General features: G+C 70.9%; 55 protein-coding genes and 1 pseudogene (2 of these 56 running past the window's edge). 20 read left to right on the forward strand and 36 right to left on the reverse strand.

The annotated features are described in order from the left end of the window. From sufC to ACIBX3_RS27125, 7 genes are all read right to left on the reverse strand, one after another. Positions 1–559, reverse strand: the 5' portion of a protein-coding gene (gene sufC, locus ACIBX3_RS27095; protein WP_397121606.1) for a Fe-S cluster assembly ATPase SufC. The gene continues 188 nt to the left of window position 1, outside the view; only the first 559 of its 747 coding nucleotides appear in the window; its start codon is at positions 557–559; the stop codon falls past the left edge of the window. Between the two features lie 5 nt (positions 560–564). Next, a complete protein-coding gene (locus ACIBX3_RS27100) occupies positions 565–882 on the reverse strand; it encodes a Rieske (2Fe-2S) protein (protein ID WP_397121608.1) in 318 nt (105 codons plus the stop codon). After that, positions 879–2,003 (reverse strand): Fe-S cluster assembly protein SufD, encoded by a 1,125-nt coding sequence (gene sufD, locus ACIBX3_RS27105; protein ID WP_397121610.1) that lies wholly within the window; start codon positions 2,001–2,003, stop codon positions 879–881. Before sufD ends, ACIBX3_RS27100 begins: the two co-directional genes overlap by 4 nt. Beyond that, positions 2,003–3,415 (reverse strand): Fe-S cluster assembly protein SufB, encoded by a 1,413-nt coding sequence (gene sufB / locus ACIBX3_RS27110; RefSeq protein ID WP_397121612.1) that lies wholly within the window; start codon positions 3,413–3,415, stop codon positions 2,003–2,005. The genes sufD and sufB overlap by 1 nt, the downstream gene beginning before the upstream one ends. After that, positions 3,412–4,110, reverse strand: a complete 699-nt coding sequence (locus tag ACIBX3_RS27115; protein ID WP_397121764.1) for a helix-turn-helix transcriptional regulator — start codon at positions 4,108–4,110, stop codon at positions 3,412–3,414. The genes sufB and ACIBX3_RS27115 overlap by 4 nt, the downstream gene beginning before the upstream one ends. A gap of 91 nt (positions 4,111–4,201) precedes the next feature. After that, a complete protein-coding gene (locus tag ACIBX3_RS27120) occupies positions 4,202–5,428 on the reverse strand; it encodes a multidrug effflux MFS transporter (protein ID WP_397121614.1) in 1,227 nt (408 codons plus the stop codon). A gap of 95 nt (positions 5,429–5,523) precedes the next feature. Beyond that, positions 5,524–6,300: a VOC family protein gene (locus ACIBX3_RS27125; protein WP_397121616.1), complete on the reverse strand. Its 777-nt coding sequence runs from the start codon at positions 6,298–6,300 to the stop codon at positions 5,524–5,526. Positions 6,301–6,445: 145 nt separating this feature from the next. Between ACIBX3_RS27125 and ACIBX3_RS27130 the strand changes: the two genes are divergently transcribed. Together ACIBX3_RS27130 and ACIBX3_RS27135 are read left to right on the forward strand one after the other, a co-directional pair. Next, positions 6,446–7,366, forward strand: coding sequence for an ABC transporter ATP-binding protein (locus tag ACIBX3_RS27130; RefSeq protein ID WP_397121618.1), 921 nt, complete (start codon positions 6,446–6,448; stop codon positions 7,364–7,366). Further along, positions 7,363–8,130 (forward strand): ABC transporter permease, encoded by a 768-nt coding sequence (locus tag ACIBX3_RS27135; RefSeq protein ID WP_397121620.1) that lies wholly within the window; start codon positions 7,363–7,365, stop codon positions 8,128–8,130. The genes ACIBX3_RS27130 and ACIBX3_RS27135 overlap by 4 nt, the downstream gene beginning before the upstream one ends. A 30-nt stretch (positions 8,131–8,160) precedes the next feature. On the opposite strand, the gene ACIBX3_RS27140 is transcribed toward ACIBX3_RS27135, so the two are convergent. Then, positions 8,161–9,357 (reverse strand): MFS transporter, encoded by a 1,197-nt coding sequence (locus tag ACIBX3_RS27140; RefSeq protein WP_397121622.1) that lies wholly within the window; start codon positions 9,355–9,357, stop codon positions 8,161–8,163. A 100-nt stretch (positions 9,358–9,457) separates the two neighbouring features. On the opposite strand from ACIBX3_RS27140, the gene ACIBX3_RS27145 reads away from it, so the two are divergent. Next, positions 9,458–10,378, forward strand: coding sequence for an EamA family transporter (locus ACIBX3_RS27145; RefSeq protein ID WP_397121624.1), 921 nt, complete (start codon positions 9,458–9,460; stop codon positions 10,376–10,378). A gap of 365 nt (positions 10,379–10,743) precedes the next feature. Here the strand turns inward: ACIBX3_RS27145 and ACIBX3_RS27150 are convergent, their stop codons facing one another. From ACIBX3_RS27150 to ACIBX3_RS27185, 8 genes are read right to left on the reverse strand one after another with little or no spacing between them, the layout of a single operon-like run. Beyond that, complete coding sequence (locus tag ACIBX3_RS27150) at positions 10,744–11,412, reverse strand: GntR family transcriptional regulator (RefSeq protein ID WP_397121625.1); 669 nt, start codon at positions 11,410–11,412, stop codon at positions 10,744–10,746. Positions 11,413–11,425: 13 nt separating this feature from the next. Continuing rightward, a complete protein-coding gene (locus tag ACIBX3_RS27155) occupies positions 11,426–12,475 on the reverse strand; it encodes an ornithine cyclodeaminase family protein (protein WP_397121627.1) in 1,050 nt (349 codons plus the stop codon). Beyond that, positions 12,472–13,437 carry a proline racemase family protein gene (locus tag ACIBX3_RS27160; RefSeq protein WP_397121629.1) on the reverse strand — a complete coding sequence of 322 codons (966 nt, stop codon included), beginning with the start codon at positions 13,435–13,437 and terminating at the stop codon, positions 12,472–12,474. The genes ACIBX3_RS27155 and ACIBX3_RS27160 overlap by 4 nt, the downstream gene beginning before the upstream one ends. Next, entirely contained in the window at positions 13,434–14,435 is a 1,002-nt protein-coding gene (locus ACIBX3_RS27165; protein WP_397121631.1) for a proline racemase family protein, read from the reverse strand. Before ACIBX3_RS27165 ends, ACIBX3_RS27160 begins: the two co-directional genes overlap by 4 nt. Beyond that, positions 14,432–15,325: a dihydrodipicolinate synthase family protein gene (locus tag ACIBX3_RS27170; RefSeq protein ID WP_397121633.1), complete on the reverse strand. Its 894-nt coding sequence runs from the start codon at positions 15,323–15,325 to the stop codon at positions 14,432–14,434. The genes ACIBX3_RS27165 and ACIBX3_RS27170 overlap by 4 nt, the downstream gene beginning before the upstream one ends. A 26-nt stretch (positions 15,326–15,351) precedes the next feature. Next, positions 15,352–16,884, reverse strand: coding sequence for an NAD(P)/FAD-dependent oxidoreductase (locus ACIBX3_RS27175; RefSeq protein ID WP_397121635.1), 1,533 nt, complete (start codon positions 16,882–16,884; stop codon positions 15,352–15,354). Further along, complete coding sequence (locus ACIBX3_RS27180) at positions 16,884–17,126, reverse strand: (2Fe-2S)-binding protein (RefSeq protein WP_397121637.1); 243 nt, start codon at positions 17,124–17,126, stop codon at positions 16,884–16,886. Before ACIBX3_RS27180 ends, ACIBX3_RS27175 begins: the two co-directional genes overlap by 1 nt. After that, positions 17,123–18,265 (reverse strand): NAD(P)/FAD-dependent oxidoreductase, encoded by a 1,143-nt coding sequence (locus ACIBX3_RS27185; RefSeq protein ID WP_397121639.1) that lies wholly within the window; start codon positions 18,263–18,265, stop codon positions 17,123–17,125. The genes ACIBX3_RS27180 and ACIBX3_RS27185 overlap by 4 nt, the downstream gene beginning before the upstream one ends. 142 nt (positions 18,266–18,407) lie before the next feature. Between ACIBX3_RS27185 and ACIBX3_RS27190 the strand changes: the two genes are divergently transcribed. Together ACIBX3_RS27190 and ACIBX3_RS27195 are read left to right on the forward strand one after the other, a co-directional pair. Continuing rightward, entirely contained in the window at positions 18,408–19,391 is a 984-nt protein-coding gene (locus ACIBX3_RS27190) for a heme A synthase (RefSeq protein WP_397121641.1), read from the forward strand. A gap of 149 nt (positions 19,392–19,540) precedes the next feature. Beyond that, complete coding sequence (locus tag ACIBX3_RS27195; RefSeq protein WP_397121643.1) at positions 19,541–20,161, forward strand: vancomycin high temperature exclusion protein; 621 nt, start codon at positions 19,541–19,543, stop codon at positions 20,159–20,161. Here ACIBX3_RS27195 and ACIBX3_RS27200 read toward each other — a convergent pair. The 3 genes from ACIBX3_RS27200 to ACIBX3_RS27210 all read right to left on the reverse strand — a co-directional run bounded on the left by ACIBX3_RS27200 (position 20,137) and on the right by ACIBX3_RS27210 (position 23,389). Then, positions 20,137–21,327, reverse strand: coding sequence for a PrsW family intramembrane metalloprotease (locus ACIBX3_RS27200; RefSeq protein ID WP_397121645.1), 1,191 nt, complete (start codon positions 21,325–21,327; stop codon positions 20,137–20,139). The two genes, ACIBX3_RS27195 and ACIBX3_RS27200, sit on opposite strands and share 25 nt — an antisense overlap. Then, positions 21,314–22,309, reverse strand: coding sequence for a cation diffusion facilitator family transporter (locus ACIBX3_RS27205; protein ID WP_397121647.1), 996 nt, complete (start codon positions 22,307–22,309; stop codon positions 21,314–21,316). Before ACIBX3_RS27205 ends, ACIBX3_RS27200 begins: the two co-directional genes overlap by 14 nt. 135 nt (positions 22,310–22,444) lie before the next feature. Continuing rightward, positions 22,445–23,389, reverse strand: coding sequence for a heme o synthase (locus ACIBX3_RS27210; RefSeq protein ID WP_397121649.1), 945 nt, complete (start codon positions 23,387–23,389; stop codon positions 22,445–22,447). Between the two features lie 336 nt (positions 23,390–23,725). Here ACIBX3_RS27210 and tkt point away from each other — a divergent pair, with 336 nt between their 5' ends. The 6 genes from tkt to pgl all read left to right on the forward strand — a co-directional run bounded on the left by tkt (position 23,726) and on the right by pgl (position 31,874). Beyond that, positions 23,726–25,756, forward strand: coding sequence for a transketolase (gene tkt / locus ACIBX3_RS27215; RefSeq protein WP_397121766.1), 2,031 nt, complete (start codon positions 23,726–23,728; stop codon positions 25,754–25,756). Between the two features lie 7 nt (positions 25,757–25,763). Further along, positions 25,764–26,855, forward strand: coding sequence for a transaldolase (tal, locus tag ACIBX3_RS27220; RefSeq protein WP_397121651.1), 1,092 nt, complete (start codon positions 25,764–25,766; stop codon positions 26,853–26,855). Next, positions 26,855–28,468, forward strand: a complete 1,614-nt coding sequence (locus tag ACIBX3_RS27225) for a glucose-6-phosphate isomerase (RefSeq protein ID WP_397121768.1) — start codon at positions 26,855–26,857, stop codon at positions 28,466–28,468. Before tal ends, ACIBX3_RS27225 begins: the two co-directional genes overlap by 1 nt. Before the next feature lie 91 nt (positions 28,469–28,559). Then, the gene (zwf, locus tag ACIBX3_RS27230; protein ID WP_397121770.1) at positions 28,560–30,089 is read left to right on the forward strand and encodes a glucose-6-phosphate dehydrogenase; all 1,530 of its coding nucleotides are present in this window, start codon (positions 28,560–28,562) and stop codon (positions 30,087–30,089) included. Between the two features lie 64 nt (positions 30,090–30,153). Then, positions 30,154–31,068: a glucose-6-phosphate dehydrogenase assembly protein OpcA gene (locus tag ACIBX3_RS27235; protein ID WP_397121653.1), complete on the forward strand. Its 915-nt coding sequence runs from the start codon at positions 30,154–30,156 to the stop codon at positions 31,066–31,068. Between the two features lie 32 nt (positions 31,069–31,100). After that, a complete protein-coding gene (gene pgl, locus ACIBX3_RS27240) occupies positions 31,101–31,874 on the forward strand; it encodes a 6-phosphogluconolactonase (protein ID WP_397121655.1) in 774 nt (257 codons plus the stop codon). 361 nt (positions 31,875–32,235) lie between these two features. Here pgl and ACIBX3_RS27245 read toward each other — a convergent pair whose 3' ends face one another. After that, positions 32,236–32,565, reverse strand: a complete 330-nt coding sequence (locus ACIBX3_RS27245; protein ID WP_397121657.1) for a hypothetical protein — start codon at positions 32,563–32,565, stop codon at positions 32,236–32,238. Between the two features lie 282 nt (positions 32,566–32,847). On the opposite strand from ACIBX3_RS27245, the gene ACIBX3_RS27250 reads away from it, so the two are divergent. Then, positions 32,848–33,009: a hypothetical protein gene (locus ACIBX3_RS27250; protein ID WP_397121658.1), complete on the forward strand. Its 162-nt coding sequence runs from the start codon at positions 32,848–32,850 to the stop codon at positions 33,007–33,009. A 198-nt stretch (positions 33,010–33,207) separates the two neighbouring features. On the opposite strand, the pseudogene ACIBX3_RS27255 reads toward ACIBX3_RS27250, so the two are convergent. Then, positions 33,208–33,663 (reverse strand): annotated as a pseudogene (locus tag ACIBX3_RS27255) (Clp protease N-terminal domain-containing protein); the annotation flags it as partial. Between the two features lie 73 nt (positions 33,664–33,736). On the opposite strand from ACIBX3_RS27255, the gene ACIBX3_RS27260 reads away from it, so the two are divergent. The 3 genes from ACIBX3_RS27260 to ACIBX3_RS27270 are packed head-to-tail and all read left to right on the forward strand — an operon-like array spanning position 33,737 to position 35,996. Further along, a complete protein-coding gene (locus tag ACIBX3_RS27260) occupies positions 33,737–34,501 on the forward strand; it encodes a hypothetical protein (protein ID WP_397121660.1) in 765 nt (254 codons plus the stop codon). A 40-nt stretch (positions 34,502–34,541) separates the two neighbouring features. Then, complete coding sequence (locus tag ACIBX3_RS27265; RefSeq protein ID WP_397121662.1) at positions 34,542–35,408, forward strand: oxidoreductase; 867 nt, start codon at positions 34,542–34,544, stop codon at positions 35,406–35,408. A 12-nt stretch (positions 35,409–35,420) separates the two neighbouring features. Next, on the forward strand, positions 35,421–35,996 hold the full coding sequence (locus ACIBX3_RS27270; protein ID WP_397121664.1) for a TetR/AcrR family transcriptional regulator: 576 nt from the start codon (positions 35,421–35,423) through the stop codon (positions 35,994–35,996). A 19-nt stretch (positions 35,997–36,015) separates the two neighbouring features. Here ACIBX3_RS27270 and ACIBX3_RS27275 read toward each other — a convergent pair whose 3' ends face one another. Beyond that, positions 36,016–36,783, reverse strand: coding sequence for a class I SAM-dependent methyltransferase (locus ACIBX3_RS27275; protein WP_397121666.1), 768 nt, complete (start codon positions 36,781–36,783; stop codon positions 36,016–36,018). 99 nt (positions 36,784–36,882) lie between these two features. Here ACIBX3_RS27275 and add point away from each other — a divergent pair, with 99 nt between their 5' ends. Next, entirely contained in the window at positions 36,883–37,905 is a 1,023-nt protein-coding gene (gene add, locus ACIBX3_RS27280) for an adenosine deaminase (RefSeq protein ID WP_397121668.1), read from the forward strand. On the opposite strand, the gene ACIBX3_RS27285 is transcribed toward add, so the two are convergent. Next, entirely contained in the window at positions 37,902–38,924 is a 1,023-nt protein-coding gene (locus tag ACIBX3_RS27285) for a GNAT family N-acetyltransferase (RefSeq protein WP_397121670.1), read from the reverse strand. The two genes, add and ACIBX3_RS27285, sit on opposite strands and share 4 nt — an antisense overlap. A gap of 210 nt (positions 38,925–39,134) precedes the next feature. On the opposite strand from ACIBX3_RS27285, the gene ACIBX3_RS27290 reads away from it, so the two are divergent. After that, positions 39,135–40,511, forward strand: coding sequence for an NAD(P)/FAD-dependent oxidoreductase (locus tag ACIBX3_RS27290; RefSeq protein WP_397121672.1), 1,377 nt, complete (start codon positions 39,135–39,137; stop codon positions 40,509–40,511). Positions 40,512–40,668: 157 nt separating this feature from the next. Next, complete coding sequence (locus tag ACIBX3_RS27295; protein ID WP_397121674.1) at positions 40,669–42,276, forward strand: amidohydrolase; 1,608 nt, start codon at positions 40,669–40,671, stop codon at positions 42,274–42,276. Positions 42,277–42,338: 62 nt separating this feature from the next. On the opposite strand, the gene ACIBX3_RS27300 is transcribed toward ACIBX3_RS27295, so the two are convergent. The 5 genes from ACIBX3_RS27300 to gap all read right to left on the reverse strand — a co-directional run bounded on the left by ACIBX3_RS27300 (position 42,339) and on the right by gap (position 46,160). Next, entirely contained in the window at positions 42,339–42,683 is a 345-nt protein-coding gene (locus ACIBX3_RS27300) for an RNA polymerase-binding protein RbpA (RefSeq protein WP_397121676.1), read from the reverse strand. Positions 42,684–42,759: 76 nt separating this feature from the next. Beyond that, complete coding sequence (gene secG / locus ACIBX3_RS27305; protein WP_185103359.1) at positions 42,760–42,990, reverse strand: preprotein translocase subunit SecG; 231 nt, start codon at positions 42,988–42,990, stop codon at positions 42,760–42,762. A gap of 99 nt (positions 42,991–43,089) precedes the next feature. Beyond that, entirely contained in the window at positions 43,090–43,872 is a 783-nt protein-coding gene (tpiA, locus tag ACIBX3_RS27310) for a triose-phosphate isomerase (RefSeq protein ID WP_397121678.1), read from the reverse strand. A 1-nt stretch (position 43,873) separates the two neighbouring features. Beyond that, the gene (locus ACIBX3_RS27315; RefSeq protein WP_397121680.1) at positions 43,874–45,061 is read right to left on the reverse strand and encodes a phosphoglycerate kinase; all 1,188 of its coding nucleotides are present in this window, start codon (positions 45,059–45,061) and stop codon (positions 43,874–43,876) included. A 94-nt stretch (positions 45,062–45,155) separates the two neighbouring features. Then, the gene (gene gap, locus ACIBX3_RS27320; RefSeq protein WP_397121682.1) at positions 45,156–46,160 is read right to left on the reverse strand and encodes a type I glyceraldehyde-3-phosphate dehydrogenase; all 1,005 of its coding nucleotides are present in this window, start codon (positions 46,158–46,160) and stop codon (positions 45,156–45,158) included. Positions 46,161–46,346: 186 nt separating this feature from the next. Between gap and ACIBX3_RS27325 the strand changes: the two genes are divergently transcribed. Then, positions 46,347–46,994: a hypothetical protein gene (locus ACIBX3_RS27325; protein WP_397121684.1), complete on the forward strand. Its 648-nt coding sequence runs from the start codon at positions 46,347–46,349 to the stop codon at positions 46,992–46,994. A 242-nt stretch (positions 46,995–47,236) separates the two neighbouring features. Here ACIBX3_RS27325 and whiA read toward each other — a convergent pair whose 3' ends face one another. The 7 genes from whiA to ACIBX3_RS27360 all read right to left on the reverse strand — a co-directional run bounded on the left by whiA (position 47,237) and on the right by ACIBX3_RS27360 (position 54,028). Continuing rightward, a complete protein-coding gene (whiA, locus tag ACIBX3_RS27330; RefSeq protein WP_397121686.1) occupies positions 47,237–48,217 on the reverse strand; it encodes a DNA-binding protein WhiA in 981 nt (326 codons plus the stop codon). 73 nt (positions 48,218–48,290) lie between these two features. Continuing rightward, on the reverse strand, positions 48,291–49,250 hold the full coding sequence (yvcK, locus tag ACIBX3_RS27335; protein WP_397121688.1) for a uridine diphosphate-N-acetylglucosamine-binding protein YvcK: 960 nt from the start codon (positions 49,248–49,250) through the stop codon (positions 48,291–48,293). Between the two features lie 158 nt (positions 49,251–49,408). Beyond that, the gene (gene rapZ, locus ACIBX3_RS27340; RefSeq protein WP_397121690.1) at positions 49,409–50,275 is read right to left on the reverse strand and encodes an RNase adapter RapZ; all 867 of its coding nucleotides are present in this window, start codon (positions 50,273–50,275) and stop codon (positions 49,409–49,411) included. 215 nt (positions 50,276–50,490) lie between these two features. Beyond that, complete coding sequence (gene uvrC / locus ACIBX3_RS27345; protein ID WP_397121772.1) at positions 50,491–52,395, reverse strand: excinuclease ABC subunit UvrC; 1,905 nt, start codon at positions 52,393–52,395, stop codon at positions 50,491–50,493. Between the two features lie 125 nt (positions 52,396–52,520). Next, complete coding sequence (locus ACIBX3_RS27350; protein WP_397121692.1) at positions 52,521–52,937, reverse strand: Rieske (2Fe-2S) protein; 417 nt, start codon at positions 52,935–52,937, stop codon at positions 52,521–52,523. Positions 52,938–53,012: 75 nt separating this feature from the next. Then, positions 53,013–53,510, reverse strand: coding sequence for a Rieske 2Fe-2S domain-containing protein (locus ACIBX3_RS27355; RefSeq protein ID WP_397121694.1), 498 nt, complete (start codon positions 53,508–53,510; stop codon positions 53,013–53,015). A 113-nt stretch (positions 53,511–53,623) separates the two neighbouring features. After that, entirely contained in the window at positions 53,624–54,028 is a 405-nt protein-coding gene (locus tag ACIBX3_RS27360; RefSeq protein ID WP_397121696.1) for a Rieske (2Fe-2S) protein, read from the reverse strand. A gap of 201 nt (positions 54,029–54,229) precedes the next feature. Here ACIBX3_RS27360 and ACIBX3_RS27365 point away from each other — a divergent pair, with 201 nt between their 5' ends. Beyond that, positions 54,230–54,949, forward strand: coding sequence for a DUF2306 domain-containing protein (locus ACIBX3_RS27365; protein WP_397121698.1), 720 nt, complete (start codon positions 54,230–54,232; stop codon positions 54,947–54,949). A gap of 9 nt (positions 54,950–54,958) precedes the next feature. Here the strand turns inward: ACIBX3_RS27365 and uvrA are convergent, their stop codons facing one another. Continuing rightward, positions 54,959–56,259, reverse strand: the end of a protein-coding gene (uvrA, locus tag ACIBX3_RS27370) for an excinuclease ABC subunit UvrA (protein WP_397121700.1). The gene runs 1,540 nt beyond the window's last position; the window shows 1,301 of its 2,841 coding nt (coding positions 1,541–2,841); its start codon lies off the right edge, out of view — the gene reads right to left on this strand; its stop codon occupies positions 54,959–54,961.

The following is a 56,259-nucleotide window of genomic DNA, read 5'->3' on the forward strand; positions in this document are numbered from 1 at the left end:
TGATGCCCTCCGACACCACGCGCAGCGCGTCCACGTCGAGGCCGGAGTCGGTCTCGTCGAGGACGGCGATCTTCGGCTTGAGCAGCTCCATCTGGAGGATCTCGTGGCGCTTCTTCTCGCCGCCGGAGAAACCCTCGTTGAGGTTGCGCTGGGCGAAGGCGGGGTCGATGGACAGCGCGTCCATGCCGGCCTTGAGGTCCTTGGCGAACGCACGCAGCTTGGGCGCCTCGCCGCGGACCGAGGTGACGGCCGTGCGCAGGAAGTTCGACACCGACACGCCGGGGACCTCGACCGGATACTGCATGGCGAGGAACAGGCCCGCGCGGGCCCGCTCGTCGACCGACATCTCCAGCAGGTCCACGCCGTCGAGCAGCACCTGGCCGCCGGTGATCGTGTACTTGGGGTGACCGGCGATCGCGTAGGCGAGGGTCGACTTGCCCGAGCCGTTCGGGCCCATGATGGCGTGGGTCTGGCCCGCCTTCACGGTCAGGTTGACGCCGCGCAGGATTTCCTTGTCCTCGACGGCGACGTGGAGCTCGCGGATCTCAAGGGTGGACATGTTGGTTATGACTCCTTCGAGAGCGAGACGAGGACGTCATCGCCGTCGATCTTGACTGTGTAGACGTTCACGGGCTTGGTGGCGGGCGGTCCGGTCGGCTTGCCGGAGCGGACGTCGAAGCACGAGCCATGCAGCCAGCACTCCAGCGTGCCGTCGTAGACCTCGCCCTCGCTGAGCTTCACCTCGGCGTGCGAGCACACGTCGTGCAGGGCGAAGACGTCCTCGCCCTTGCGTACGAGCGCGACCGGGGTGTCCTCCACCTCGATGCCGATGACGCCCCCGTCGGGGATGTCATCGAGCCTGCAGACCTTCTCGAAACTCATCGGCTGAGCTCAGCCTCCACCGCGTTGAGCACGCGCTCGCGGATCTCCTCGATCTGGATCTTCTCGATGAGCTGGCCGAGGAAGCCCTTGACGACCAGGCGGCGGGCCTCGTCGTAGGGGATGCCGCGGGCCTGGAGGTAGAAGATGTGCTCGTCGTCGAGGCGGCCGGAGGCGGAGGCGTGCCCCGCGCCGGCGACCTCGCCGGTGAGGATCTCCAGGTTGGGCACCGAGTCGGCGCGGGCGCCGTCGGTGAGGATGAGATTGCGGTTGAGCTCGTAGGTGTCGGTGCCCTCGGCCTCGACCCTGATGATCACGTCGCCGATCCAGACGGCGTGCGCGTCCACGCCCTGCAGGGCGCCGCGGTAGTCGACGTTGCTCTTGCAGTTGGGCTGCGAGTGGTCGACCAGCAGGCGGTGCTCCAGGTGCTGGCCGGCGTCCGCGAAGTAGACGCCCGCCAGGTCGGCGTCGCCGCCGGGAGCGGTGTAGGACACGCTGGGCGACAGCCGGACGAGGTCGCCGCCGAGCGTCACCGCGAAGCCCTTGAACGTGGCGTCCTTGGCGAGCTGGGCGTGGTGGTGCGAGACGTGCACGGCGTCGTCGTCCCACTCCTGCAGGCTGACGACCTTGAGCGTCGCGCCCTCGCCGACGACGAACTCGACGTTGTCGGCGTAGACCGCCGTGCCCTCGTGCTGGATGACCACGGTGGCCTGCGCCAGGGGCTCGACCACGACCACGGTGTGGCCGAAGGCCGCGCCCTCGCCGCCGCGCCCCTTGACCTCGATGGAGATGGACTCCTCGACCTCGGCCTCCTTCGGCACGGTCACGACGAGCGCCTTCTCGAAGGAGGTGTACGCCTGCGCGCTGACGCGGTCGGCCGGCACGTAGGCCTGGCCGATGCGCTCGTCGTCGCGGCCGACCCACTCGGCCCGCACGCCCTCGGGGGTGTAGGCCTGGGTGATGACCTGCCCGTCGGGGGCCGCCTTGCCGTTGTGCAGGCCCTTCAGGCGCGAGAGCGGCGTGAAACGCCACGCTTCCTCGCGCCCGGTCGGCACCTCGAAGTCGGCCAGGTCGTAGGACGCCTTCTCATGCAGGGTCGACAAGGGCTTCTCGTTCAGGCCCATCAGCCGACGGCTCCTTCCATCTGCAGCTCGATCAGCCGGTTGAGCTCGAGCGCGTATTCCATGGGCAGCTCACGCGCGATCGGCTCCACGAAGCCGCGCACGATCATCGCCATCGCCTCGTCCTCGCCGAGCCCGCGGCTCATGAGGTAGAACAACTGGTCCTCGCTGACCTTCGAGACCGTGGCCTCGTGGCCCATCGAGACGTCGTCCTCGCGGACGTCGACGTACGGGTAGGTGTCGGAGCGGCTGATCTGGTCGACCAGCAGCGCGTCGCACTTGACCGTGCTGGCGCTGCCGTGGGCGCCCTCCTCGATCTGCACGAGACCGCGGTAGGAGGTGCGGCCACCGCCGCGCGCCACCGACTTGGAGATCACGCTGGAGCTCGTGTGCGGCGCCAGGTGCACCATCTTGGAGCCGGCGTCCTGGTGCTGGCCCTCGCCCGCGAACGCGACGCTCAGCGTCTCGCCCTTGGCGTGCTCGCCCATCAGGTAGACGGCCGGGTACTTCATCGTGACCTTGGAGCCGATGTTGCCGTCGATCCACTCCATGGTCGCGCCCTCGTAGGCCACGGCGCGCTTGGTGACCAGGTTGTAGACGTTGTTCGACCAGTTCTGGATGGTCGTGTAACGGCAGCGGGCGTTCTTCTTCACGATGATCTCGACGACCGCGCTGTGCAGCGAGTCGGAGGAGTAGATCGGCGCGGTGCAGCCCTCGACGTAGTGGACGTAGCTGTTCTCGTCCACGATGATCAGGGTCCGCTCGAACTGGCCCATGTTCTCGGTGTTGATCCGGAAGTAGGCCTGCAGCGGGATCTCGACCTCGACGTTCGGCGGCACGTAGATGAACGAGCCACCGGACCACACGGAGGTGTTGAGCGCGGCGAACTTGTTGTCGCCCACCGGGATGACGGAGCCGAAGTACTCCTTGAAGAGCTCCTCGTGCTCCTTCAGGCCCGTGTCGGTGTCGACGAAGATGACGCCCTTCTCCTCGAGGTCCTCACGGATCTTGTGATAGACGACCTCGGACTCGTACTGGGCGGCGACGCCGGCGATGAGGCGCTGCTTCTCCGCCTCGGGGATGCCGAGCTTGTCGTAGGTGTTCTTGATGTCGGCCGGCAGCTCGTCCCAGGACGTGGCCTGCTTCTCGGTCGAGCGCACGAAGTACTTGATGTTGTCGAAGTCGATGCCGGTGAGGTCGGAGCCCCAGGTAGGCAGCGGCTTCTTGCCGAACAGGCGGAGGCCCTTCAGGCGAAGGTCCAGCATCCACTCCGGCTCGTTCTTGAGCGCGGAGATGTTGCGGACGACCTCGTCGGACAGGCCACGCTTGGCCGCCGACCCGGCGGCATCCGAGTCGGACCAGCCGAACTTGTAATTCCCGAGGCCTTCCAGCTCCGGGCGGTCGGTGACAGTCACCTTCCGGTCTCCTTGCTCTTGTCTCTATGTGCGGATTCACCCAGCGTCTGCGGGCTCACGTGCGTTGTGCAGACCCCGTCGCCGTGGGCGATCGTGGCCAGGCGCTGCACCGGTGTGCCGAGCAGCTGCGCGAACGCCTCCGTCTCGGCCTCGCAGAGCTGCGGGAACTCCGCGGCCGCGTGTGCCACCGGGCAGTGATGCTGGCAGAGCTGGTCGCCGCCTGACTTGGCCTTGCTGGCCGAGGCGGCGTACCCCTCCGCCGACAGCGCCTGCGCCAGCACATGAACGCGCTGGTCCGCCGGCACCGTCCGCATGACCGGCTCCAGCCGCTTGAGCAGGCTCGAGACCTGCGAGCGGGCGAAGTCGGCCACCGCTTCCTTTCCCATGCGCTCGGCCAGGTAGCGCAGCGCGCTCCCGGCCAGGTCGTCATAGGCGTGCTCGAAAGCACTCCGCCCCGCGTCGGTGATGGCGAACAGCTTGGCCGGCCGTCCGCGCCCGCGCTGACCGCGCGGCCGCACCGTGCGAGGCTCTATCATCCCATCGGCCAGCAGCGCGTCGAGGTGACGCCGGACGGCGGCGGGCGTGAGCCCGAGCCGCTCGCCCAGGGCGGCGGCCGCGACGGGACCATGCTCAAGAATCAGCCGGGCGACGCGGGCACGCGTGCCGCGCTCGTGGCCTGGCTCCATCATGGGCATGTTTTTCACAACATCAGTGTGCCGTAATTCCTTCCCGCTTCACAAACGGTTCCGAGCAGCTCGGGAATGGAATTTGTCACGCAGGGTAGCCTTACCTAACCCACGGGCGGGCCAGGACGGCGAAGGCGAGGGCCGAGCAGAAGATGAGCCCGATCATGACCCCGGCCATGGGCACGGCAGTGCCGGAGCCGGCCAGCCCGACCAGCGGGGCCGCCAGCGCGCCCAGGGCGAACTGCAGCACACCGAGCAGAGCGGAGGCGCTGCCGGCCACCCGGGCGGGCTGCGAGGCGAGCGCGAGCGCGCCCGTGCCCGGCAGCACCAGGCCCTGGCCCATCATGATCACGAACAATCCGCCCACGATGCCCCACAGGCCGAATCCGGCCAGCGCGGCGGTCAGCAGCACACCCGCCCCCGTCAGGGCGGTGGCCAGCCCGGCGACGACCAGGGCGACGGGCGGCACCCGGCCCGACAGGCGGCCGCCGAGCTGGGCCATGGCGGTCAGGCCGAAGGCGTTGAGGCCGAAGATGATCGAGTACTGCTGCGGCGTGGCGCCGTACACCTCCTGCAGCACGAACGGCGAGCCGGAGATGTAGCCGAACATCGCCGAGAAGGCCAGGCCGCCGGTGAGCGCGTACCCCATGAACGCGCGGTCGCGCATGAGCTGCCAGAAGGTGCGGACGGTGTGCTTGAGACCGCCGCTCTCACGCTGCCCGGCAGGCAGCGTCTCACGCACGCCCGCCAGCACGGCCAGCAGCAGCGCCAGGCCCGCGACGCTCAGCGCCACGAACACGCCCCGCCACGAGGTGAACGACAGCAGCTGCGCCCCGGCGATCGGCGCCAGGATCGGCGCCAGGCCGCTGACCAGCATGAGCGTGGCGAAGATGCGGGCGATGGCCGCGCCGTCGTACAGGTCGCGCACCACGGCGCGCACGATGACCAGGGCCGCGCCGCCCAAGATTCCCTGGAGCAGGCGGAAGGCGATGAGCATGGGCACCGACGGCGCGAACGCGCACAGCAGCGAGGCCGCCATGAACCCCGCCACGCCCACGATCAGCGGCACCCGGCGGCCGCGCACGTCGCTCACGGGGCCGGCGATGACCTGGCCGACCGAGACACCGATGAGGCAGGCGGTGAGCGTGAGCTGGACCTGGGCGGGCGCGCTGAGCATCTCGGAGGTGATGGCGGGCAGCGCGGGGAGGTACATGTCGATGGACAGTGGCCCGATCGCCGACAGCGCGCCCAGGATCACCAGCAGTCCGCGGCGGCCCTCCCGCTTCCTCGCTCGGACGACGGTGGGCGTGGCTTCTGCCACGGACATGCGTGATCCCCTCTCCCTCGCAGGCCGGATGGCCCCACGAGGGCCGAGAGATCAAACCAGGATCCGGTCCTCCGAATTCCCGGTTATCAGATATCTCACTCGGTTTCGTGCAGCTGGATCATCGAGAACGCCGCGCCCTGCGGATCGGTGAGCATGGAGAACGGTCCGGGCGGCGCGTCCATCGCCCTGACCTGGATCCGGGCCCCGGCCCGCTCGGCCGCCGCGCAGGTGGCCTCGAGGTCGGCCACGGCGAAGTAGGTCATCCAGAACGAGGGCGTCTCCCGCGGGAAGTCGGCGGCCATCTCCATCATGCCCGCCACGGCCGGCTCGCCCGCGTGCCACTCGGTGTACTTGACGCCGCCCATGTCCAGGGACTCCGGCCGCCAGCCGAAGACGGCGGAGTAGAAGCGCTCGGCGGCCGCGGGGTCGCGCGTGATGAGCTCGCTCCAGCAGAAGGAGACGGGCTCGTTGACCAGCTCGGCGCCGGGGTGGTTGCCCGCCTGCCAGGCCGCGGCGAAGGAGCCGTCGGGGGCGCGGAAGACCGTCATCGTGCCTTCCTCGAAGACCGGCATCGGCTCGATGGTGACGGTGCCGCCCGCGTCCCGCACCCGGCCGGCGAGGGCGGCGGCGTCGTCGGTGGCGACGAACGTGTTCCAGGTCGAGGGCATCCCCTCGCCCATGACCGGGCCCAGCCCGGCGACCTTCTTCCCCTGGTGGACGAACATGCCGTAGCCGCCGGCCGCCGGGTCGTCGATCATGTCGGCCTCCCAGCCGAAGATCGCGCCGTAGAAGCGGGCGGACGCGGCGACGTCGGTGCTGGACAGGTCGACCCAGCACGGGATCCCGGGGTCATAACCAGTGCGTTGCGACATCGCAACCTCCTGTGACGTGGAGCTATCGTCAGACTCTCACCCCAGGACGGCACTTTCCGGGAAAGGCCGGGGTCAAGACCTGTCCATTTACGACCAAGCTGACCTGCGGCCCGGAGCGCGTGGCGTAGTCCCTAAACTCATGCCCATGGAATCCCCAGCCGTCGAGCCGGCCGTCGAGATCGTCGACCTGGTCAAACGTTACGGCGGTGCCACTGCCCTCGACGGCCTCTCGCTCCGTGCCGAGCGCGGCGCGGTGACCGCCGTCCTCGGCCCCAACGGCGCGGGCAAGACGTCCACGGTCGAGATCTGCGAGGGGTTCCGCGCGGCCGACTCCGGCACGGTCAGGGTGCTCGGGCTGGCGCCCGACCGGCCCGACCTGCGGCCGCGGGTGGGCGTCATGCTGCAGGCGGGCGGGGTGCCGCCGGCGATGCGCTGCGGCGAGTGGCTGCGGCTGGTCTCGCGCTTCCACGCCCATCCGCTCGACGCCGGGGCCCTGCTGGGGCGGCTGGGGCTGGCCGATCACGTACGCACTCCGTACCGGCGGCTGTCGGGCGGGCAGCAGCAGCGGCTGTCGCTGGCCGCGGCCGTGATCGGGCGGCCGGAGCTGGTGTTCCTCGACGAGCCGACCGCCGGGCTGGACCCGCAGGCCAGGCACGCGTGCTGGGAGCTGGTGGGCGAGCTGCGGCAGGCCGGCGTGTCGGTGGTGCTGACCACGCACCACATGGACGAGGCCGAGCGGCTGTCCGACCACGTGGTGATCATCGACCGGGGACGAGTGGTGGCCGAGGGCACGCCCGCCTCGCTGACCGGGGCGGAGCGGCAGCTCAGGTTCCGGGCCCGGCCGGGGCTGACGCTGGAGGAGCTGCTCAACGCGCTCCCGGCTGGCAGCGCGGCCAAGGAGTCACCCGCCGGGCACTACATCATCGAGGGCCAGGTGGGTCCCGAGCTGCTGGCCACGGTGACGGCCTGGTGCGCGACCGAGGGTGTCATGGCCGACGACCTGCGCATCGAGCGGCGCACCCTCGAGGACGTCTTCCTCGAGCTGACCGGCAGGGAGCTGCGATGACGTCGCTGGACTTCACCCCCGCACCCGGCGCGGCGCCGTTCCCGCGCATGGTGCTGGCGCAGGCGGGCGCGGAGATCCGCGCGATGCTGCGCAACGGCGAGCAGCTGCTGCTCACGCTGGTCATCCCGGTGCTGCTGCTGGTCGGCTTCTCGCTCGCGCCGCTGATCGACGTGGGCGGCGGGCGCCGGATCGACTTCCTGGCGCCCGGTGTGCTGGCGCTGGCCGTGATGTCCACGGCCTTCACCGGACAGGCCATCGCGACCGGCTTCGAGCGCCGCTACGGCGTGTTGAAGCGGCTGGGCGCGACCCCGCTGTCCAGGGCCGGGCTCATGACGGCCAAGACGGTCGCCGTGGTGGCCGTGGAGGGCATCCAGGCCGTGCTGATCGTGGCCGTGGGGCTGGCGCTGGGCTGGCGGCCGCAGGGGTCGTTCCTGGGCGCGGCGCTGCTGATCGTGCTGGGCACGGCGGCCTTCAGCGGGCTCGGGCTGCTCATGGCGGGCACGCTGCGCGCGGAGGCGACGCTGGCCGCGGCCAACCTCGTCTACCTGGTGCTGCTGGGCGCGGGCGGGGTGATCTTCCCGCTGTCGAAGTTCCCCGAGAGCGTGCGGCCGGTGCTGGAGGCGCTGCCGATCTCGGCGCTGACCGGCGGGCTGCGGTCGGTGCTCGCGCAGGGCGCGGCGTTGCCGCCGGCCCCGCTGGCCGTGCTCGCCGTCTGGGCGGTGCTGTCGCTGGCGTTGGTGTCGCGGACGTTCCGCTGGGAGTGATCCGGCGGCGCACTCACTCAGGCCGGGCCGTCATTCGGGCTGCGGCTGGGGGCGTTGGAGGGCGCCGTAGCGGCGGCGGGTGAGTGCCGCCACCGCGGTCAGCGGGAGGGCGGCGGCCGCGGCAAGCCCGAACAGCAGCGCGTACCGTCCGTCCTCCGCCAGCGGCCCGGCCGCCCACGACGCGACCGCGCTGCCCACGAACAACGAGGCGGCGAAGAACGCGATCGTGGTCCCCCTGGCCTCCGGTACCACCGACGTGGCCCAGGTCTGCAGCGAGGAGTGCAGGAACGACCAGCCGCCTCCGAGCAGCAGCGCCGTGACCGCCACGGTCGCCATGTTCACGTGCGCCGCCGCGAGCGTGAAGCCCGCGCACAGCTGCGTGCCGCCCACGGCCATCAGCACCGGCACCGGCCAGCGGCCGGACAGCCGCTTGACCAGCTTCGTCAGCGCCCACAGCCCCAGCCCGTACGCGGTGATGCCGAGCCCCGCCACGGCCGCGGCGACGCCCGTGTGCTCCAGCGCGGTGGCCAGGAACGGCATGGTGCCGAGCATGATCGCGCCCTCGGCGAACGCCAGCGCGAAGACCAGCAGGGCCCAGCGCTGCCGGAGCACCGTGCCCACGTACCGCCACATGCCTGGCGCCGCGCTCCCGTCCCGGGGCGGTTCCGGGAGCGAACGCAGCGCGAGTGCGCAGATCAGGGCGCAGGCGGCCGGCACGGCGAAGGCCACCCGCCAGTTCACCAGCCCCGCCACCGCGCCGCCGAGTCCCGTGGCCACGGCCGTGCCGAGCGCGGCGGCGCCCATCAGGTCCGTGAGGGCGCGCTGCCGTACCGCGGGCTCCACCGTGTCGCCCACGTACGTCAGGCCCGTGGGGATCACCGCGCCGAAGCAGGCGCCCGCCACGACCCTGGCCGCCACCAGCGCGCCGAGCCCCGGCATCAGCGCCGACACCAGCCCCGCCAGCGCCGCGCCGAGCAGCGCGCCGCGCATCACCCGCACCCGCCCGAACCGGTCCGACAGCACGCCCCACAGCGGCTGCGTCAGCCCGTACGCCAGGTAGTAGCCGCTGGCGGCCGCGACGGACGCCGACAACGGGACGCCGAGGTCGGTGGCGATCACCAGGAGCATGGGACTCACGGCGAATCGGTCGAAGCTGCTGACGAACGAGGCCACGGACAGGCCCAGCGGGGGCCGGGCGAGGGTGACGGGGAGGGCGGGGGCGTCCATGTAGCACCACCCTAAGTCCAGGAATGTCACACGCCACAAGTACGCTCTAGCGGTCGTCCATCCACCGACGTCTGATGTCCCGACCACTCTGAGGAGCCCCGTGACCGCCTTCGCCCTGGACGATCCGTTCGACCGCGGCTCCGGCATGGCCAGGCCGGGCCACCTGCTGCGGACGGCCGCGGACTCGATCCCGCCCTCGTCGCTGGTGCTGCTGGGGATCGTGTCGGTGCAGCTCGGCGCCGGGTTCGCCAAGGAGCTGTTCGCGACGTTGCCGCCGAGCGCGGTGGTGTTCCTGCGCATCGCGGCCGGGGCCCTGATCATGGGCGCGTTCGTCAGGCCGCGGGTGAAGGGGCTGGGCTGGCGGGACTGGGCGGTGGGACTCGGGTTCGGGCTCGTTCTGGCCCTCATGAATCTGTCGTTCTACGAAGCGCTGTCGCGGCTGCCGATGGGGATCGCGGTGGCGATCGAGTTCCTCGGGCCGCTGGGCGTGGCCGTGGCGGCCTCGCGGCGCCGGTTCGACCTGCTGTGGGTCGGGCTGGCGGGCACGGGCGTGCTGCTGCTGGCGCCGTGGGGCGAGTCGGCGTCGGTGAGCTGGATCGGGATCGGGTTCGCGATGGTGGCCGGGGCCTGCTGGGCCGGCTACATCCTGCTGTCCGTGGCGGCGGGGCAACGGTTTCCCGGCACGAGCGGGCTGGCGTTCGCGATGATCGTGTCGGCCGTGGTGATCGCGCCGATCGGCGTCACGACCGGCGGCACCGATCTGCTGCAGCCGGAGCTGCTGCTCATCGGGCTCGGCGTGGCCCTGCTGTCGTCGGTGATCCCGTACTCGCTGGAGCTGCAGGCGCTGCGGCGCATGCCCAAGCAGGTGTTCGGCATCCTGATGAGCCTGGAGCCCGCGGTGGCGGCGCTGATCGGGGTGCTGCTGCTGGGCGAGTTCCTGGACGTGCTGCAGTGGGCGGCGGTCGTGTGCATCGTGGCCGCCAGCCTGGGCTCGACGAGAAGGCCGGCGAAGAAGAAGTAACCCGATCTCGGATCCGGGGTCGTCCCCGCTGGAGCGCTGGAGGAGAGCCGCCGCGCGCCCAGGATGGGGGTCGCACGGGCGCGCGGCGGAGGGCTCGGCCTCGGTGGGCGGGGTGCCGAGCCCGCGGGAGGTCAGCGGAGTGCGGGGTTCCGCGTGACCAGGCTTGATGCCGCCCCACGCCGGTTATCCGGCGTTCGTGTGCGGCCGGTCGGCGGGACCACGGCCACGGGGCGATCTGCCGGCCGCCTGGCGTCTGAATGTCGCTCAGCCGGCCCGCATCGAGATTACCGCCCACACGGGACGTTCGATCCCCGAATGCCAGAAGTCAGTGCTCGTTCCGAAGCGTCAGTACTCGGCCCGAAACGTCAGTGCTCGGCCCAAATGCCGCGTACGTGGCCGATGTGCTCGTCCATGATCTGCGCGACGGCCGCGCCGTCGCCGCTCTTGAGCGCGTCGAGCAGCGCCAGGTGCTCCCTGGCCGAGTCGCCCAGCGTGCCGCGCTCGGACAGCTGCGACAGGCCGTAGAGCCTGGCCCTGTTGCGCAGGTCGCGCACCACCGAGACGAGGTGGGCGTTGCCGGACAGCGCCAGCAGCTCGACGTGGAAGCGCAGGTCGGCGTCGACGTAGGCGAGCAGGTCGCCGCGCTCGCCGGCCGCGACGATCTCCTCGGCGATGGGCCTCAGGCGCTCGAACTCCTCCGCCCTGCCGCTGTCGGCCAGCCGCGCCACCGTGGGCACCTCGATGAGCTGGCGGATCTCGGTGAGCTCGTCGAGGTCGCGGTCGGACAGCTCCGTCACCCGGAAGCCCTTGTTGCGCACCGCCTCGACCAGGCCTTCCTTGGCCAGGTCGAGCATGGCCTCGCGGACGGGCGTGGCGGACACGCCGAACTGGGCGGCCAGCACCGGCGCGGAGTAGACCACCCCCGGCCGCATCTCGCCGGTGATCAGCGCGGCGCGCAGCGCCTGCGCGACCTGCTCGCGCAGGCTCTGGCGCTCCCCCACCATCGGCAGGTCGAGCCGATCCTCGGCAGCCATCCGCCCATCCTTCCTACTTCCACGCCTCAAAAGCGGCAGCCGCGACCACGAGGTCCTCCCACGCCATGCCCGTGCTCTTGAACACGCGCGGCCCCGGGCCGGCGAGCACCTCCCCGGCGATCAGCTCGGCGAGGTTCCCGGCGAGATGACCAGTGGTGATCGTACCTTGGCGGAGAGGGATCATCACATCTCCGGCCTCCTCCAGGGCGGCCGCCCTGGCCTCGACGACCACGGTGGCGCGGGCGACGAGGTCGCCGTCGAGCTCACGGGCGCCGGGCTCGTGCGACCCGACGGCGACGACGGTGACGCCGTCGCGGGCGAGCTTACCCGCGAACAGGGGCTCTCTGGCGGTCGTGCAGCAGGCGATCAGATCCGCCTCGGCGACCGCCGCCGCCACGGCCTCGCCGCCGCCTGCGCCGGAGTCCTGACCGGCCCCGGTGAGGGGTCCCTGCCGCGGCCGGAGCTCAGGATCGGTGCCGGAGAGCCCGCCGGACGCGACGGGCTCGCCGTCAGGGCCGAGGGTGAGGGCGCGGGCGGGGAGGCCGAGAGTGCGGCAGCGGGCGGCGAGGGACTCCGCGCGGGACACGTCCCGGCCGACGATCGTCACCTCCGTGATCGGGCGGACCTCACGGAAGGCCAGCACGTGCCCCCACGCCTGCGGCCCGCTCCCGAACACCACCAGCTTCCCTCCAGCCGGTCCGGCCAGGTGGCGGACGGCGAGGGCGGAGACGGCCGGGGTCCGCAGAGAGGTGAGGGCGATGCCGTCCATGGCGGCCAGCGGCGCGAGCGTGTCGCCGTCCAGCAGCAGGTACGTCCCCTGGATCCGGGGCAGCCCGCGCTCCGGATTGCCGGGCGCGATGGTGACGGCCTTCACGCCCACGTACCTGCCGGCCGAGGCGGGCATCAGGAGGAGCTGCCCCGCGGGCACCTCCACCACGGGCCGCTGCGGCGTGGCCTCCGGATCGAGCCCCGCCCGCAGGGCGTCCTCGAGGATCTGGACGGCCCGCCCGACGGGCACCAGCCGCTCCAGGGTGGCGGCGTCGAGATACGGCAGAGTGTTCATCGCAGCGTGAACCCCGCTCCGATCGGGTCCTCGGGATCCAGCTCGAAGGTGTGCCTCCCGGTCCGGTACGCCATGCCCTCGATCTCCGGCACGATGCCCTCCGCCACGACGTCGGCCACCCTGGCGTGGAAGACGCTGCCCACGATGCCGCTGTGGATCAGCGCTCCCCGCAGCCCGGAGTCGTGCAGCAGCGCCAGCCGGGCCGCCGTGCCGGACCCGCAGGGCGAGCGGTCCACCTCCCCGTCGGCGAACACGGTGACATTACGCTGATGCGTCACGCCGCCGGCGTCCGGCAGCTCGTCGTAGAAGATCACCCCGTACACACCGGACAACCGCTCGTCCGAGGGGTGCCGGGAGGCCGGGTGGGCGGCGAGGCCGGCCTTGATGCGGCGGGCGTGCCCGACGAGCTCCGTCAGGTGCTGAGGCTCCACCGACAGCCCCAGCGCCGCGGCGGGCACGGACGCGTAGATCGCACCCCCGTACGACAGATCGACGCGCACGCCGCCGGCCTCCACACCGCGCGTGATCACGTACGACGGCACGCTCACGTACGTGACGGCCCGCACCCGCCCCCCGGACATGCGCACCCGAGCCGTGACGCGCCCGGACGGCACGTCGATCACCACGTCCGTCTCGCCGTCGGGCCCGGCCTCGACCAGGCCCTCCTGCACCGCGTACGCGCCCAGCGCGATCGTGCCGTGCCCGCACGCGGTGGAGAAGCCGTCCTTGTGCCAGAAGAGCGCGCCGAAGCGGGCGCCGGGGTCGTCCGGCGGGACGAGGAAGCAGCCGTACATGTCGGCGTGGCCGCGCGGCTCGTGGCACAGCAGCCGCCGCACGTCGTCGAACTTCTCCATGGCGGCCTCGCGGCGCGAGAGCACGTCGGCGCCGGGAATCTCGCCCACGCCCCCGGTCACGATGCGGAACGGCTCGCCGCCCGTGTGGTAGTCGACCGTCGTTATCACAGCTCGAACCCCGCCGGGAACGGGTCGCGCGGGTCCAGGAAGTACTGGGCGGTGCCGGTGATCCAGGCGCGGCCGGTGATCGACGGCACGACGGCGGGAGCGCCGCCCACGGAGGTCTCCTCCAGGAGCCTGCCGATGAACCGCGTCCCGATGAACGACTCGTTGACGAAGTCCCGGCCGAGCGGCAGCTCACCGCGGGCGTGCAGCTGCGCCATGCGGGCGCTGGTGCCCGTGCCGCACGGGGAGCGGTCGAACCAGCCCGGGTGGATGGCCATGGCGTGCCGCGAGTGGTGGGCGTCGGAGCCGGGCGCGGCGAAGTAGACGTGGTGGCAGCCGCGAATGCGGTCGTCCTCGCGGTGCACGGGCTGGTCGGCCGCGTTGATCGCCTCCATGGTGGCGAGCCCGGCGGCGATGATCTCGTTCTTGGCCTTGCGGTCGAAGGGCAGGCCGTAGGAGTCGAGGTTCACGACGGCGTAGAAGTTGCCGCCGTACGCCAGGTCGTACGGGATCTCCCCGAACCCGGGCACGGTGACGACGGCGTCGAGCCGGTCGCAGTACGAGGGCACGTTGCGCAACGTCACCGACACGGCCATCCCGTCCTCGACGGCCACGTCCACCACGACCAGGCCCGCCGGGACCTCCAGGCGCACGGTGGTGACCGGTTCGACGACCTCGACCATGCCGGTCTCGACGAGCACGGTGGCCACGCCGATGGTGCCGTGCCCGCACATCGGCAGCAGACCGGACACCTCGATGAACAGCACCCCGTAGTCCGCGTCCGGCCTGGTGGGCGGCTGCAGGATGGCGCCGCTCATGGCGGAGTGGCCGCGCGGCTCGGTCATCAGCAGGGTGCGGATGTGGTCGAGGTTGTCGCGGAAGTACACGCGCCGCTCGGCCATGGTGGCGCCGGGGATCACGCCGATCCCGCCCGTGATCACGCGGGTGGGCATGCCCTCGGTGTGGGAATCGACGGCGTGGAAAACCCGTTTGGTCCTCATCTCAGCCCTTCTGCCAGTGCCTTCTCGGTCGCGGCCCGCACGACGGCGGCCTGTTCGTCCGTGAGCGGCTGCCTGGGCTGCCTGCACGGCCCGCCGTACCGGCCCGCGAGGTCCATGGACAGCTTGATGGCCTGGACGAACTCCGTCTTGGAGTCCCAGCGCAGCAGGGGATGCAGCTTCCTGTAAAGAGGCAGCGCGGTGGCGAGGTCGCCGGCGACCGCCGCGCGGTAGAGCGCCACGTTGGAGGCGGGCAGCGCGTTGGGGTAGCCGGCGATCCACCCCACCGCCCCGGCGATGGCCAGCTCCAGCAGCACGTCGTCGGAGCCGATCAGCAGGTCGAGCTCGGGGGCCAGCTCGGCGATCTCGTACGCGCGGCGCGGGTCCCCGCTGAACTCCTTGACCGCCACGATCAGGCCCTCCTCGTGCAGCTTGGCCAGCAGCGCGGGGGTCAGGTCGACCTTGGTGTCGTACGGGTTGTTGTAGGCCACGATCGGCACCCCGGCCCTGGCGACCTCGCGATAGTGCGCGACGACCGCCCGCTCGTCGGCCCGGTAGGAGTTGGGCGGCAGCAGGAGCACCGAGCCGCAGCCCGCCTCGCCGGCCTGCTCGGCCCAGCGGCGGGACTCGGCGGCGCCGTACGCGCCCACCCCGGCCATCACGTTGGGCCCCCCGGCCGCCTCGACCGCCGTCTCGATCACCCGGCTCCGCTCCTCGGCGGTGAGCGTCTGGTACTCGCCGAGCGACCCGTTGGGCACGACGCCGTCGCAGCCGTTCGCGACCAGCCAGCGGCAGTGCGCGGCGTAGCCGTCGAAGTCGACGGACAGGTCGTCGCGCAGGGGCAGCGCGGTGGCCACCATGACGCCGTGCCATGGCTTGCTGCGATGTTCCATCAGGGAGTCCTCCATGTCGGGGTGTTTCAGTGGGCGGGTGAGTCGTCGGGGGCGCCGGAACCGGCGATGTCGCTCAGGGCGCCGAGGGTGACGGGCTGGGCGATGGGGCGGCGCGGCGGCTGCTGGGGCTCCGCGGCCAGGCACGACACGGCGTACCCGCAGATGCGGCCCTGGCACCAGCCCATGCCGGGCCTGGCCAGCAGCTTGATCGAGCGGGCGTCGGTGGCGCCGAGCTTCTGCGCCTCGCGTACGCGCGCCAGCGTGACCTCCTCGCACCGGCACACCAGCGTGTCGTCCCGCAGCCACCCCAGCCAACCCGGTTTGACCGGGTACGCCCGCTGCAACGCCTCCGCGAACACCCGCCACCGCTCCCGCCGCCGCACCAGCACTCCGGCGACCTCCCCGGCCCCCGCCGCCTCGCTGGGCGCCGCGGCACCGGCCGATGAGGCGGCGGGTGCGGGGCGGCGGGCGGCGGTGCGGACGTCGGTGACGACGGAGCGGCCGGCGACGCGGCCCTCCAGTTCGGCCAGGCGCCAGCCGCCCACGCCAGTGGGCTCCCCGGCCGCCCACACCCCGGGCACGGTGGTGCGCTGAGCACCGTCGACCTCCAGGACGGGACTGCCGTCCACGTCGTGCCCGGTCCCGCAGCCGAGCTGCACGCCGAGCTCGATCTGCGGCACGAACCCGTGACCCACCGCCACGGTGTCGCACTCCACGACCCGGGTGGCCAGAACGTTCCACCGCCGGTCGAGGCGGGCCACGGTGACGGACTCCACCTCGCGCTCGCCGTGCGCCGCGACCACCGCCTGCCGCGTCAGGTACGGCACCCGGTGCCGGCCCAGGCTCAGCGCGTACCCGGCGGCCTCACCGGCCTTGCCCAGGGCGAGCATGGGATGCCTGGCCAGCCCGAGACCGCCGTTGGCCTCGAGCACGCCGAGCACCCGCGCCCCGGCCGCGGCCAGCCCGGCCGCCACGGGCAGCAGGAACGGCCCGGTGCCGGAGACGACGATCCGCCGGCCCGCCACGACGCCGTTGCCCTTGAGCAGCGCCTGCGCCCCGCCCGCCGTGAGCACGCCGGGCAGGTCCCAGCCCGGGAACGGCAGCGGGCGGTCGTACGCCCCGGTGGCGATCAGCAGCCGCCGCCCGCGCAGGGCGACCGGCCGCTCGCCCCGCGCGTCCGCCGAGCCGGCGGTGCCGGGTGAGCCGCGTGTCACGCAGTGCACCGTCAGGTCGCCGTCCGGCTCGCGGGAGACGCTCCACACCTGGTGGCGCAGCAGCACGTCGGCCCGTTCCCCCAGGGCCCGCGCCTGCCTCAGGAACCGGTCCAGCCCGGGTGCCCTGCCGGGAACGGCCGGATGACGGAAGTACTGGCCGCCGAGCCGCGCCGAGGAGTCCACGAGCGCCACCCGGAGCCCCGCCAGCGCCGCCGTGAGCGCGCCCGCCACCCCGGCGGGCCCGCCGCCGACGACGACCAGGTCGTACGTCACAAGGCCATCGGCTCCGCGATCGCCGGTCACGCCGTCCGTCACGAGACCGTCGTCCCCACGCTTCCCGGCCATCACGACGTCGTCACCTCGTCCCCGGGCGCCGCCTCGGCCAGGCAGGCGCGCTCGGGCGCCCGCCCGTTCACCGAGACCAGGCAGTCGAAGCAGACCCCGATGCCGCAGAACAGCCCGCGGGGCCGCCCGCCGAAGCGGGTCGTGCGCCACGAGCGCACGCCGGCCGCGTGCAGTGCCGCCCCGATCGTCTGACCGGGCACGACCGGCACGGACCGGCCGTCGACCGTGATGTGGAAAGTCACTGGGACTCCAGGGGAAAGCGGTCCGGGCGGAAGGGGCTCAGGTCCAGGTCGGGCCGGTCGCCTGTGAGGACCTGCGCGAGCAGATGACCGGTGGCCGGGGCGAGCCCGATGCCGGCGCCCTCGTGCCCGCACGCATGGTAGAGCCCCGGCACGCGGGGGTCGGCGCCGATGACCGGCAGGTGGTCGGGGCAGTACGGCCGGAACCCGCAGTACGACCTGATGGCCCGCACTTCCCGCAGCGCGGGGAAGAGCGCGACCGCCTGCGCGGCCAGCCGGGCGAGCACCGGCACCGACGTCGTCCGGTCGAACCCGACCCGTTCCCTGCTGGCGCCGATCAGCACGGTGCCCGCCGGCGTGCCCTCGACGACGGCCGACGTCTCCAGCCCGGCCGAGTCGCTGGCCACGTTCGTGACGTAGGCGGCGGTGTAGACCTTGTGCCTGATCAACGGCTCCCGCAGCGGTTCCGTGACCAGGATGAACCCGCGCCTGGGCAGGACCGGCAGGCGCACGCCCGCCAGCGCGGCCACCTCCCCGCCCCAGGTGCCCGCCGCGTTGATCACCGCGCCGCCGAGCACGTCACCGCGCGTCGTGCGCACGCCGGTCACGCGCTCCCCCGACCGCGTGAATCCGGTCACCTCGACGCCGAGGCGCAGGCGCAGCGTGCCGCGGCCGTAGCTGTCGGCGCCGTGCCGGAGCAGACTGGCGGCGGCCAGCATGGGCTGGACCTGGGCGTCCCCGGGGTAGTACACGCCGCCGGCCAGGCCGTCCGCCAGGTGCGGCTCGTAGTCGCGCAGCGCGCCGGCGGGAACGACGGAGTGCTCGACGTCCTGCTTGGCGGCCAGGTCGGCGAGCTGCCGCCGGACCTCGGGGGTCTCGGCGACGACCAGCCCGCCCTTGGCCTCGAACTCGAACCCGCCGTGCTGGGCCAGCGCGCGCCAGAGCCGGTTGGACAGCACCGCCAGCTCCAGCTCTGGGCCGGGCTCCTTGTCGGACACCAGCACGTTGCCCTCGCCCGAGCCGGTCGTGCCGCCCGCCACGGGGCCGCGGTCGAGCACGGTCACGTCGAGTCCGGCGCGCGCGGCATAGTACGCGCAGGCCGCGCCCACCACGCCCGCTCCGACGACGATGACGTCGGACATCACCACCTCCAGAGCTGTAATATGTCACATACCTTCGCGTGGAGGGAAGGGTCCTCCCGCTTGTCGAGGATGCGGGGTTCCCGCAGGAGAAGCCCTGTTCCCGGTGACGGGACCGACTGGCCGGGCCCGTACCATCGATGACGTGAAACTACCCACGGACCATCCCAACGCTCTCGTGCGCCGCCTGTTCTCCTTCTGGGCGCCGACCACGCAGTCCCTGCGGGGCTGGGCGATGGCCTCCGTGGTGGTCAACGCGGGCATCGCGGTGACCGGCGCGGGCGTGCGCGTGACCGGCTCGGGGCTCGGCTGCCCGACGTGGCCGAAGTGCACCCCGGACAGCTTCATCCCGGTCGCGCACCCCGAGGTGTCGATGCTCAACATGCTCGTCGAGTTCGGCAACCGCCTGGTCACGTTCCTGGTGCTGGCCGTCGGAGCGGCGTGCGTGATCGCGGCCTGGCGGATGGCGCCGCGCCGGCGGTCCCTGGTGCGGCTGGCCCTGCTTCAGCCGGCCGGCGTGCTGGCCCAGGCCCTGTGGGGCGGGCTGGTGGTCAACACCATGCTCAACCCGTTCACGGTGGGCATGCACTTCCTCATCTCGACCGGCCTGATCGCCGCCTGCTGGATGTTGTACGCCCGCGCGGGCGAGGGCGACGGCCCCGCCCGGCGCGTGGTGCACCGCGACGTGCGCAGGCTCGGCCGGGCGCTGCTGGCGGCCGTGTTCGCGCTGCTGGTGGCCGGCGTGGTGGTGAGCGGCACGGGCCCGCACTCCGGCGACGAGATGGCCTCGCGCTTCGACCTCGACATCGAGGCCGTGGCCAGAGTGCACGCCGACGTCGCCTACATCGTCGTGGGGCTGTCGTTCGCGTTGCTGTTCGCGCTGCACGTGACCGGCTCGACGCGGGCCGCCCGCCGGGCGGCGCTGGCGCTGTTCGCGGTGGTGCTGCTGCAGGGCGTGATCGGCTACACGCAATACTTCCTGGCCGTGCCCGCCGCCCTGGTCCTGCTGCATGTCCTCGGCTCGACGCTGGTCTGGATCGCCACGCTCAGGGTCGTCACCTCCCTGCGCACCCGCGAGCCGCTGCCCGCCCCGGCCCACTCCCCCACCGAAGCGCCCGCCGCCGTCTGAGCGGATATGCCAGGGTTGATGGTGAAAGGTCCGCCACTCCCCCACCTATGGAAGGGTGCGCTTTGTTACCAAAAGTCCGCCCCTCTCGGAAGGCGCTGCGCCGTACGTACCAGGGTCTGGTACTGGTCAGCGTGCTTTCCCTCGCACCCATGACGTGGGCCTGGCTCAGCAGTTCGGGGCACCGGGTGGCTGCCGAGGGCGCGGACTGGCTGGCCCGGGTGCCCCAGACGCAGGCCGCGCTGGTGCTCGGCGCGGGAGTGTACGGCACCCAGCCCACACACATGCTGGCCCGCCGGCTCGACATCGCCGCCGAGCTCTACCGCGCCGGCAAGGTGCGGGCCCTGCTGCTGTCGGGCGACAACAGCCGCAAGGAGTACGACGAGCCCACCTCCATGCGCGACTACCTGCGGGCCAAGGGCGTGCCCGACGCGGTGATGGTGCTGGACTACGCCGGGTTCGACACGTGGGACTCATGCGTGCGGGCGCGCAAGGTGTTCGGCGCACAGCGGGTGACCGTGGTCACGCAGGAGTTCCACATGCCCAGGGCAGTGACGTTGTGCCGGACGGCGGGGCTGGAGACGTTCGGGGTGGGCGACGACTCCTCCCGGCGCCTGCCCGCGCCCACCTACGTGTACGCCGCCCGCGAGCTGTTCGCCACCGCCAAGGCGTTCGCCGACGCGAAGCTCCTGAACTCCGACCCGGTGTTCCCCGGCCCGCGCGAGATCTCGCTCACCCGCATCCTGGATCAGCCGGGCGCGCCGGGGGCGTAGCCCGGCGGGGGCGTGCCCCTGGCGACCGAGGGGGCGTGCATCGACGGCACGGGAAAGTCGGCGCGGGCGGTGCTCATGCACTCCAGCAGGGCCCGTTGCTCCTCGTGGAAGGTCTGCTCGTCCACCATGTGGCGGGCGGCCCGCTCGTGCAGCAGCCCCAGCTCGGTGGCGGCGAGCTGGTAGTCGCGCATCGCGCGCAACCCGCGCTTGCCGCCGTGCGCCTTGGCCCACTGCCTGGCCTGGCGGCGCCGGGCGAACGCCGACAGCATGAAGATGTCGGCCTCGTTGACGAGCTTGGTCGGCTCGTACGGCGGCAGGTAGCGCTGGATGAGCGCGACGATGCGCCGCCGGTCCCTGAACACCACGCCGATGAGCACGATCAGCACCACCAGCAGCGTCAGGTAGGCGATCACGAGCCCGGCGAAGCCGCCGTAGGAGGCCAGGCCGTTCCACAGGCCGTGCAGGATCATCGCCCCCGACCAGCCGGCCAGGATGTAGAAGACCCGCTCGGAGCCGTCGCGCCGGGCGGCGTGGGCGACGGCGACGCCGATCATCGAGCTGAACAGCGGATGCGCCAGCGGCGACAGGATCCCGCGCAGCACCACGGTGACGGCCAGCCCTTTGACGCCCGAGGTGGAGAGGGCGGCCAGGTAGTAGCTGACGTTCTCGCTCATGGCGAAGCCGAGGCCGACCATGCTGGCGTAGATGATGCCGTCGGTGGGCCCGTCCAGCTCGGCCCTGCGGAACCTGAGCATGCCCAGCAGCACCAGGCCCTTCATCGTCTCCTCGACCACGGGAGCGCCGAACGTGGCCGCGATGTTGCGTGCGCTGTCCTCCGACAGGTTGACGACGTCCTTGATGTAGTCGAGGTTGAGCGAGTTGACCACGCCCGCGACCAGCACCGCGATGCCCGCGCCCCAGGCGAAGGCGAAGACCAGGTTGCTGCGCGGCTCCGGCTCCATCCGGTCCAGGGCCAGCACCCCCGCCAGCAGCAGCGGCACCGGCGCCAGCGCCAGCGTGAGCGCGATGAAGAACTGCACCGGAGCGCCGTTGAGCACGTCGAACGAGAAGGACACGAGAGCGCAGATGCCGGTGAGGACCAGCCCGATGATCAACGCGAACGACGGGCGGTCCTTCAACACCCAGCGTGGATCACGGGTCGCCATAGGGTGACTTTAACGGATCAGAGTGCCGGGGGCCGTGCGGGTCGGCGCAGTGACGATCAAGGCCGCGGACGCCGTGGTCGACCTGGAGCGTGGTGTGTCCGATCGCGAAGCGGTCGTGCAGCAGGTCGGCGAGGCGGGTGCGCACGCCGTGGCAGTCCGAGCCCTTCGCCACGATCACGTGGGCCGACAGTGTGGGATAGCCACTCGTCACCGTCCAGACATGGAGGTCATGCACTTCCTCCACGTCCGATTCGGCCGCCAGGACCCGTCCGATCTCGTCGGGGTCGAGGTCGCTGGGCGCCGCCTGGAGCAGCACCCGGGCCGAGTCGCGCAGCAGCCCCCACCCGGCCTTGAGCATGAGGGCGGCCACGACGAGCGCGGCGATGGTGTCCGCCTGGCGGAAGCCGGTGAGCCAGACGACGACGCCGGACAGGGCGGTGGCGATGAAGGCGTACATGTCGTTGAGCACGTGCTGGAAGGCGCCCTCGACGTTGAGGCTGCGCCTGTCGGCCCGGGACAGCAACCAGGCGGCCAGCGCGTTGACGGCGATCCCGGCCACCGCCGTGACCACCACGACGGGCCCGGAGACCTCGGGCGGCTCGATGAGCCTGCGCACACCCTCATAAACGAAGTACGCCACCAGCAGGAGCAGCGTCACGCCGTTGATCTGCGCGGAGAGGATCTCCGCCCGCTTCCACCCGAACGTGTACGCCCCGCGCGCCGGCCGGGCGGCGATGCGCATGGCGATCAGGGCCAGCACGATGGCGCTCGCGTCGGTCAGCATGTGGGCGGCATCGGAGATCAGCGCGATCGAGTTGGCGATCACACCGGCGACGACCTCGGCCGCCATGAACCCGACGATCAGCGCCAGCGCCCCGGCCAGACAACGCTTGTCGGCGTCCGCCCCGACCGCGGAACCGTGACCGTGACCATGCCCGTGCCCGTGACCATGCCCGTGCCCGTGACCGTGACCTGCGCTCATCCGGTCTCCTTGAGATGCTCGCGGCTCAGATCGAGCAGCATGCGGACGCCACGTAGCCGTCGAGTCCCGCAACACCTGAAGAGCTATTCACATGTGCACTATAAAAGGACCCGCCGCGGCGGCCAAGCCCGGGGATCAGGTCAGCAGCGGGTCGATGGCGACGGCGAGGAAGAGCAGCGCCAGGTAGGCGTTGGACCAGTGGAAGAAGCGCATGGGCCGCAGGTCGACGCCGGTCTTGCCGGCGTTGAGCCGGGCCAGCAGGCGGTGCACCTCCCACAGGCACATCGCGCCCAGCGCGGCGGCCGCGATCGGGTAGAACAGCGTGGTGCCCGCCACCGGCCACAGCGCCAGCGAGCACAGCACGGTCGCCCACGTGTAGGCGATGGACTCCAGGATGACCCGGCGCTCGGTGGCGACGACCGGCAGCATCGGCACCTTGGCTGCCGCGTAGTCCTCCTTGTAGCGCATGGCCAGCGTCCAGGTGTGCGGCGGCGTCCAGAAGAACACCACGCCGAACAGCACCAGCGGCGCCCAGTCGAGCCGCTCGGTGATGCCCGCCCAGCCGATCATCACCGGCATGCAGCCCGCGATGCCGCCCCACACGATGTTCTGGGCCGTGCGGCGCTTGAGGATCATCGAGTAGACCAGCACGTAGAACAGGATCGCCCCGGTGGACAGCAGGGCCGCCAGCCAGTTGGTGGTGACCCACAGCCCGACCGTGGACAGGACCCCGAGGACGATCCCGAAGATCAGCGCGCCCCGCGGCGACACCTGGTGCCTGGCCAGCGGCCGGCGGCGGGTGCGGCGCATCTTCTGGTCGATGTCGCGATCCACGTAGCAGTTGAGCGCGTTGGCGCTGCCCGCCGACAGGGTGCCGAACACCATGACCGAGATGGACGTCCAGAGCGGTGGCAGGCCGCCTGCCGCGAGGAACATCACCGGCAGCGTCGTGATCAGCAGCAGCTCGATGATCCGCGGCTTGGTGAGCGCGATGTAGGCCTTCACGATCGTGCCGATCGTGCGCGGCGCCTCCACCTGCGGTGAGGGGGCCGTCGCCTGCCTGTTGGTCAGCACCGTCAAGGCGCTTCCAGCCTGTGCGGGGTCAACGCGTAACCTCTGATAAAGAGCGGATCCATGGGTGGGCGCCGGTGACGCCTCTGCGAACAAACAAACTGTAGTCGCAGGGTGGGCCGGTCCGGCCAATGGGGGGCTTGCGCCAGTCATGGACACGCGAAGGTGGATATGGAATTGATCGCCAGCTCCACTCGGTTAGGGTCCCTGTGGGCGGGATAGCCAACAGGTATGACCAATGACAACTAGATTCCGGAGATCGAGCACTTGAGCACCGAACTCGTGCCAGCCCTTGAATGGACCGACCTGGACAAGCAGGCGGTCGACACCGTTCGGGCACTGGCGATGGACGCAGTGGAGAAGGCGGGCTCGGGTCACCCCGGCACCGCCATGAGCCTGGCCCCCGCCGCATACCTGCTGTTCCAGCGTGTCATGCGCCACGACCCCACCGATCCCAACTGGATCGGCCGGGACCGCTTCGTGCTGTCGTGCGGCCACACCAGCCTGACGCTCTACATCCAGCTCTACCTGTCCGGCTACGGCCTGACGCTGGACGACCTCAGGCGCCTGCGCCAGTGGGACAGCCTGACCCCCGGCCACCCCGAGTACGGCCACACGGCGGGCGTCGAGACCACGACGGGCCCGCTCGGCCAAGGCCTGGGCAACGCGGTCGGCATGGCGATGGCCGCCCGCCGCGAGCGCGGCCTGTTCGACCCCGACGCCGAGCCCGGCGCCTCGCCGTTCGACCACCACATCTGGTGCTTCGTCAGCGACGGCGACATCGAGGAGGGCATCAGCCACGAGGCCAGCTCCATCGCCGGCCACCAGAAGCTGGGCAACCTCATCGTCCTGTGGGACGACAACCACATCTCCATCGAGGACGACACGCTGATCGCCAAGTCCGAGGACGTGGTGGCGCGCTACGAGGCCTACGGCTGGCACACCGAGAGCGTCGACTGGACCGCCGGCGACAACTATGAAGAGGACGTCCAGGCGCTCTACGACGCGCTGCAGGCGGCCAAGGCCGAGACCGGCCGGCCGTCGTTCATCCGGCTGCGCACGGTCATCGGCTGGCCCGCCCCCAACAAGCGCAACACCGGCAAGATCCACGGCGCGGCCCTGGGCGAGGCGGAGATCGCCGCGACCAAGGAAATCCTCGGCATGGACCCGGCCACGACCTTCCACGTGACGGACGCGGTGCTCAAGCACGCCCGCGAGGTGGCCCAGCGCGGCCGCGCCACGCACGCCGAGTGGGAGAAGGGCTACGCCGAATGGCGCCTGGCCAACGCCGAGCGCGCCGAGGAGCTGGACCGCATCTCCCACCGGGTGCTGCCGAACGGCTGGTACAAGTCGCTGCCGTCGTTCGAGGTGGACGCGTCGATCGCCACCCGCAAGGCGTCGGGCGAGGTGCTCAACGCGCTGGCGCCTGTGCTGCCGGAGCTGTGGGGCGGCTCGGCCGACCTGGCCGAGTCCAACAACACCACGATGAAGGGCGAGCCGTCCTTCATCCCCGAGGAGTTCCAGACCAAGGAGTTCCCCGGCAACCCCTACGGCCGCACGCTGCACTTCGGCATCCGCGAGCACGCCATGGGCGCCATTCTCAACGGCATCGCCCTGCACGGCGGCACCCGCCCGTACGGCGGCACGTTCCTGGTCTTCTCCGACTACATGCGCCCGTCGGTGCGCCTGGCCGCGCTGATGAAGCTGCCGACCATCTACGTGTGGACGCACGACTCCATCGGCCTGGGTGAGGACGGCCCCACCCACCAGCCGATCGAGCACCTGTGGGCACTGCGCGCGATCCCCGGCCTCGACGTGGTCCGCCCGGCCGACGCCAACGAGACCGCGTACGCCTGGAGGACCGTGCTGGAGCACAAGGACCGGCCCGCCGCGCTCTGCCTGACCCGGCAGAACCTGCCGGTCTACGAGGGCACCAGCGCCGACGGCGTCGCCCGCGGCGGCTACGTCCTGCGCGAGGCCTCCGACGGCCAGCCCAGGGTCATCATCATCGCCACCGGCAGCGAGGTGCAGATCGCGGTGGAAGGCCGTGAGCTGCTCGAGGCGCAGGGCATTCCCACGCGAGTGGTCTCCATGCCGTGTGTCGAGTGGTTCAACGGGCAGGATTCCGCATACAGGCAGACCGTTCTGCCCTCGGCGATCAGGGCTCGGGTCGCGGTCGAGGCGGGTGTCGCGCTCGGCTGGCACCAGTACGTCGGCGAGTGCGGCGAAGTGGTCAGCCTCGAACACTTCGGTGCGTCCGCTCCGTATAAAACCTTGTACGAGCAGTTCGGGCTGACGCCCGAACGTGTGGCGGCGGCGGCACATGCGAGCCTGGCCAAGCTTGGCCAGGAAAAGGGCGAGACGACGGGAAACTGAAGAGACCATGAGCGAGATCCTCAATAAGCTGTCCGGCCAGGGCGTGGCCATCTGGCTCGACGACATCAGCCGCGAGCGCCTGCGCAGCGGCAACCTGGAGCAGCTGATCCAGGAGAAGAACGTCGTCGGAGTCACCTCGAACCCGACGATCTTCGCCGGCGCGCTCAGCAAGGGCGACGCCTACGACGTGCAGCTGCACGACCTGGCCGTACGCGGCGTCACCGTCGACGAGGCGGTGCGCGCGATCACGACCTACGACATCCGCTGGGCCTGCGACGTGCTGCGCCCGGTCTTCGACGCCACCGGCGGCGTGGACGGCCGCGTGTCGCTGGAGGTCGACCCGCGCCTGGCCCGCGAGAGCGACAAGACGGTGGCCGAGGCCCGCGCCCTGTGGTGGATGGTGGACCGGCCCAACCTGTTCATCAAGATCCCGGCGACGCTGGAGGGCCTGCCCGCGATCACCCAGGCCATCGCCGAGGGCATCAGCGTCAACGTCACGCTGATCTTCTCTCTGGAGCGCTACCGCGCGGTCATGGACGCCTGGCTGGCCGGCCTGGAGGCCGCGCAGGCCAAGGGGCTCAACCTGGCAACGATCGAGTCGGTGGCCTCGTTCTTCGTCAGCCGGGTCGACAGCGAGATCGACAAGCGGCTGGACAAGGTGGGCAAGCCGGAGCTGAAGGGCAAGGCGGGCGTGGCCAACGCGCGCCTGGCGTACGCGGCGTACGAGGAGGTCATGAACTCCGAGCGCTGGCAGCGCCTGCGGGCCGCCGGCGCCCGGCCGCAGCGCCCGCTGTGGGCCTCGACCGGCGTGAAGAACCCGGAATACGCCGACACCCTCTACGTCGACCAGCTCGTCGCGCCCGGCACGGTCAACACCATGCCGGAGAAGACGCTGGACGCGACCGCCGACCACGCCAACATCACCGGCGACACCGTGCGGCCGTTCTACGAGGACGCCTGGAACGTCATGGCGGCGCTCAAGGAGGCCGGCGTCGACTACGACGACGTGGTGAAGCTGCTGGAGGAGGAGGGCGTGCAGAAGTTCGAGGCGTCCTGGAACGAGCTGCTCGAGAGCGTCACCAAGAACCTGGTTCCGTGATGGAGGTGCTCTACCGCGACGGAGGGGTGGCGTCGGCCGCCTCCTCCGTCGCGGGGCGCCTCGTCGCCGACGGCGTGCCCGCGCGGCTCGCCGCCGGCGACCCCACGCTGTGGGGTGAGGACGCCGAGGCGCGGGCGGTGCCGTTCCGCGTCTCTCGCGAGTTGCTGCCCGGCCTGGACGAGCTCGTGGAGCATGCCCGCGCCGCAGGGCTGACGAACGTGGTCCTGGCGGCGACGGGCGGCCCCGCGCTGGCCGCGGAGGTGATCTGCGACACCGCGGACGTGCCGCTCACCGTGCTCGACACGACCGATCCCGGCCAGGTGCGGCGCGCGCTGGGCGAGCCGCTGGAGTCGACGGTCCTGGTGGTGGCGGGCTCGGCCGTGGAGACCGACTGCGTGCTGCGGATCTACGAGGAGCTGTTCGCGCGGGCGGGCCTTGCGCCCGCGGACCGGATCGTCGTCGTGGCCGACGCGGGCTCGCCGATGGAGCGGCGGGCCGTGGACGCCGGCTACCGCGTCGTGCCGGAGGGCGGCCGCGATGCGGCGGCGCTCGGCGGCGGCGCGGCGGCGGGCGGATGGGGTCCGGCGCTGTCGGCGGCCGCGCTGGTGCCGAGCGCGCTCGCGGGCGCGGACGTCGAGCGGCTGCTCGACGAGGCCGAAGAGGTGCTGCCGTTGCTGTCGCGCGACAGCGGCAACCCCGGGCTCGACCTGGGGGCGGCGCTCGGCGGCGCGGCGCTGGCCGGGCGCGACAAGCTGCTGCTCGAAGACCAGCTGTCGTCCATCGCCGGACTGCCCGACTGGATCGAGCAGCTCGTCGCGGAGTCCACCGGCAAGCAGGGCAGGGGGATCCTGCCTGTCGTGGGCGCCGACCCCCGCCGGACCTCGGACGAGCTGGTCGTCGCCATCGAGTCGGACGTGGGGGACCTGCGCGTGGACGGGCCGCTGGGCGCGCAGTTCCTGGTCTGGGAGTACGCCACCGCCGTCGCGGCCCTGCTGCTGGCGATCGATCCCGGCGACCGGCCGGACGTGGCCGAGTCCGAGGGCAACACGACCGCCCTGCTGACGTTGCCCGACCTGCCCGCGGGCGCGCCCACGCTGGTGGACGGCCCGGTCGAGGTGTACGGGCCGGCGGGCGCCAAGGACCTGCAGGGCGTCTTCTCCGACCTGCTGCACGCGATCCCCGCCGACGGCTACCTGTCGGTGACCGCCTATCTGGACCGGCTGGCCGCGTTCGACGCGCCGGTGCCCGACGGGGCCGACTTCGAGCAGATGACCGACGCGTGGATGATGGCCGACCCGGCCACGCTGCGGGCGCTGCTGGCACTGCGTACCGACAGGCCGGTGACGTTCGGGTGGGGTCCGCGATTCCTGCACTCGACCGGCCAGTACCACAAGGGCGGACCCCAGAACGGGGTGTTCCTGCAGATCACCGGGGTGGTGGCCGAGGACGTCGCGGTCCCCGGCCGGCCGCACACCCTGGGCCGGCTCCAGCTGGCCCAGGCGCTCGGCGACCTGGAGGCGCTCGCGACGCGCGGCCGGCCCGCCGTACGCCTGCATTTGACCGACCGCGCGGCCGGAGTCGCGCACCTGCTCGCAGCCGCACAGGAGGTTTGAGATGACAGACCCGGCAGCACCCCCGGAGGAAGCCGTCACCGCGGAGGAAGCCGTCACCGCGGCGGCGGCCGTCGCGGGCACCGCTACCACGATGGACGTGGTCGCCGCCAACCCGCTGCGGGACCCGCGTGACAAGCGGCTGCCCCGCGTCGCGGGACCCTGCGTGATGGTGTTGTTCGGCGTGACCGGTGACCTGGCCAAGCGCAAGCTTTTGCCGGCGATCTACGACCTGGGGAATCGGGGGCTGCTGCCGCCCGGCTTCTCGCTGGTCGGTTTCGCCCGGCGGGACTGGAAAGACCAGGATTTCGCCCAGCTGACGCATGACGCGGTCAAGGCGCACGCGAGGACGCCGTTCCGTGAGGAGGTCTGGAAGCAGCTGCTCGAGGGCATCCATTTCGTCCCGGGCGAGTTCTCCGACGACGGGGCTTTCGACGCGCTGGCCATGGCGCTGGCCGAGATCGACCAGACGCGCGGCACGGGCGGAAACTACGCGTTCTACCTGTCGGTGCCGCCGAAGTTCTTCCCCTTGGTGGTGGAGCAGCTCAAGCGGACGGGGCTGGCCGACGCGCCCGACGGGTCGTGGCGGCGCGTGGTCATCGAGAAGCCGTTCGGGCACAACCTGCAGTCGGCCCACGAGCTCAACGAGATCACCACGTCGGCCTTCCCGGAGAGCTCGATCTTCCGGATCGACCACTACCTGGGCAAGGAGACCGTCCAGAACATCATGGCGCTGAGGTTCGCCAACAACCTCTACGAGCCGATCTGGAACCGCAGCTTCGTCGACCACGTACAGATCACGATGGCCGAGGACATCGGCATCGGCGGGCGCGCGGGCTACTACGACGGCATCGGCGCGGCCCGCGACGTGATCCAGAACCACCTGCTCCAGCTCCTCGCGCTGGTCGCGATGGAGGACCCGACCTCCTTCGAGGCCCAGGCCCTGCGGCGGGAGAAGGAGAAGGTGCTCAAGGCCGTGCAGTTGCCGGCCAACCTGGGGCTCAACACGGCACGCGGGCAATACTCGGCGGGCTGGCAGGGCGGCCAGAAGGTCGTGGGCTACCTGCAGGAGGACGGCATCTCCGCCGCCTCGACCACCGAGACGTACGCCGCCATCAAACTGGAGATCGCCAACAGGCGCTGGGCGGGCGTGCCGTTCTACCTGCGGACCGGCAAGCGCCTGGGCCGGCGGGTGACCGAGGTGGCGGTGGTGTTCCAGCGGGCGCCGCACCTGCCGTTCAGCAAGGACGACGTCGAGATCCTGGGCCAGAACGCGCTGGTCATCCGGGTGCAGCCGGACGAGGGCATCACCGTGCGGTTCGGGTCGAAGGTGCCCGGGACGGCGATGGAGGTGCGCGACGTGTCCATGGACTTCGCCTACGGCGAGTCGTTCCTGGAGTCGTCGCCGGAGGCGTACGAACGGCTGCTGCTCGACGTGATGATCGGCGACCCGCCGCTGTTCCCGCATCAGCGGGAGGTGGAGCTGTCGTGGAAGATCCTCGACCCGATCGAGGAGTTCTGGGCCACGCAGGGCCAGCCGGAGCCGTACGAGTCGGGTTCGTGGGGGCCGGAGTCGGCGAACGCGATGATGGCCCGCGACGGGCGCGTGTGGAGGAGACTCTAGTGACCGAGCGAAGCGAGGGAACAATCAGACGCGCGACTGTCGCGAGACCGACGAAGGAGGGCTCGTGACGACGTTCATGCTGTCGGACACGACGGCAGGCAAGATCTCGGCGCAGTTCACGCACCTGCGCCACCAGATGGGCGCGCCCGCCATCGGCATGGTGCTGACGCTCGTCGTGGTCTGCGAGGAGCGCCACCAGTACGACGCGCTGCGCGCCGCCACCGAGGCGGCCCGCGAGCACCCCTCGCGCATCATCGTGGTGATCAAGCGTGAGGTTGAGGAGCCCATCAGGCTCGACGCCGAGCTGCGCATCGGCGAGTCCACGCCGGGCGAGGTGGTGGTGCTGCGCCTGTACGGCGAGCTGACCCAGCACGCCGACTCGGTGGTCAGCCCGCTGCTGCTGCCCGACACGCCGGTGGTGGCGTGGTGGCCGGGCGCGGCCCCGGACGTGCCGTCCAAGGACGCGATCGGCGCGCTGGCGCAGCGCCGGATCACCGACGCCAGGGGTTTCGACGACGGCGGCGTCAAGTCGCTGGTGACCAGGGCCAAGGGGTACGCCCGCGGCGACACCGATCTGTCGTGGTCCCGCCTGACGCCGTGGCGGAGCCTGCTGGCCGCCGCGTTCGACCAGCCGGTGGGCAAGGTGCTCGAGGGTGTCGTGGAGGCCTCCCCCGGCAACCCGAGCGCGCCGCTGCTGGCCTCGTGGCTGTCGGAGCGGCTCGGGGTGCACATCCAGGTCGCCGAGTCGGCCGGTCCCGGGATCACCGCCGTGCGCCTGCGGCTGGGCGAGGGCGAGATGGCCGTCGTCAGGACCGACGCCCGGCTGGCCACGCTCTGCCGGCCGGGCCAGCCGGACCGGAACGTGGCCCTGGCCAGGCGGCACACCTCGGAGCTGATGGCCGAGGAGCTGCGCAGGCTGGACAGCGACGAGATCTACGAGGCGGCGGTCAAGCGGTTCGCCCGGACGTACAAGGGATGACCCGAGAGATCGTGGCGGAGAAAGTAGGGTCTGTGAGCGTCCCCAACGTTGTCGTACACCGCGGCGCCGACGTCCTGGCCAAGGCGGTGGCGGCGCGGATCATCACGCGCCTGGTCGACATCCAGTCGGCCAAGGGGTCGGCGTCGATCGTGCTGACCGGCGGCTCGGTGGGCGTCGCCACCCTGGCGGCCATCGCCGAGACCCCCGCCCGCAACGCCGTCGACTGGCGGCGCCTGGACGTCTGGTGGGGCGACGAGCGTTTCCTGCCCTCCGGCGACAAGGAACGCAACGAGACCGGGGCCCGCGAGGCCCTGCTCGACCACGTGGACGTGGACCCCGAGCGGGTGCACGTCATGCGCGGCCCGGACTCGGGCATGACGGCGGAGGAGTCGGCCGAGTCGTACGCCGCCGAACTGCGTGCCGCCGCCCGCCCCGAGGACCACGGCCCGGTGCCGAGCTTCGACGTGATGCTGCTCGGCATGGGGCCGGACGCGCACGTGGCGTCGCTGTTCCCGGGCATGCCGGCGCTGTACGACACACGTTCGGTGGTGGCGGTGCACGGCTCCCCGAAGCCGCCGCCCACCCGGATCTCCCTGACGCTGCCCTCCATCCAGGCGGCGCGTGAGGTGTGGGTGGTGGCGGCCGGCGCGGAGAAGTCGGGCGCCGTCCGCCTGGCGCTGTCGCACTCGGGCCCGGTGCAGGTGCCCGCCGCCGGGGCCCGCGGTCGCGGCCGGACCCTGTTCCTGCTGGACCGGGCCGCGGCCGCGAAAATCCCGCCGGAGCTGGGGCGACCGGCGTCACCGTGATCGCGCAAGCGTCACCATGATCGCCTAAGCGTTCCCCCTAAGCCGGGGACAGTCCAGGTCCCGGGTGCGTGCATTGGGGAAGCCCCTGAGCTGGGATCTCCAGTTCAGGGGCTTTTGCATGTCAGAACGATGTTGGGATCTTGCTGGCATCGCCTTCGAATCCGACGCGGATCGGGCTCGAGATCCAGACCTCTCAGGCGATGGGTACGCGCAGAATGGGAACGCCGTTGTAGTGCCTCCCAAGCGGCGTGGTGCCGTCCACCATGGATGACGCACATTTGAACGGCGCCTCGCCGCCTGACGCCGCGGCCGCGAGCGCGCTATTGTCCATGGCCGTGCCTTGAATGACTTTCGGATCACATCACGTCAGGGGAATATCGAAACCGGGCGCCTTGGCATATTGTTTGGCCCAACTTCGTGCCGATTTCTGGATATTCAGCCGAGAGCCGTCGTCAAGAACGATGGGATCGCTCGACAGTTTATCGAGCACCGACATCACGAGCTCGTCGGCATGCATGTCCCTGGCCGGCATGAGGGCCTGAACCAGCCGTGCGGGATAGCCGGCATCCGGCTGCCACGCGTACACCTGTCCACGGATGACATCGGCTTTCTCGGCGAGAGCCCGGGCGAGATCTTCTCTGTCTCGTACGAAGGCAACTCCCTGCCGCAGTTCATCGGCAAGCGCGTTCAACGCATCCGGATCTTTGCCCTACCGGCCAGATGAGATGGCCTTCGTCGAGTGCCCGTACTCTGACGGACATACCGCCGAATTCCCTCATCGCATCGAAAAATTTAGCGTCTCCGATATTGACGTACCATCCTAGGCGGCCGTCGCCCTCCTTATCGATCCATACGGAGAACGCGAGGCCATCTTGGGACCATGTCGCCTCACCTGTCCTTGAAACGCCGGCCATCTGAGAGAGGGCACCGGAGGGCGACGCATGATCATGTACTGGTGGTCGCGATGACGAGGATGACCGGAGACAGGCCGTGTTTCCGCGAGCGCAACCCGAGTGTCCGGTGGGTCCTTCCAGAGGGGCACTACAACCCCGTGCCCGGGGAGGGAATGCGATGGCTGGACCAGGAGCGGGCCGTCTACGGGCTCCACAACCTCAAACTCCACATCACCGTGTGACTACCTGGCGACCGAGACCAGGAAGACTCGGCCGTCCCCATTACGGGATGCCACCCCTCAGGCCCCCTCCTCATCCCGTCGCTTCTCGGGCTCCTCGGCGGGCGGCGCGATGCCCAGGTGCCGTTCGATGCGCTCCAGGCTCTCCTGGATCTGGGTGAGGCGGTCGTTCAGCACGCGCGGGCCCGGGAAGAACATCTCGGCGGCGTGCTCCTTGGAGCCGCCGCGGCCGACGCGTTCGAGCAGGCGCTGGCGTATGTCCGCGAGGTCGGCGCCCGCGTCCGCGAGCGCCTGGGCGGCCAGCCCCTCACCCTCCCTGATCAGCCCGAGCAGGATGTGCTCGGTGCCGATGTAGTTGTGGCGCAGTTGGAGCGCCTCGCGCAGCGACAGCTCCAGGACCTTCTTGGCGCGCTGGGTGAACGGGATGTGCCCGCTCGGCGGCTTCCCGTCGCTGCCCGACTCGCGGGCGACGAACGTGCGTACGTGCTCCAGCTCCACCCCACAGCTGTCGAGCACCAGGGCGGCCAGCCCCTCGCCCTCGTGGATGAGGCCGAGCAAGATGTGTTCCGTGCCGATGTAGCCGTGGTTCATCATCCGCGCCTCCTCCTGAGCGAGGACGACGACCCTGCGCGCGCGGTCGGTGAAGCGTTCGAACACCGGATGCCTCCATTCGGCTGGAGCTGCCTCCACTATGCGCTAGAAACCCGGCCATGTGGGGTATTTGTTCAGTGTGGATCTTGACGAGGTGGCGGACCGCCTCTATGCGCTCCCGCCACCGGAATTCACCGCCGCACGCGAGGCCGAGGCCCGCGCGGCCAAGGAGGCGGGCGACGTACCGCTTGCCCGCGACATCGCGAAACTCCGCAAGCCCACGGTGTCGGCCTGGGCCGTGAACAAGATCGCCCGCCGGCACCCGGAGGACCTGGCCGAGCTGCTCGACGTGGGGGAGCGGCTGCGCGCCGCCTGGCAGGAGCAGGACGCCGACGCGCTGGCCGAGCTGACCCAGCGCCGGGGCGCGGTCACCGGGAGGCTGAGCAGGCTCATCAGGCAGGCGGGCGACCTGTCGCCCGCGGCGGCCGCCGAGGTCGACCAGACCCTGGACGCGGCCGTCGTCGACGCCGGCGCGGCCGGCCAGGTGCGCCGCGGCCACCTGGTCAAGCCGCTCAGCTACAGCGGCTTCGCGCCCGCCCCGATCCTCCGCGAGCGGCCCACCAGGAGGGCGAAGCCCACACCCGAGTACGAGGCGGCCGAGGCCAGGGAACGCGAGGAGGCCGAGGCCAGGAAGGCCAGGGAGCGCGAGGCGGCCGAGGCGGCGCACCGGGAGTGGCGCGAGGCGCTGGAGGCGGCCCAGCAGGAGTACGACGAGCGCGCCGAGAGGGTCGCCGAGCTGGAGCGCAAGCTCACCAAGGCCCGCAAGAAGCTCGACGACGCGCGGAACCGGCTGGAGGTGGCCCGGCGCGAGGAGCGGCACGCACGCCGGCGGCTGGATCGATGAGCTATGGTGTACGAAACGGTTTCGTACACCTGGAGTGGCGATGAACTGGACCCCTGACTCCATGCCCGGCCTCACCGGCAAGGCCGCCGTCGTGACCGGCGCGAACAGCGGCATCGGCATGCCCACCGCGCTCGAGCTGGCCAAACACGGTGCGCACGTCGTCGTGGCCGCGCGCTCGCCGGAGAGGGGCAAGGCCACGGTGGCGCAGATCCAGCGGGACGTGCCCGGGGCGCAGGTCGAGTACGGCCACCTCGACCTGGCCGACCTGGCCTCGGTCAGGGAGTTCGCCGCCGGCGTCGGCACGGTGGACCTGCTGATCAACAACGCGGGCGTCCTCACGGGGGCCAGGCAGGAGACCAAGGACGGCTTCGAGATGCAGTTCGGCACCAACCACCTCGGGCACTTCGCGCTCACCGGGCTGCTGCTGCCGAAGCTGCTGGCCCGCCCGGGCGCGCGCGTGGTGACCGTCTCCAGCGACGCGCACGCCGCGGGAAAGCTGGACTTCGACAACCTGGACCTGAAGCACGGATATGGGCGCTTCAGCGCGTACGGGCGGTCCAAGCTGGCCAACCTGCTCTTCATGCTGGAGCTGAAGCGGCGCGCCGAGAAGGCCGGGGCGGACCTGATCTCCGTCGCCACCCACCCCGGTGTCACCGCCACGAACATCGTCAAGCTCGGCCCGTTCCAGTTCCTCATGGGGATCTTCATGAAGTCGGCCGCGGCCGGCGCGGTGCCCTCGCTGTACGCCGCCACCTCGCCCGACATCCGCGGTGGCGAGTTCATCGGCCCCAAGCTCAAGCGCCTCACGCCCTCGCAGGCGGCCAGGTCGGAGGAGCTGGCCGGGCGGCTGTGGAACGTGTCCACCGAGCTGACCGGCGTAACATTCAACGAGATCGCCTACAGCTAGAAGGACGTGTACGTGGCTCCACTCGACCCCGAGCGTGAAAGGGCCATTCTCGACGCCACGATGGAGCTGCTGTCGGAGGTCGGCTACGACCGCATGTCGGTCGACCGGATCGCCAAGCGGGCCAGGGCCAGCAAGGCCACCATCTACCGGCGCTGGGCGGGCAAGCCCGAGCTGGTGGTGGACGTCATCTGCCGGCGCTTCGACATGGACGCGCCGGCGGGGCGGGACACCGGCTCGCTCCGCGGCGATCTTGCCGCGATCTTCCGCGGGCTGTGCGAGGCCGTGGAACGCAAGCACACGCTGATCATCGGGCTGTCCTCGACGCTGGTGTCGCACCAGGAGCTGGCGCGCACGCTGCGCGCGCACATGCCGACGAAGGATCTGAGCGACGTCAAGGCGCTGATCGAGCGGGCGGTGGAGCGGGGCGAGCTGGCCGGGCCGGTCGACCCGGCGCGGCTGTTCGCGGTCGCCGAGGCGCTGGTCTGGCATCGCATGATCTTCAGCGGGCCGCCGTTCGACGAGGCGTTCGTCGAGGAGTCCGTCGACGGGGTCCTGGCGCCGGTGGTGCACGCCTGGCCGGCGAGCTGACCGGCGCGGGCCGATCCGCTCAGCCGGCGGCGTGGGCCGGTGAGTCGGCAGCACGCGTGGCGTACGCCAGATGGGCGCACACCGGGAAGCCCCGCCGCGCGTACGGGGCCGCCAGCCGCGCGTAATGGGCCTTGATCCGCTCGGCGGTCTCCGGCAGCTGCCTGGAGATCACCGCGAACCGCGCCCCGCCGGCCTGCACGATGTTCGTCCACCAGGCACTGAGATCCACCTGGTGCCGCCACCGCACGGTCTCCACGGCCGCTCCCTCGAATCCCGCCCCCGCGAGCAGGGCGGTGAAGCGAGCCGGTGTGTCGTTGGCGGTGAAGGGGCGGGGCGGGGGCGCGTACGACACCCCGGCCGCCTCGATGGCGTCGGCGAAGACGTTCGTGGCGGTCATCTCGTCGGCTTTCCACCACGTCAGGGCGACCGTCCCGCCCGGCCGCAGCACGCGGTGCAGCTCCTTGAGCGTCTCCGCGGTGTCGGGCACGTGATTGATCACGTAATTTCCCACTACGGCGTCGAACTCCTCGTCACGGAACGGCAGCTCGGGAAGCGCCGCCCGCCGGATCGTCGCGTAGGGGTGGCGGCGCGCGATCAGCTCCAGCATGACCGGATCGGCGTCCACCGCGGTGACCTCGGCCCCGAGGGCGAGCGCCGCCGCCGTCACCACGCCGGTGCCGCACCCGACGTCGAGCAGGCGGGCCGCGTGTGCCCGCGTCAGCAGCGGGCCGACCGTGTGGGAGCTCAGCTGGGCGAAGCCGCGGTCGTACGCTTCGGCGTCAGTCACACGATGCAGCGTAGCCCAATTCGCGAACCTAACATTCTGGTGTCAAATTGCGGCCCAAAGGCTATTAAATGCGGAAATGTCGGCCTTATGGTCGTCGCCATGACCATCGACGCCTTCATCGACGCGCTACCCAAGGTCGAGCTCCACGTCCACCTGGTCGGCTCGGCCTCGGTCCCCACCGTGCTGGAGCTGGCGCGCCGCCACCCCGGCAGCAACGTCCCCTCGACCGAGGAGGAGCTGCGCCGCTTCTACAGCTTCCGCGACTTCCCGCACTTCGCCCAGGTGTACCGGGCCGTCAACCGCCTCGTACGCGAGCCGGAGGACGTGGCCACCCTCGTCCTCGGCCTGGCCCGCGACCTCGCGCCCCAGGGCGCCCGCTACGTGGAGCTGCAGGTCACGCCGTACGCCCACCACGTCGTCGGCCTGCCCATGCGGGAGGTCACCGAGGCCCTCGACCTGGCCGCCCGCCGCTCGCTGACCGACCACGGCGTGGAGATGGCGTACATCTTCGACATCCCCGGCGAGTACGGCGAGGAGGCCGCCAAGATCACCGTCGAGCACGCCCTCCAGGAACCTCCCGCCGCGCTGGTAGGTTTCGGCATCGGCGGCATCGAACAGGAACGTCCGAAGTTCCGCGACGCCTACCGCGCGGCGTTCTCCGCCGCCCGCGCCGCCGGCCTGCACAGCCTCCCGCACGGCGGCGAGATGAGCGGCCCGGAGACGATCTGGGAGGTCATCGAGGGTTACGGCGCCGAGCGCATCGGCCACGGCATCAACTGCCTCGCCGACCCCCGCCTGGTCGCCCACCTGCGCGACACCCAGCTCCCCCTGGACGTCTGCCCGACCTCGAACCTCTGCACGGGCCAGATCGCCCGCATCGAGGACCATCCGCTGCCCCGCATGCTGGAGGAGGGCCTGTACGTGACGCTGAACAGCGACGACCCGCCCATGTTCGCCACCACTTTGGCGAACGAGTACCGGGTGGCGGCCGAGGCCCTCGGCCTCGGCAAGGCGGACCTCGCCCAGTTGGCCAAGAACGGCGTCCAGGCCTCGTACCTGGTGGAGGAGCGCAAGCAAGCCCTCCTCGCGGAAATCGACGCGCTGGTCGCGAGCGGCTCTTAGGCTGACGCCATCGCGCCGACGGGCAGCCTGGCCTCCACGACGCCGGGGTCCTCGGTGTAGCCGAGCGTGGCGCCCAGGGAGATCAGCAGCCTGCGCATCCTGGTGTTGTCGGACAGCATGGTGGCTCTGACCTCGGCGTACCCGAGATCGCGGGCCGCCCGCACCAGCATCCTGGCCATCGCGGCGCCCAGGCCGCGCCCCTGCCAGCGGTCCTCGATGAGGAACGCCATCTCGGCGATGCCGGGGTCGGGAGTGAACAGCAGGTTGGCCATCGCCACGACCTGCCCGTCGTGCCCCGCGACCATCGAATATCCCCTGCTCCTGTCGCACAGCCGGTCGAACATGCGGGCCGGCATCGCGGGCATCGAGGTGAAGTAGCGGAACCTGCGCGACTCGGGCGAGCACCTGTCGTGCAGATCGCGTACGGCCTCGCGGTAGATCGAGGTGAGCGGGCGGATCGTGGCCTCCGTACCGTCGGCGAGCTTGACCGCGCGCTCGGTGCCGTTCTGCTCGGCCGCCGGCTGGGCGAGCCTGGCGAAGGACGCGGCCCTGGCCGCCTCGGTCAGGGTGAACGCCAGGTCCGCGCGGCGCAGGCGGACAGCCCGCCGGGCGGCCACGGGGACGATGAGCTGGGTCGGGTCGGGGAGATCACTCACCGCTTCACCATAGATCCACCGGGCGTCGTCCGCGCGCAGCAGCTCCGCCAGCAGCTCGGGCAGCCGCCACGGCATCGAGCGCAGCCTGGAAGCCAGCAGCAGCGCCCTGGTGGGCTCGTCGGTCAGCTCGTGAGCCGTGGCGGGGACCACCTGGACGCGGCGGCCGCCGGCCGCCTCCAGCGCCTCGCGCACGGTCTCGGGGTTGGCGGGGATGTCGGCGACGAACTCGTCAACGGTTCCGTCGGTGTCGGACTGCACGCTCAGGCCGAGGATGTTGCCGCCCCTGTCGGCAAGGGCCGAAGCGAGGGAGGCCAGCCGCCCGGGCCGCTCGTCCACCGTGGTGCGGATGCGCAAGAATCCCATGTCTTCGAGCATGCCGGGGAGCTGTTACGCCTCCGCTAACGACATGTTTCGTCATGGAATGAACCTGTATATCCAGATATTGCCGGAGATGGTTGTTTTCCCGCTTGCTCCGCCAGCGAGCGCCACGCGACGTAGGACTCCGTTGAGGATCCATCACGAATTTCGTCGTGAGATGCGGCACAGTGTCCGGATATAGCAGGATACGGGGGCATGAGCGTGCGTGTTCCCTTGTCGTCGGAGTTCGTGAACGGCGACGTGTCCTTCTGGTACCGGTCCACCGGCGTGCCCGCGCCCGGCCCCAGGCTCGACGGCGACCTGGAGGCGGACGTGGCCGTCGTCGGGGCCGGGTACACGGGCCTGTGGACCGCGTACTACCTCAAGCGCGCCCGCCCGTCCCTCCGCGTCGTCCTGCTGGAGCAGGAGTTCGCCGGATTCGGCGCCTCCGGCCGCAACGGCGGCTGGCTGACCGGCGACCTGGCCGGCTCGCACGAGCGGTACGGCGAGGGCGCGCGGCGGCTGCAGCGCGAGATGTACGCCTCGATCGACGAGGTCATCGCGGTCTGCGAGAAGGAGGGCATCGACTGCGACCTGGTCAAGGGCGGTGTCGTGAACGTGGCCCGCACTTCCGCCCAGGCCGCCCGGCTGCGCGAGTCGGTGTCGGAGGCCCGCGCGTGGGGCATCGACGAGACGGACCTGCAGCTGGTGGAGCCGGCGCAGCACGTGCGGGTGGCCGGGGCCCTGGCCGCGTCCTGGAGCCCGCACTGCGCCCGCATCCAGCCCGCCAAGCTGGCCCAGGGCCTGGCCGGGGTCGTACGCGAGCTCGGCGTGCCCATCTACGAGCGCACCCCGGTCACGGAGATCGCCCCGCACCGCGCGGTCACCCCGTACGGCACCGTGACGGCCGAGTACGTGATCCGCGCCACGGAGGGCTTCACCGCCCGCCTGCCCGGCCTGCGCCGCCAGTGGCTCCCCATGAACAGCTCCATGATCGTCACTGAGCCCCTCCCGCCGTCGTTCTGGGACGAGGTCGGCTGGCGCGGCGCCGAGCTGCTCGGCGACATGGCACACTACTACATGTACGCCCAGCGCACCGCCGACGACCGCATCGCCTTCGGCGGCCGCGGCCGCCCCTACCTGTACGGATCCCGCGTCGACGCCCGCGGCCACACCCACGAGTGGACGGTCGAGGCGCTGTGGGGCCTGCTGACCGAGTTCTTCCCCGCCGCCCGCTCGACGTCGGTCGCGCACGCCTGGTCGGGCGTGCTCGGGGTGCCCCGCGACTGGTGCTCGACCGTCCACGTGAACCCGGCGACGGGCCTGGGCTGGGCCGGCGGCTACACCGGCCACGGCGTCACCACGACCAACCTGGCCGGCCGTACCCTGCGCGACCTGATCCTCGGCGATCAGACGGACCTGACGACGCTGCCGTGGGTGGGCCGCAGGGTCCGCCGCTGGGAACCGGAGCCCCTGCGCTGGCTGGGCGTCCACACGATGTACCGCCTGTACCGGGCGGCCGACCACCGCGAGCGCTCCATGCCCCGCACCTCGGCCCTGGCCCGGTTCGCCGACCTCATCACCGGCCACTGACCACCCCGCCTCGCCAGGCGGTCCGTGCGGGCCAGGCGGCCTGGAGGCGGGGCCCGCCGTGAGGCGGCCCAGCGGCGGCAGGGCGGCGGCAGGGCGGCGGCAGGATAGACGTCGCGCCCCCGGCAGGCGGCGGCGAGCGACCACGAAGGAGACCTCGATGAACATCCTCTTCCGAGGAGGGCGCGTCTACACCCCGGAAGGTGTCCTGCAAGCGGCCGTGCTGGTGAAGGACGGCGTGATCACAGCCGTGGGGCCCGAGGCGGAGCTGTCCCGCCTCACCCCGTCCCACGACACGGTGGACCTGAACGGCGGCCTCCTGACACCGGGTTTCACGGACGCGCACGTGCACCCGGTCCAGGCAGGCCTGGAACGAGCGAAGTGCGATTTGTCAGAGATCTTCGGCCTGGATGAATACCTAGCCAAGATCACTGACTACGCCGCGGAAAATCAGGACAAGGAGTGGATCGACGGCGGCGGCTGGGACATGTCGGCGTTCCCCGGCGGTCTGCCCCACCGCGAGCACCTCGACTTCCTCGACCGCCCCGCCTACCTGATCCAGCGCGACCACCACGCCGCCTGGGTCAACAGCCGCGCCCTGGACCTGGCCGGCATCACGAAGAACACGCCGGACCCAGTGGACGGCCGCATCGAGCGCGACGCCGACGGCACCCCGACAGGTGTCCTGCACGAGGGCGCGATGGACCTCGTCGGCCTGCTCACCCCCCGTCCCACCGCCGAGGACCTGGACGACGCGCTGGCGGAGGCCCAGCGCCACCTGTTCTCGCTGGGCATCACAGGCTGGCAGGACGCCATCGTGGGCTCGTACGCGGGCTCCGGCGACCAACTCCCCACCTACCTGTCCGCGGCCCGCCAGGGACGGCTCAAGGCCCGCGTGGTGGGTGCCCTGTGGTGGGACCGTACGCGCGGCCTGGACCAGGTCGACGACCTGGTGGAGCGCCGGGCCGCGGCCGGGGGCCTGGACCGGTTCACGGCCACGTCCGTCAAGATCATGCAGGACGGCATCACGGAGAACTTCACGGCCGCGACGCTGGAGCCGTACTGCCTGTGCGGCGGCACGGGCCTGTCGTACGTGGACCCGCACAAGCTCAAGGAGTACGTCGCCGCGCTGGACGAGCGCGGCTTCCAGGTGCACTTCCACGCCATCGGCGAGCGGGCCGTACGCGAGGCCCTGGACAGCTTCGAGGGCACGGACCCCGCCAACCGCCACCACATCGCGCATCTGCAGATCATCGAGCCCTCGGACGTGCCGCGCTTCGCCGCCCTGGGCGTCACGGCCAACCTCCAGCCGCTCTGGGCCACCCATCACGCCCAGATGGACGAGCTGACGCTGCCGTACCTGGGCGAGCCGCGCTCGTCGTGGCAGTACCCGTTCAAGGACCTGCTCGACCACGGCACGCGCTTCTGCGCCGGCAGCGACTGGCCGGTCTCGAACGCCGACCCGCTCCAGGGCATGCACGTGGCCGTGAACCGCACCGAGCCTGGCGGCTCGCTCCACGCGGGTTACCCGACCGCGCAGACGCCGTTCCTGCCCGGACAGCGCGTCGACCTGGGCACGGCCATGGCCGCGTACACGTCCGGCTCCGCCTGGATCAACCGCTCCCCCGCGGGCGTCATCGAGCCGGGCCGGCCCGCCGACCTGGTGGTCCTGGACCGCGACCCGTTCGAGCTGCCGCCGGAGGACATCTGGACGACGCGGGTGCGGATGACGTTCGTGGACGGCGAGGCGGTCCACGAGCGGCCCTGAGCGGCCCCGGAGAGACACGAAGGGCCCCGGGGACACACCCGGGGCCCTTCGTGCTGACTCGACTACCAGGGGGACTTGTTGGCGCGCAAGCGCTCCAGTGCCTCCTCGAGGATCGCCTTGCCGTCCTTGTCGCTCCTGCGCTCCTTCACGTACGCAAGGTGCGTCTTGTACGGCTCATTCTTCGGCGGGGCAGGCGGGGCCGCCTCGTCCTGTCCAGCTGGGAGGCCACAACGTGGGCAGTCCCACGTCTCGGGGACCGCCGCGTCACTGGCGAAACTGGGGCGCGTCTCGTGCATGTTGGCGCACCAGAACGAGACCCGCACTCTCGGAGCTGCCTCGCCGCGCTCGGCCTCCCCCATGGGGCCGGCGCCGACTCGGCTGCCACGGATCGCGTTGCCACTACCCACGGATGAACTCCTCGCTCGATCGCCCCGCGTAGGAACACGGGGAGAGAATCACTGTCACGCGTTAACTAGTTTTTGCTCAAGGCCTCATGAGCAGGCCGAGAGCGATGATGCAGACGAACCAGATCGTGCCCGTGATCACGGTCAGCCGGTCGAGGTTGCGCTCCACCACCGAGGAACCACCGAAGTTCGACGAGAAGCCGCCGCCGAACATGTCAGACAGGCCCCCGCCCTTGCCCTTGTGGAGCAGGACGAGCAGGATCATGAGAAGGCTCGCCAGGATGAGGGCGATGGAGATTCCGAGTTCCACGGTATGCCTGTTCCTTCAATGCTCTGTTACGCGTGACGATTCAAACTTGCCTCTTGAGGGTACGACCTGCTGTCAAGTCGCACCCCCAGAACGACTCAGTTAGCCTGGCATATCGGAGAATCGGCAGATCTTGGCGAACTCTCCGGCGTCGATGCTGGCACCGCCCACGAGCGCGCCGTCGACATCCGGTTGTGCCATGATCCCTGCGATATTGCCTGACTTGACCGAGCCACCGTAAAGGATACGGACCGCCGAGGCCACTTCGGAGTCATAGAGCTCAGCGAGTCTGACCCGCAATGCTCCGCAGACCTCCTGGGCGTCCTCGGGGGTGGCCACCTCGCCGGTGCCGATCGCCCACACCGGTTCGTAGGCCACCACTATCGATTTTGCCTGCTCGGCCGAGATCTTGCGCAGTGCTCCGTCGAGTTGGCCGAGACTGTGCGCGATGTGGCCGCCTTCTTGGCGCACCGGCAACCCTTCGCCCACGCAGAGGATCGGGGTCAGCGAGTGCCGGTAGGCGGCCTGGACCTTGGCGTTGACCAGGTCTTCGTCCTCGCCGTGGTATTGCCGCCGCTCGGAGTGGCCGATGGTGACGTATGTGCAGCCGAGCTTGGCCAGCATCACGCCCGACACCTCTCCGGTGTAGGCGCCGCCGTCGTACTGGGACAGGTCCTGGGCGCCGTACACGATCCTGAGCTTGTCGCCGTCCACCAGGGTCTGGACGCTGCGCAGGTCGGTGAACGGCGGCAGGACGGCGACCTCGACCTTGTCGAAGTCCTTGTCGTTGAGCGCGAACGCCAGCTTCTGGACCAGCGCGATGGCCTCGAGGTGATTGAGGTTCATCTTCCAGTTGCCGGCGATGAGGGGCTTGCGTTGGGTCAACTCAGTTCTCCAGGGCGGCGAGTCCGGGAAGGGTCTTTCCCTCAAGGTATTCGAGACTGGCCCCGCCACCGGTGGAAATGTGGCCGAAACCATCCTCAGGGAGCCCCAGCTTGCGTACGGCGGCCGCGGAGTCGCCGCCGCCCACCACGGTGAAGGCGCCGGAACCGATCAGCGCCTCGGCCACCGCGCGAGTGCCGCCGGAGAACGCGTCGAACTCGAACACGCCCATGGGCCCGTTCCAGAAGACGGTCCTCGCGTCGGCCAGCTTTGCGGCGAACAACTCCCGGGTGCCGGGCCCGATGTCGAGCCCCTCCCGGTCGGCCGGGATCGCGGTGGCCTCGACCACCTCGTGCTCGGCGTCGGCGGCGAACGTGACCGCGGCCAGCACGTCCACGGGCAGGACGAGCTCCACGCCCCGCTCGCGGGCCTCGTCGAGGAAGCCGCGCACCTGGTCGAGCTGGTCCTCCTGGAGCAGCGACCTGCCGACCTCGTGGCCCTGGGCCTTGAGGAAGGTGTACGCCATGCCGCCGCCGATCAGCAGCCGGTCGACCTTGGCGAGAAGGTTGGCGATGACGCCCAGCTTGTCCGAGACCTTGGCGCCGCCCAGCACCACCACGTAGGGCCGCTCGGGCTCCTCGGTCAGCTTCCTCAGCACCTCGACCTCGGCCACGACCAGCCCACCTGCCGCGTGCGGCAGCAGCCCGGGCACGTCGTAGACGCTGGCGTGCTTGCGGTGCACCGCGCCGAACCCGTCGCCCACGTAGAGCTCGGCCAGCCCGGCCAGCTTCTCGGCGAACGCGCCCCGCGCGGCGTCGTCCTTGGACTCCTCGCCCGGCTCGAACCGGAGGTTCTCCAGCAGTGCGACCTGGCCGTCCTGGAGCGATTCGACGGCTCCGCGCGCACTGTCGCCCACCACGTCCGCGGCGAAGGCCACGTCCTGGCCGAGCAGCTCACCCAGGCGCACGGCCACCGGCCTGAGGGAGTACTTCGGATTGACCTGGCCCTTGGGCCTGCCCAGATGGGCGCAGACGACGACCTTGGCTCCGCTGCCCGCCAGTGCCTTGATCGTCGGCACCGACGCGCGGATGCGGCCGTCGTCGGTGATCGTCTCCCCGTCGAGGGGGACGTTGAGGTCGGCGCGCACGAGCACGCGCCGCCCCTTCACGTCGAGATCTTCGAGCGTGCGCATGCTCATGCTCCTGTGTCCATGGCCTCACTCCGTGAGGCGGGCTCGGTCCCCAAATGCCGCCGCCAGGTGACGGCGCCCCCTCGGGGGTCGGGCATCAGAGGTCGCGGCCCACCAGCTCGATCAGGTCGGCGAGGCGGTTGGAGTAGCCCCACTCGTTGTCGTACCAGCCGACGACCTTGACCTGGTTGCCGATGACCTTGGTGAGGCCGGCGTCGAAGATGCAGGAGGCCGGGTCGGTGACGATGTCGGAGGAGACGATCGCGTCCTCGGTGTAGGTGAGGATGCCCTTGAGCGGGCCCTCGGCGGCGGCCTTGACCGCGGCGTTGACCTCCTCCACCGTGACCTCGCGGCTGACGTCGACGGTGAGGTCGGTGGCCGAGCCGGTGGGGATCGGCACGCGCATGGCGAAGCCGTCGAGCTTGCCCTTGAGCTCGGGCAGGACCAGGCCGATGGCCTTGGCGGCGCCGGTCGAGGTGGGCACCACGTTGAGCGCGGCAGCGCGGGCGCGGCGCAGGTCCTTGTGCGGGCCGTCCTGCAGGTTCTGGTCCTGGGTGTAGGCGTGGATGGTGGTCATCAGCCCCTTCTCGATGGTGAAGGAGTCGTGCAGGACCTTGGCCATCGGCGCCAGGCAGTTGGTGGTGCAGGAGGCGTTGGAGATGATCGTGTGCTTGGCCGGGTCATAGGTGTCGTCGTTGACGCCCATGACGACCGTGACGTCCTCGTTCTTCGCCGGAGCGGAGATGATGACCTTCTTCGCGCCGTTGTCGGCGTGCACCTTGGCCTTGGTGGCGTCGGTGAAGAGACCGGTCGACTCGACGACCACGTCCACACCGAGGTCGCCCCAGGGCAGCTTGGCGGGGTCGCGCTCCTCGAAGACCTTGATCGCCTTGCCGTCGACCGTGATCTCATCGCTGGTCGCCTTCACCTCGTAGGGCAGGCGGCCCAGAATGCTGTCGTACTTCAGCAGGTGAGCGAGCGTCGCGTTGTCGGTCAGGTCGTTGACCGCGACGATCTCGATGTCCTTGCCGCTGGCGGCGACAGCGCGCCAGAAGTTGCGACCGATACGGCCGAAGCCGTTGACGCCTACGCGGATGCTCACGGGAACCAGAACTCCTCGAACAGATGGCGGGCTGAAACCTCAATCACGAACCTTATCGGACCCAAATTGGTTTAGACCACTGCAGCCCCCGGCCATGTGAATGGCCGTTCGACCCACACGTTTTGCGCCGTTCGAGTAAAGTGCCCGACTCATCGGAGTAAATTCGTGCATTCTCTGGGGGCTGAGATGTCACATAACCGGTCAGGCCTACTGCGCGGGCTGGCCACAGGTCTCATCGCCGCGCTGATCTGCGCGGCCGCCGTGGGGGCGGCCGTCATGTTCCAGGACCGCCTTCCCTCCGCTGTCAGAGTGTTCGGCAACGGCTATCCACTGTCCGTGGCCTTGTCTCTCGTCGTCGCCATGATCGTCGCCATGACCGTGGGAACGCGCCGCCGGCGCAGCGCCGTCCTGCCCGTCGTGGCGGCGCTGTACGCGGGAGGCGCGGTGGCGGCCGGCCAGATCACGGGCTCGTCGATCATGTGGAGCGCCACCACCCGCGATCGTGGCCTTCCCCTCGACCTGGACGACATCACCCTGGACAACCTCTCCGGAGGTCTTCCTTACGCGCTGTCCCTCTACCGCGCCCGGCTGACGGAGGCGTGGCCGGCCTGGCTCTCCATCGCCGTGGCCGCCCTCGCCGCCCTCATGCTGGTCACCGCCCGGGTCGTCCGCGCCCGCCGCGCCTATCGTGCCGAGGTGGCGGCAGAGGAGCAGGAGCAGCCGGAGGAGGAGTACCGGGCCCCCTTCGAGCCGGCACAGTCCCCGGCCCAGTCCCCGGCGGCCCAGTCCCCGGCGGGCAACCTGTTCACGCCCCGCAAGCCCGCCCGCGACTGACCGCGAACGACCGCGGCCACGGGCAGCGCCGCCCGTGGCCGCCCCCTCGCAGACCACCACGCCCGCACGGCGCCCGCACCCCGCCTCACAGCACCGCGCCGGCAACGCTCAGCGCCCCTCAACGCTCAGCGCCACGCTCAGAACGCGGGGCCTTTCTCAGGGCGGCATCTCTGACCAAGGCACGCATGTCCAAGGCACGCATGTCCAAGGCACCGCGACCATCAGGCGCCCGGAGCAAACGCTCATGGGGCGAGCATGTCCACGGTCAGGTTGGCCTCGGTGTTGGGAATGCCGAGGTCGGTCGCCCGTTTGTCGGCCATGGCCAGCAGTCGCCGGATCCGTCCCGCGATCGCGTCCTTGGTCAGCGGCGGATCGGCGATCTGTCCCAACTCCTCCAGTGACGCCTGCTTGTGCTCCACCCGCAGCCGCCCTGCCACCACCAGGTGATCCGGAGCCTCTTCTCCGAGGATCTCCAGCGCTCGCTGCACCCGCGCCCCGGCCGCCACCGCGGCCCGCGCCGACCGACGCAGGTTGGCGTCGTCGAAGTTGGCCAGCCGGTTGGCGGTGGCCCGCACCTCGCGGCGCATCCGCCGCTCCTCCCAGGCCAGCACGCTGTCGTGGGCTCCGAGCCGGGTGAGCAGCGCGCTGATCGCGTCACCGTCGCGTACCACGACCCGGTCCACGCCGCGCACCTCACGCGCCTTGGCGTGGATCTTCAGCCGCCGCGCCGAGCCCACCAGCGCGAGCGCCGCCTCCGGACCCGGGCAGGTGACCTCGAGCGACATCGAGCGCCCCGGCTCGGTGAGCGAGCCGTGCGCGAGGAAGGCCCCGCGCCAAGCGGCCTCCGCATCGCACGCGGCCCCCGCCACCACCTGGCGGGGCAGGCCGCGCACCGGGCGGCCGTGGTTGTCGATCAGGCCCGTCTGGCGGGCGAGCGCCTCACCGTCACGGTAGACGCGCACGACGTAGCGAGAGCCCTTGCGCAGGCCGGCGGGCGCGAGCACGAGCACCTCGGCCTTGTGGCCGAACACCTCGCCGATGTCCTTGATCAGGCGCCGCGCGGTGGCGTTGGTGTCAAGCTCCGCCTCGATCACGATCCGTCCGCCCACCAGGTGCAGGCCGCTGGCGAACCGCAGCAGCGTGGAAACCTCCGCCTTGCGGCAGCACGGCTTCAGCACCGGCAGGCGGCTCAGTTCGTCTTTCACCACTCCTGTCATCGCCATAAGCGTTAGTCCTCTCCCCCATTCAGACCGGCTCTCGTCAGTCTCTCGCACCTTCGCGCCACGCCGACCAGGATCAACGCTTCTGGAGGAAAATCTCGTCCAGGACGGAGGCAAGACGTCGTGGGTCATGCCTGGGCGAGCCGTCGGCGGCGGCCACGTCCGCCATGACGAGCCGCGCGCCGAGCGCCGCGGCGGCCTTCTCCAGGGCGTCGGGGTCGTCGACCACCCCGGTGTCGGCGAGCACCACGTCGATCGTCAGGTCGGGCGCGTGCTGCCCGAGCACCTCCAGGTGCTGCTGGGGGGAGAAGTCGTCGGTCTCACCGGCCTGGGGAGCCAGGTTGAGCGTGACGAGCCGCTTGGCCCTGGTCTCGTGCAGGGCCCTGGCCAGCTCGGGCACCTTGAGGTGCGGCAGCACGCTGGTGAACCACGACCCCGGCCCGAACACCACCCAGTCCGCCTCCTGCACCGCCGCGACCGCTTCGGGCCGCGCGGGCGGGTCTTCGGGCACGAGAGAGATGGCCTGGACGCGGCCGGGCGTCAGGGCGCACGCGACCTGCCCGCGTACGGTCGAGATGACGCCGTCGAGCTCCACCTCGGCCACGATGTCCAGTGGCACCGACGCCATCGGCAGCACCCGGCCGTGTGCGCCCAGCAGCCGCCCGACCCAGTCGAGCCCGGCCACGGGATCGCCGAGCAGCTCCCACAGCGCCACGATCAGCAGGTTGCCGACGGCGTGCCCATGCAGCTCACCCTCGCTGCGGAAGCGGTGCTGCACCACCTCGCTCCAGGTGCTGCCCCACTCGTCGTCGCCGCACAGCGCGGCGAGCGCCATCCGCAGGTCGCCAGGCGGCAGCACGCCGAGCTCACGACGCAGCCGTCCGCTGGAGCCACCGTCGTCGGCGACGGTCACGACCGCGGTCAGCCTGTCGGTGACCATCCGTAAGGCGGACAGGGACGCGAACAGCCCGTGCCCGCCGCCCAGCGCGACCACGCGCGGCCCGAACTCGACATGCCGCCCACGCGGGTGCACCACGCTGTGCCTCAGCGGAGCCTCGGCCGCGTGTCCTTGCGAAGACCCGCCCCCGGCCGTACGCCGTTCCCAGGGCGCGCCGCCGTCCGGGCGCGTTATCGGAACCGGGCCGCCGCCCGTGCCTGTGTCCGGCGAAGCCGCTGCCTCGAAGCCCTCATCGGTCACTCCCGCCCCACATCCCGGTGGCTCACCTGGACCTCCATCCCACGGTCGCGCAGGCGGGCGGCCACCTGCTCGGCCATGGCAACACTGCGGTGCTTGCCACCTGTGCACCCCACCGCCAGCGTCGCATAGCTCTTGCCCTCGCGCGCGTAACCGGCCGCGACCACCTGCAGGACCTCCTCGTACGCGTCGAGGAACTCCTTGGCCCCCGGCTGGCCCAGCACGTAGTCGCGCACCGGGGTCTCCAGCCCGTTCATCGGCCGCAACTCGGGCACCCAGTGCGGGTTGGGGAGGAACCGGCAGTCCACGACGAGGTCGGCGTCTACCGGCAGGCCGTACTTGAACCCGAAGGACACCACGTTGAGCCGCAGCCCCGGCCGGTCCTCCCCGCCGAAGTACGCGACGATCTTGTTGCGCAGGTCGTGCACGTTGTGCGAGGAGGTGTCGATCACCAGGTCGGCGTTGGCCCGCACTTCGCGCAGGATCCCCCGCTCCCGCGCGATGCCGTCGACCAGCCGCCCCTCGCCCTGGAGCGGGTGGGGCCTGCGGACGTTCTCGAACCGCCGCACCAACTCCTCGTCGCTGGCCTCCAGGAACACGACGCGCACCCGCACCCCGCGCCCTTCGAGCTCCTCGATGGCCGCGTTGAGGTCGGTGGTGAAGGCCAGGCTGCGCACGTCGACGACGGCCGCCACCTTGTCGGCGGCCAGCTTGACCTTGCCCGCCTCCTCGGCCATCGCGAACAGCAGCCCGGGCGGCAGGTTGTCGATGACGAACCAGCCCAGGTCCTCCAGCGCCTTGGCCGCGGTGCTGCGTCCCGCGCCGGACATGCCGGTCACGATGACGAACGCCGGCCCGGTGCTCATCGCTTCTTTCCGCCCGTCAGTCCCGTCACCGGCACTGCCCTCACGGGTGTCCATGTCAACGCCCTCCCTGACCGGCGCCGTCCGACGGCCCAGCGACCCGGGCGCTCGCCGCACGGCGGCCGTCCTGCACGCCCGGCTCGGTCATCGCGGCACGCCATCCACCATAGCGGCTCGGCCGCGCAGCTCCGGCACGGCCACCGGAACGTCGTGGCGGATCACGGTGACTCTCCCTTCAGCGTCGACACGATCACCTCGGCGAGGGACGGGCCGATGCCGGGAACCTCGCAGATCTCGGCGGCGGTGGCCTCGCGTAGTTTCTTCACCGAGCCGAAGTGCTTGAGCAGCGCCTGCCGGCGGGCCGGGCCGAGGCCGGGCACGCCGTCGAGCGCGCTCTCCTTCACCGTCTTCGACCTCTTGGACCGATGGTAGGTGATGGCGAACCGGTGTGCCTCGTCCCGCACGCGTTGCAGCAGGTAGAGACCTTCGCTTGACCGGGGCATGATCACCGGCTGGTCGTCGCCGGGCAGCCACACCTCCTCCAGCCGCTTGGCCAGCCCGCACACGGCCACGTCGTCGATGCCGAGCTCGTCGAGCGCCCGCTGGGCGGCGGCCGCCTGGGGGCCCGCGCCGTCGACCACGACCAGGTTGGGCGGGTAGGCGAACTTGCGCGGCTTGCCCGTCTCGGGGTCGATGGGGCCGTGGGCGTCCTGGTCGTCGGCGGCCAGCTCGCCGGTCGCGGAGCGTTCCTCCAGGTAGCGGCGGAAGCGCCGGAAGATCACCTCGTGGATCGAGGCGACGTCGCCCTCCTTGGTCTTGACGGCGAAACGGCGGTATTCGCTCTTGCGCGCCAGGCCGTCCTCGAACACCACCATCGACGCCACGACGTTCTCCCCCTGCAGGTGGGAGACGTCGTAGCACTCGATGCGCAGCGGGGCCTGGTCGAGGTCGAGCGCGTCGGCGATCTCCTGCAGGGCCTTGCTGCGCGTGGTCAGGTCACTGGCGCGACGGATCTTGTGTTGCGCCAGCGACTCCTTGGCGTTGCGCTCGACGGTCTCCATCAGCGACTTCTTGTCGCCGCGCTGCGGCACGCGCACGTCGACGCGGGCGCGGCGCTGCTCGCCCAGCAGCTCGGCGACCGCCTCGCTGTCGGGCGGCAGGGCGGGCACGAGCACCTCGCGGGGCATCGACTCGGGGACGGCCTCGGCGTACATCTGCAGCAGGAACTGCTCGACCAGCTCGCCCGGCGTGGTCTCCTCGACCTTGTCGACCACCCACCCGCGCTGGCCGCGGATGCGGCCGCCACGCACGTAGAAGACCTGCACGGCGGCCTCGAGCGGGTCCTCGGCCAGCGCGATCACGTCCGCGTCCGTGCCCTCGCCGAGCACGACGGCCTGCTTCTCCAGCGCCCGCTGCAGGGCCTGGATGTCGTCCCTGAGCCGGGCGGCGCGCTCGTATTCCTGCTCCGCCGCGGCGTCGCGCATCGCTTTCTCAAGGCGCTTGATGAAGCGGCCGGTGTTGCCCGCCATGAAGTCGCAGAAGTCCTCGGCCAGCGCGCGGTGCTCCTCCGGGGAGACCCGGCCGACGCAGGGCGCCGAGCACTTGTCGATGTAGCCGAGCAGGCACGGCCGGCCGATCTGCCCGGCCCGCTTGAACACGCCGGCGCTGCACGTGCGTACCGGGAAGACGCGCAGCAGCAGGTCGACGGTCTCCCTGATCGCCCAGGCGTGCGAGTAGGGGCCGAAATAACGCGTGCCCTTGCGCTTGGCCCCGCGCATGACCTGCACCCTGGGGAAGTCCTCGCCCAGGGTGACCGCGAGGTAGGGGTAGGACTTGTCGTCGCGGTATTTCACGTTGAAGCGCGGGTCGAACTCCTTGATCCAGGAGTATTCGAGCTGCAGCGCCTCCACCTCGGTGCCGACGACGGTCCAGTCGACGTCGGCGGCCGTGGTCAGCATCGACTGGGTGCGCGGGTGCAGCGCGGAGAAGTCCGCGAAGTACGAGTTGAGCCGCTGCCGCAGGCTCTTGGCCTTGCCTACGTAGATCACCCGGCCGTGCGCGTCCCTGAACCGGTAGACCCCCGGGGAATCGGGGATCGAGCCCGATGTGGGCCGGAAACTCAAAGGGCTGCCCGCTGATCTCGCCACGCTCAAAAGCCTAGTAGCCCCCACCGACAAGGTGGGCCCGCGGAGAGAGCGGCCCGCCGCGCCGTCACCCGGCCCGGCGGGCTATCCCCGCACGTACGGTGCTACGCGAGCGTGATCTGATCGCCGTCGACCTTGATCTCCTGCGCGGCCAGCGGCTTCTCGGCCGGCCCCGCGGTGACCGCCCCGTCGGTGATGTTGAACTTGCTGTTGTGGCATGGGCAGACAATCGCGTCGCCCTCCACGCTGCCCACCGAGCACCCTTGGTGGGTGCAGACCGCGCTGAACGCCTTGAACTCGCCCTCGGTGGGCTGCGTGATGACGACCTTCTGGTCTTTGAAGATCGTGCCACCGCCCACGGGAATGTCAGCGGTCTTGGCCAGCGCCGCACCACCCGCTTGGGGCGCGCTGGATGCGGTCGCACCGGAATCGGAGGTGCCGGCGGTCGTCGCGGTGTCGGTACCGCCGCCGCAGGCGGTGATCGCCAGCGCGAGGCCACCGGCGCCCACGCCGGTGATCACCGCCCGGCGGCTACGAAGGTCGTCTGTCATGAGCTCACCCAAGCGCACGCAGGTGAGAAAATGATGAGACGTTCGTCAGGCGAGACGAATACTGTCTCCATCCACCGTGATCTTTTTCTCCTCGAGCGGATCGCTCGCGGGTCCCGCGGTGGGAGAGCCGTCCTCGATGCTGAACTTGCTGCCGTGGCAAGGACAGTTGATCGTCTTGTTCTGGACGCTGCCGACCGTGCAGCCCGCATGCGTGCAGACCGCGCTGAACGCCTTGAAGTCACCTGCCGTCGGCTGCACGACCACGATCTTCTGCGACTCGAAGATCTTCCCGCCGCCTTCGGGGATGTCACTGGTGTTCGCCAGCGCCTTCGCCGTCGACTTCTTCTTCGGGGCCGCGGACGACGCCTCCTCGGCCGGCTCGTCGGTCGGCTCCTCCGCCGGCGCGTCGGTCGGCTCTTCGGCCGGTGGCTCCGCACTCGCCTCCGTCGTCGGCGAGCCATAGCTGGCACACGCCGTCAGGACCGCCGCGAGCCCGGCTCCTCCAGCGCCGAGCATCATCGTTCGGCGCGTCGTTTCCGTCATGGTGTGTCCTCCCAGGTTGGTTCTACTTCAAGTACGTCCGGCCCCTCGCGCCGGTTCAGCGTGCCCGAACCCAATCCCGGCGACCACGCACAATTACCTGTTCACGTACCTGTTCACGCGATCACGATGCCGTCGCCCTCGACCTTGACCTGGAACGAGGCCAGCGGGGCGGTCGCGGGGCCCTTGGTGGCCTTGCCGCTGTCGGCGGCGAACTCGCTGCCGTGGCAGGCGCACCTGATGACGTTGTCCTTGGGAGCGCTGACCGCGCAGCCCTTGTGCGTGCAGGCCGAGGTGTACGCCTTGTAGACGCCCTGCGCAGGTTGCGCCACCACGATGCTCAGGTCCTCGATGACCTTGCCGCCCCCCACGGGCACGTCGGCCGTCCTGGCGATGACCTTGCCCTTGAGGTTGGGCTGCGCCTTGGCGTCTCCCGTGCCGCATCCGGCCAGCGCCAGCCCGCACGCCGCCATCCCCGCCGCGCCCAGCGCCTCGCGCCGCCCGAGCCCGTTTCCGGGCATGGCTGCGCCCCGCCCCTCAACCGTCATGATTGCCGCTGACCCTTCGCGTCGCCGCTGACCCCCTGCAGGTCAGGTATTCACCCGGGAACAACTCTATGGGCGGGACCCCTCGGTCCCATGCGCGGGTGGCGACCGCGGAAAGGCGCCGCTCGTCAGCGAGTGGTAAGCCCACGGTCAGCGCCTGCCCCGAGCCTTGCGGCCATGACCGTTTCGGCAGAGCACCCGCCCGCCGCCCCGGCCCGGCGATCCCGCCCCAGGTGGTGGCGCCGCCCGTGGGTGGCGCCACTGGCAGTGGTGGCGATCGTGTTCGTCGCCTTCTCGCTGCCGCCGTACCTTTCCATGGACCCGAGCCAGTCCCGCGTGCCCGCCCCGGACTACTTCCCGCCGCACTTCGCGGTGCTCTCCCTGCACGTGGTCTTCGGCTCCATCGCGATGATCACCTGCTGCCTGCAGATCTGGCCGTGGTTCCGCGCCCGCCACCCGCACGCGCACCGCGTGATCGGCCGCGTGTACGTCTTCGGCGGCTGCCTCCCCGGAGGCCTGCTGGGATTGATCGTCTCCGTGACCACCCCGTACTTCGGCCCGGTGACGGCCGCCAGCGGCGTGGTGCTGGCGCTGCTCTGGCTGGGCTGCACGCTGGCCGGCCGGCGGATGGCCAGGCAGCGCAGGTTCGCCGAGCATCGCCGGTGGATGGTCCGCAGCTTCGCCCTGACCATGTCCATCATCACGAACCGGCTGTGGGGCGTGGTGTTCACCATCGCCCTGTCGCCGGAGCTGGAGACGACCTTCCACGGCGACGAGACACTGCTGGCGAGCACGGTGGCGGCGCTGAGCGCCTGGCTGGGCTGGACGCTGCCGCTGCTGTTCGCCGAGTGGTGGCTGGAGCGCGGCGGCGCCGAACGCCGCCGCCGCGCCGCGTGACCATCTGCCTCAGACGGACAGGATCTTGCGCAGGAACCGCCCCGTGTGGCTGTCCTCCACCAGCGCGACGTCCTCGGGCGTGCCGCTGGCCACCAGGGTCCCGCCTCTCGAGCCGCCCTCGGGCCCCATGTCGATGATCCAGTCGGCCGTCTTGATCACGTCGAGGTTGTGCTCGATGACGATCACCGTGTTGCCGCCGTCGACCAGCCGCCCGAGCACGCCGAGGAGCCTGCGGATGTCCTCGAAGTGCAGACCGGTGGTCGGCTCGTCGAGCACGTAGATCGTCCGGCCGGTCTGCCGCCGCTGCAGCTCCGAGGCGAGCTTGACGCGCTGCGCCTCGCCGCCGGACAGCGTGGTGGCCGGCTGCCCGAGTCGTACGTAGCCCAGCCCCACGTCGTTGAGCGTCTGCAGATGACGCTTGATCGCGGGGATCGCCTCGAAGAAGCCCAGGGCCTCCTCGATCGGCATGTCGAGGACCTCGGCGATCGTCTTGCCCTTGTAGTGGACCTCCAGCGTCTCCCGGTTGTAGCGGGCGCCGTGGCAGACCTCGCAGGGGACGTAGACGTCCGGCAGGAAGTTCATCTCGATCTTGATGGTGCCGTCGCCCGCGCACGCCTCGCAGCGGCCGCCCTTGACGTTGAAGCTGAAGCGACCGGGCTGGTAGCCGCGGACCTTCGCCTCCGTCGTGGCCGCGAACAGCTTGCGGACGTGGTCGAAGACACCGGTGTACGTGGCCGGGTTGGAGCGCGGCGTGCGCCCGATCGGCGACTGGTCGACGTGCACGACCTTGTCCACGAGGTCCATGCCGTTGATCCGCGAGTGCCGCCCCGGCACCGTGCGCGCCCCGTTGAGCTCCTTGGCCAGCGCGTTGTAGAGGATGTCGTTGACCAGCGTCGACTTCCCCGATCCCGACACGCCGGTCACGGCCGTGAAGACGCCCAGCGGGAACTCGATGTCCACGCCTTGGAGGTTGTGCTCGCGCGCCCCCTTGACCGTGATCTGCCGCTTCTTGTTGCGCGGGCGGCGGATGGCGGGAATGGGGATGCTCCTGCGCCCTGACAGGTATTGCCCGGTCAGGGACGACTCGCTGGCGAGGAGCTCCTGGACCGTGCCGGACACGACGACCTGCCCGCCGTGCTCGCCGGCGCCGGGACCGATGTCGACCACCCAGTCGGCGGCCGCGATCGTGTCCTCGTCGTGCTCGACCACGATCAGGGTGTTACCCATGTCGCGCAGCCTGATCAGTGTGTCGAGCAGCCGCATGTTGTCGCGCTGGTGCAGGCCGATGGACGGCTCGTCGAGGACGTACA

The sequence above is a fragment of the Nonomuraea sp. NPDC049480 genome, from assembly GCF_044465905.1.
Taxonomy (GTDB): Bacteria; Actinomycetota; Actinomycetes; order Streptosporangiales; family Streptosporangiaceae; genus Nonomuraea.

Coding starts and splice junctions, on each gene's coding strand:
- ACIBX3_RS27100 (WP_397121608.1), bottom strand. CDS start 882: ATGAGTTTCGAGAAGGTCTGCAGGCTCGATGACATCCCCGACGGGGGC.
- sufD (WP_397121610.1), bottom strand. CDS start 2,003: ATGGGCCTGAACGAGAAGCCCTTGTCGACCCTGCATGAGAAGGCGTCC.
- ACIBX3_RS27115 (WP_397121764.1), bottom strand. CDS start 4,110: ATGCCCATGATGGAGCCAGGCCACGAGCGCGGCACGCGTGCCCGCGTC.
- ACIBX3_RS27120 (WP_397121614.1), bottom strand. CDS start 5,428: ATGTCCGTGGCAGAAGCCACGCCCACCGTCGTCCGAGCGAGGAAGCGG.
- ACIBX3_RS27125 (WP_397121616.1), bottom strand. CDS start 6,300: ATGTCGCAACGCACTGGTTATGACCCCGGGATCCCGTGCTGGGTCGAC.
- ACIBX3_RS27130 (WP_397121618.1), top strand. CDS start 6,446: ATGGAATCCCCAGCCGTCGAGCCGGCCGTCGAGATCGTCGACCTGGTC.
- ACIBX3_RS27135 (WP_397121620.1), top strand. CDS start 7,363: ATGACGTCGCTGGACTTCACCCCCGCACCCGGCGCGGCGCCGTTCCCG.
- ACIBX3_RS27140 (WP_397121622.1), bottom strand. CDS start 9,357: ATGGACGCCCCCGCCCTCCCCGTCACCCTCGCCCGGCCCCCGCTGGGC.
- ACIBX3_RS27150 (WP_397121625.1), bottom strand. CDS start 11,412: ATGGCTGCCGAGGATCGGCTCGACCTGCCGATGGTGGGGGAGCGCCAG.
- ACIBX3_RS27155 (WP_397121627.1), bottom strand. CDS start 12,475: ATGAACACTCTGCCGTATCTCGACGCCGCCACCCTGGAGCGGCTGGTG.
- ACIBX3_RS27165 (WP_397121631.1), bottom strand. CDS start 14,435: ATGAGGACCAAACGGGTTTTCCACGCCGTCGATTCCCACACCGAGGGC.
- ACIBX3_RS27170 (WP_397121633.1), bottom strand. CDS start 15,325: ATGGAACATCGCAGCAAGCCATGGCACGGCGTCATGGTGGCCACCGCG.
- ACIBX3_RS27175 (WP_397121635.1), bottom strand. CDS start 16,884: ATGGCCGGGAAGCGTGGGGACGACGGTCTCGTGACGGACGGCGTGACC.
- ACIBX3_RS27185 (WP_397121639.1), bottom strand. CDS start 18,265: ATGTCCGACGTCATCGTCGTCGGAGCGGGCGTGGTGGGCGCGGCCTGC.
- ACIBX3_RS27195 (WP_397121643.1), top strand. CDS start 19,541: ATGACGTGGGCCTGGCTCAGCAGTTCGGGGCACCGGGTGGCTGCCGAG.
- ACIBX3_RS27200 (WP_397121645.1), bottom strand. CDS start 21,327: ATGGCGACCCGTGATCCACGCTGGGTGTTGAAGGACCGCCCGTCGTTC.
- ACIBX3_RS27205 (WP_397121647.1), bottom strand. CDS start 22,309: ATGAGCGCAGGTCACGGTCACGGGCACGGGCATGGTCACGGGCACGGG.
- tkt (WP_397121766.1), top strand. CDS start 23,726: ATGGACGCAGTGGAGAAGGCGGGCTCGGGTCACCCCGGCACCGCCATG.
- tal (WP_397121651.1), top strand. CDS start 25,764: ATGAGCGAGATCCTCAATAAGCTGTCCGGCCAGGGCGTGGCCATCTGG.
- ACIBX3_RS27225 (WP_397121768.1), top strand. CDS start 26,855: ATGGAGGTGCTCTACCGCGACGGAGGGGTGGCGTCGGCCGCCTCCTCC.
- zwf (WP_397121770.1), top strand. CDS start 28,560: ATGGACGTGGTCGCCGCCAACCCGCTGCGGGACCCGCGTGACAAGCGG.
- ACIBX3_RS27250 (WP_397121658.1), top strand. CDS start 32,848: ATGACCGGAGACAGGCCGTGTTTCCGCGAGCGCAACCCGAGTGTCCGG.
- ACIBX3_RS27265 (WP_397121662.1), top strand. CDS start 34,542: ATGAACTGGACCCCTGACTCCATGCCCGGCCTCACCGGCAAGGCCGCC.
- add (WP_397121668.1), top strand. CDS start 36,883: ATGACCATCGACGCCTTCATCGACGCGCTACCCAAGGTCGAGCTCCAC.
- ACIBX3_RS27285 (WP_397121670.1), bottom strand. CDS start 38,924: ATGGGATTCTTGCGCATCCGCACCACGGTGGACGAGCGGCCCGGGCGG.
- ACIBX3_RS27290 (WP_397121672.1), top strand. CDS start 39,135: ATGAGCGTGCGTGTTCCCTTGTCGTCGGAGTTCGTGAACGGCGACGTG.
- ACIBX3_RS27295 (WP_397121674.1), top strand. CDS start 40,669: ATGAACATCCTCTTCCGAGGAGGGCGCGTCTACACCCCGGAAGGTGTC.
- ACIBX3_RS27315 (WP_397121680.1), bottom strand. CDS start 45,061: ATGCGCACGCTCGAAGATCTCGACGTGAAGGGGCGGCGCGTGCTCGTG.
- ACIBX3_RS27325 (WP_397121684.1), top strand. CDS start 46,347: ATGTCACATAACCGGTCAGGCCTACTGCGCGGGCTGGCCACAGGTCTC.
- whiA (WP_397121686.1), bottom strand. CDS start 48,217: ATGGCGATGACAGGAGTGGTGAAAGACGAACTGAGCCGCCTGCCGGTG.
- rapZ (WP_397121690.1), bottom strand. CDS start 50,275: ATGAGCACCGGGCCGGCGTTCGTCATCGTGACCGGCATGTCCGGCGCG.
- ACIBX3_RS27355 (WP_397121694.1), bottom strand. CDS start 53,510: ATGACGGAAACGACGCGCCGAACGATGATGCTCGGCGCTGGAGGAGCC.
- ACIBX3_RS27360 (WP_397121696.1), bottom strand. CDS start 54,028: ATGCCCGGAAACGGGCTCGGGCGGCGCGAGGCGCTGGGCGCGGCGGGG.
- ACIBX3_RS27365 (WP_397121698.1), top strand. CDS start 54,230: ATGACCGTTTCGGCAGAGCACCCGCCCGCCGCCCCGGCCCGGCGATCC.